This is a genomic window from Variovorax sp. IB41 (assembly GCF_016405905.1).
Taxonomy (GTDB): domain Bacteria; phylum Pseudomonadota; class Gammaproteobacteria; order Burkholderiales; family Burkholderiaceae_C; genus Variovorax.
Map to the genome: position 1 here is coordinate 1 of NZ_JAEFCB010000014.1, position 57671 is coordinate 57671.

At 66.4% G+C, this 57671-nt stretch carries 46 protein-coding genes and 2 pseudogenes (1 of these 48 running past the window's edge); 19 read left to right on the top strand and 29 right to left on the bottom strand.

What is annotated here, in order from left to right; genetic code table 11:
• From JC881_RS22405 to JC881_RS22425, 5 genes and pseudogenes are all read left to right on the top strand, one after another.
• Positions 1-281 (top strand): annotated as a pseudogene (locus JC881_RS22405) (cyanophycin synthetase); the annotation flags it as partial.
• Between the two features lie 34 nt (positions 282-315).
• The gene (gene cphA / locus JC881_RS22410; RefSeq protein ID WP_198787888.1) at positions 316-2883 is read left to right on the top strand and encodes a cyanophycin synthetase; all 2568 of its coding nucleotides are present in this window, start codon (positions 316-318) and stop codon (positions 2881-2883) included.
• Positions 2884-3040: 157 nt separating this feature from the next.
• On the top strand, positions 3041-3451 hold the full coding sequence (locus JC881_RS22415) for a hypothetical protein (RefSeq protein WP_093439454.1): 411 nt from the start codon (positions 3041-3043) through the stop codon (positions 3449-3451).
• Positions 3452-3482: 31 nt separating this feature from the next.
• Positions 3483-3992 carry a hypothetical protein gene (locus JC881_RS22420; protein ID WP_198787889.1) on the top strand — a complete coding sequence of 170 codons (510 nt, stop codon included), beginning with the start codon at positions 3483-3485 and terminating at the stop codon, positions 3990-3992.
• Between the two features lie 129 nt (positions 3993-4121).
• The gene (locus JC881_RS22425; RefSeq protein WP_042580210.1) at positions 4122-4376 is read left to right on the top strand and encodes a hypothetical protein; all 255 of its coding nucleotides are present in this window, start codon (positions 4122-4124) and stop codon (positions 4374-4376) included.
• Positions 4377-4391: 15 nt separating this feature from the next.
• Here JC881_RS22425 and JC881_RS22430 read toward each other — a convergent pair whose 3' ends face one another.
• A complete protein-coding gene (locus JC881_RS22430) occupies positions 4392-5171 on the bottom strand; it encodes an SDR family NAD(P)-dependent oxidoreductase (protein ID WP_198787890.1) in 780 nt (259 codons plus the stop codon).
• A gap of 118 nt (positions 5172-5289) precedes the next feature.
• Here JC881_RS22430 and JC881_RS22435 point away from each other — a divergent pair.
• Positions 5290-6162: pseudogene (locus tag JC881_RS22435) on the top strand (LysR family transcriptional regulator); the annotation flags it as partial.
• Positions 6163-6205: 43 nt separating this feature from the next.
• On the opposite strand, the gene JC881_RS22440 reads toward JC881_RS22435, so the two are convergent.
• The 10 genes from JC881_RS22440 to JC881_RS22485 all read right to left on the bottom strand — a co-directional run bounded on the left by JC881_RS22440 (position 6206) and on the right by JC881_RS22485 (position 18951).
• Positions 6206-7123 (bottom strand): dihydrodipicolinate synthase family protein, encoded by a 918-nt coding sequence (locus tag JC881_RS22440; RefSeq protein ID WP_198787891.1) that lies wholly within the window; start codon positions 7121-7123, stop codon positions 6206-6208.
• Between the two features lie 10 nt (positions 7124-7133).
• A complete protein-coding gene (locus tag JC881_RS22445) occupies positions 7134-8882 on the bottom strand; it encodes an IlvD/Edd family dehydratase (protein ID WP_198787892.1) in 1749 nt (582 codons plus the stop codon).
• Positions 8883-8918: 36 nt separating this feature from the next.
• The gene (yjfF, locus tag JC881_RS22450) at positions 8919-9953 is read right to left on the bottom strand and encodes a galactofuranose ABC transporter, permease protein YjfF (protein ID WP_198787893.1); all 1035 of its coding nucleotides are present in this window, start codon (positions 9951-9953) and stop codon (positions 8919-8921) included.
• Entirely contained in the window at positions 9950-10984 is a 1035-nt protein-coding gene (locus tag JC881_RS22455; protein ID WP_198787894.1) for an ABC transporter permease, read from the bottom strand. Before JC881_RS22455 ends, yjfF begins: the two co-directional genes overlap by 4 nt.
• A gap of 115 nt (positions 10985-11099) precedes the next feature.
• Positions 11100-12620 carry a sugar ABC transporter ATP-binding protein gene (locus JC881_RS22460; protein WP_198787895.1) on the bottom strand — a complete coding sequence of 507 codons (1521 nt, stop codon included), beginning with the start codon at positions 12618-12620 and terminating at the stop codon, positions 11100-11102.
• Between the two features lie 4 nt (positions 12621-12624).
• The gene (gene mmsB, locus JC881_RS22465) at positions 12625-13833 is read right to left on the bottom strand and encodes a multiple monosaccharide ABC transporter permease (protein WP_233101976.1); all 1209 of its coding nucleotides are present in this window, start codon (positions 13831-13833) and stop codon (positions 12625-12627) included.
• On the bottom strand, positions 13820-15382 hold the full coding sequence (mmsA, locus tag JC881_RS22470) for a multiple monosaccharide ABC transporter ATP-binding protein (protein ID WP_198787896.1): 1563 nt from the start codon (positions 15380-15382) through the stop codon (positions 13820-13822). The genes mmsB and mmsA overlap by 14 nt, the downstream gene beginning before the upstream one ends.
• Before the next feature lie 2 nt (positions 15383-15384).
• Entirely contained in the window at positions 15385-16455 is a 1071-nt protein-coding gene (gene chvE / locus JC881_RS22475; protein WP_198787897.1) for a multiple monosaccharide ABC transporter substrate-binding protein, read from the bottom strand.
• Between the two features lie 14 nt (positions 16456-16469).
• Positions 16470-17435: an ABC transporter substrate-binding protein gene (locus tag JC881_RS22480; RefSeq protein WP_198787898.1), complete on the bottom strand. Its 966-nt coding sequence runs from the start codon at positions 17433-17435 to the stop codon at positions 16470-16472.
• Positions 17436-17496: 61 nt separating this feature from the next.
• Positions 17497-18951 carry an aldehyde dehydrogenase family protein gene (locus tag JC881_RS22485; RefSeq protein WP_198787899.1) on the bottom strand — a complete coding sequence of 485 codons (1455 nt, stop codon included), beginning with the start codon at positions 18949-18951 and terminating at the stop codon, positions 17497-17499.
• A 141-nt stretch (positions 18952-19092) separates the two neighbouring features.
• Here JC881_RS22485 and JC881_RS22490 point away from each other — a divergent pair, with 141 nt between their 5' ends.
• Positions 19093-20052, top strand: a complete 960-nt coding sequence (locus JC881_RS22490) for a LysR family transcriptional regulator (protein ID WP_198787900.1) — start codon at positions 19093-19095, stop codon at positions 20050-20052.
• A gap of 118 nt (positions 20053-20170) precedes the next feature.
• On the opposite strand, the gene JC881_RS22495 is transcribed toward JC881_RS22490, so the two are convergent.
• Complete coding sequence (locus JC881_RS22495) at positions 20171-20944, bottom strand: SDR family NAD(P)-dependent oxidoreductase (protein WP_198787901.1); 774 nt, start codon at positions 20942-20944, stop codon at positions 20171-20173.
• A gap of 130 nt (positions 20945-21074) precedes the next feature.
• Between JC881_RS22495 and JC881_RS22500 the strand changes: the two genes are divergently transcribed.
• A complete protein-coding gene (locus JC881_RS22500) occupies positions 21075-21995 on the top strand; it encodes an SMP-30/gluconolactonase/LRE family protein (protein WP_198787902.1) in 921 nt (306 codons plus the stop codon).
• 137 nt (positions 21996-22132) lie between these two features.
• On the opposite strand, the gene JC881_RS22505 is transcribed toward JC881_RS22500, so the two are convergent.
• From JC881_RS22505 to JC881_RS22520, 4 genes are all read right to left on the bottom strand, one after another.
• Positions 22133-23203 (bottom strand): aldose epimerase family protein, encoded by a 1071-nt coding sequence (locus JC881_RS22505; RefSeq protein ID WP_198787903.1) that lies wholly within the window; start codon positions 23201-23203, stop codon positions 22133-22135.
• The gene (locus JC881_RS22510) at positions 23200-24171 is read right to left on the bottom strand and encodes an alpha/beta hydrolase family protein (RefSeq protein ID WP_198787904.1); all 972 of its coding nucleotides are present in this window, start codon (positions 24169-24171) and stop codon (positions 23200-23202) included. The genes JC881_RS22505 and JC881_RS22510 overlap by 4 nt, the downstream gene beginning before the upstream one ends.
• Positions 24172-24185: 14 nt before the next feature.
• The gene (locus tag JC881_RS22515) at positions 24186-28958 is read right to left on the bottom strand and encodes a CapA family protein (RefSeq protein ID WP_198787905.1); all 4773 of its coding nucleotides are present in this window, start codon (positions 28956-28958) and stop codon (positions 24186-24188) included.
• A 469-nt stretch (positions 28959-29427) separates the two neighbouring features.
• Positions 29428-30306 carry a LysR family transcriptional regulator gene (locus JC881_RS22520; RefSeq protein WP_198787906.1) on the bottom strand — a complete coding sequence of 293 codons (879 nt, stop codon included), beginning with the start codon at positions 30304-30306 and terminating at the stop codon, positions 29428-29430.
• Positions 30307-30438: 132 nt separating this feature from the next.
• On the opposite strand from JC881_RS22520, the gene JC881_RS22525 reads away from it, so the two are divergent.
• The 8 genes from JC881_RS22525 (at position 30439) to JC881_RS22560 (ending at position 39965) form a co-directional block, all read left to right on the top strand.
• Positions 30439-31422, top strand: coding sequence for a DMT family transporter (locus JC881_RS22525; RefSeq protein ID WP_332875273.1), 984 nt, complete (start codon positions 30439-30441; stop codon positions 31420-31422).
• Position 31423: 1 nt separating this feature from the next.
• Complete coding sequence (locus JC881_RS22530; protein WP_198787907.1) at positions 31424-32545, top strand: NADH:flavin oxidoreductase/NADH oxidase; 1122 nt, start codon at positions 31424-31426, stop codon at positions 32543-32545.
• Positions 32546-32791: 246 nt separating this feature from the next.
• The gene (locus JC881_RS22535; protein WP_198787908.1) at positions 32792-35347 is read left to right on the top strand and encodes a type VI secretion system Vgr family protein; all 2556 of its coding nucleotides are present in this window, start codon (positions 32792-32794) and stop codon (positions 35345-35347) included.
• Positions 35348-35350: 3 nt separating this feature from the next.
• On the top strand, positions 35351-36226 hold the full coding sequence (locus JC881_RS22540) for a DUF4123 domain-containing protein (RefSeq protein WP_198787909.1): 876 nt from the start codon (positions 35351-35353) through the stop codon (positions 36224-36226).
• A gap of 14 nt (positions 36227-36240) precedes the next feature.
• On the top strand, positions 36241-36630 hold the full coding sequence (locus JC881_RS22545) for a hypothetical protein (protein WP_198787910.1): 390 nt from the start codon (positions 36241-36243) through the stop codon (positions 36628-36630).
• Positions 36627-37163 (top strand): DUF3304 domain-containing protein, encoded by a 537-nt coding sequence (locus tag JC881_RS22550; protein ID WP_198787911.1) that lies wholly within the window; start codon positions 36627-36629, stop codon positions 37161-37163. The genes JC881_RS22545 and JC881_RS22550 overlap by 4 nt, the downstream gene beginning before the upstream one ends.
• Positions 37164-37254: 91 nt before the next feature.
• Positions 37255-37770: a DUF3304 domain-containing protein gene (locus JC881_RS22555; RefSeq protein WP_198787912.1), complete on the top strand. Its 516-nt coding sequence runs from the start codon at positions 37255-37257 to the stop codon at positions 37768-37770.
• A gap of 29 nt (positions 37771-37799) precedes the next feature.
• A complete protein-coding gene (locus tag JC881_RS22560) occupies positions 37800-39965 on the top strand; it encodes a T6SS phospholipase effector Tle1-like catalytic domain-containing protein (RefSeq protein ID WP_198787913.1) in 2166 nt (721 codons plus the stop codon).
• A gap of 60 nt (positions 39966-40025) precedes the next feature.
• On the opposite strand, the gene JC881_RS22565 is transcribed toward JC881_RS22560, so the two are convergent.
• The 4 genes from JC881_RS22565 to JC881_RS22580 all read right to left on the bottom strand — a co-directional run bounded on the left by JC881_RS22565 (position 40026) and on the right by JC881_RS22580 (position 42589).
• Positions 40026-40511, bottom strand: a complete 486-nt coding sequence (locus JC881_RS22565) for a DUF2147 domain-containing protein (RefSeq protein WP_198787914.1) — start codon at positions 40509-40511, stop codon at positions 40026-40028.
• A gap of 148 nt (positions 40512-40659) precedes the next feature.
• The gene (locus tag JC881_RS22570; protein ID WP_198787915.1) at positions 40660-41448 is read right to left on the bottom strand and encodes a class I SAM-dependent methyltransferase; all 789 of its coding nucleotides are present in this window, start codon (positions 41446-41448) and stop codon (positions 40660-40662) included.
• Complete coding sequence (locus tag JC881_RS22575; RefSeq protein ID WP_198787916.1) at positions 41445-41990, bottom strand: GNAT family N-acetyltransferase; 546 nt, start codon at positions 41988-41990, stop codon at positions 41445-41447. The genes JC881_RS22570 and JC881_RS22575 overlap by 4 nt, the downstream gene beginning before the upstream one ends.
• The gene (locus tag JC881_RS22580) at positions 41987-42589 is read right to left on the bottom strand and encodes a helix-turn-helix domain-containing protein (RefSeq protein ID WP_198787917.1); all 603 of its coding nucleotides are present in this window, start codon (positions 42587-42589) and stop codon (positions 41987-41989) included. The genes JC881_RS22575 and JC881_RS22580 overlap by 4 nt, the downstream gene beginning before the upstream one ends.
• 58 nt (positions 42590-42647) lie before the next feature.
• Between JC881_RS22580 and putA the strand changes: the two genes are divergently transcribed.
• Positions 42648-46481 (top strand): trifunctional transcriptional regulator/proline dehydrogenase/L-glutamate gamma-semialdehyde dehydrogenase, encoded by a 3834-nt coding sequence (putA, locus tag JC881_RS22585; RefSeq protein ID WP_443083369.1) that lies wholly within the window; start codon positions 42648-42650, stop codon positions 46479-46481.
• Between the two features lie 274 nt (positions 46482-46755).
• Here putA and JC881_RS22590 read toward each other — a convergent pair whose 3' ends face one another.
• Positions 46756-47148, bottom strand: coding sequence for a carboxymuconolactone decarboxylase family protein (locus JC881_RS22590; protein WP_198787919.1), 393 nt, complete (start codon positions 47146-47148; stop codon positions 46756-46758).
• A 196-nt stretch (positions 47149-47344) separates the two neighbouring features.
• Here JC881_RS22590 and JC881_RS22595 point away from each other — a divergent pair, with 196 nt between their 5' ends.
• Together JC881_RS22595 and JC881_RS22600 are read left to right on the top strand one after the other, a co-directional pair.
• Complete coding sequence (locus JC881_RS22595; protein WP_198787920.1) at positions 47345-48730, top strand: YadA family autotransporter adhesin; 1386 nt, start codon at positions 47345-47347, stop codon at positions 48728-48730.
• A 50-nt stretch (positions 48731-48780) separates the two neighbouring features.
• A complete protein-coding gene (locus tag JC881_RS22600) occupies positions 48781-49179 on the top strand; it encodes an outer membrane protein assembly factor BamE (RefSeq protein ID WP_198787921.1) in 399 nt (132 codons plus the stop codon).
• 6 nt (positions 49180-49185) lie between these two features.
• Here the strand turns inward: JC881_RS22600 and JC881_RS22605 are convergent, their stop codons facing one another.
• The 8 genes from JC881_RS22605 to JC881_RS22640 form a co-directional block, all read right to left on the bottom strand.
• On the bottom strand, positions 49186-49800 hold the full coding sequence (locus JC881_RS22605; RefSeq protein ID WP_198787922.1) for a phytanoyl-CoA dioxygenase family protein: 615 nt from the start codon (positions 49798-49800) through the stop codon (positions 49186-49188).
• 182 nt (positions 49801-49982) lie between these two features.
• A complete protein-coding gene (locus tag JC881_RS22610) occupies positions 49983-51212 on the bottom strand; it encodes a hypothetical protein (protein WP_198787923.1) in 1230 nt (409 codons plus the stop codon).
• Positions 51213-51217: 5 nt separating this feature from the next.
• Positions 51218-52489 carry a hypothetical protein gene (locus JC881_RS22615; protein WP_198787924.1) on the bottom strand — a complete coding sequence of 424 codons (1272 nt, stop codon included), beginning with the start codon at positions 52487-52489 and terminating at the stop codon, positions 51218-51220.
• Complete coding sequence (locus JC881_RS22620; protein ID WP_198787925.1) at positions 52486-53553, bottom strand: glycosyltransferase; 1068 nt, start codon at positions 53551-53553, stop codon at positions 52486-52488. Before JC881_RS22620 ends, JC881_RS22615 begins: the two co-directional genes overlap by 4 nt.
• 16 nt (positions 53554-53569) lie before the next feature.
• Entirely contained in the window at positions 53570-54730 is a 1161-nt protein-coding gene (locus JC881_RS22625; RefSeq protein WP_198787926.1) for a polysaccharide pyruvyl transferase family protein, read from the bottom strand.
• Positions 54727-55824 carry a hypothetical protein gene (locus JC881_RS22630; RefSeq protein WP_233101977.1) on the bottom strand — a complete coding sequence of 366 codons (1098 nt, stop codon included), beginning with the start codon at positions 55822-55824 and terminating at the stop codon, positions 54727-54729. The genes JC881_RS22625 and JC881_RS22630 overlap by 4 nt, the downstream gene beginning before the upstream one ends.
• Positions 55825-55972: 148 nt before the next feature.
• Positions 55973-56698: a sugar transferase gene (locus tag JC881_RS22635; RefSeq protein WP_198787927.1), complete on the bottom strand. Its 726-nt coding sequence runs from the start codon at positions 56696-56698 to the stop codon at positions 55973-55975.
• Positions 56699-57033: 335 nt separating this feature from the next.
• Positions 57034-57671, bottom strand: partial view of a polysaccharide biosynthesis tyrosine autokinase gene (locus tag JC881_RS22640; RefSeq protein WP_198787928.1) — the end only. Its footprint extends 1624 nt past the window's final position; 638 of the gene's 2262 nt are visible here — the last part of the coding sequence; its start codon lies off the right edge, out of view; its stop codon occupies positions 57034-57036.

The following is a 57671-nucleotide window of genomic DNA, read 5'->3' on the forward strand; positions in this document are numbered from 1 at the left end:
CCGGCGGCAAGGCCGTGCTCGTGCGGCAGGACCGCGTGGTGCTGGCCAACGGCAGCAGCGAATCGTTCCTGCCGGGCCTGGGGCGCCTCGCGATCTGGCGCGCCACGCATGCCGGCGTGACCCTCGAAAGCCTGCTGGCCGCCGTGGCCGCCGCCTGGGCCATGGGCATTCCGCTGAACCTGATCGGCGCCGGCGTGGAGGCTTTCGAAGCCGACCTGCAGGCCGCGCTGGCATCGCTCCAGCTGTCGCAAACGCAGCCCCTTCAACCTCAACTCGCCTGAGGCCTCGCCTCTGGCCAGATCGCTTCGTAGCCCCATGAAAGTCACCCGCATCCGAGCCCTTCGCGGGCCCAATCTCTGGAGCCGCCACACCGCCATCGAGGCGGTCGTGGCCTGCGAAGGCGATGAAAACGCCATCAGCAAGCTCGCCGGTTTCGAGGCGCGCCTGCGCGCCCGCTTCCCGACCATCGGCGAGCTGCACCCGATGGTGCTGGGCCAGCCGCTGGCGCTCGCCCACGTGCTGGAGAACGCCGCCGTGGCGCTGCAGGCGCAGGCCGGCTGCGCCGTCAATTTCGGCCACACCTCGCCGACGGTGGAAGAAGGCGTCTACCAGGTCGTCTTCCAGTACAGCGAAGAGGCCGTGGGCCGCCGCGCGATCGAGCTGGCCGATGAACTGATCGCCGCGGCGCTCGCCGACACGCCCTTCGACGCCACCGCCGCCATCACCGACCTGCGCGACCTGGACGAGTCCGAGCGCCTGGGCCCGAGCACCGGCTCCATCGTCGATGCGGCCGTTGCGCGCGGCATTCCATACCGGCGCCTCACGAGCGGGAGCCTCGTGCAGTTCGGCTGGGGCTCCAAGCAGCGCCGCATCCAGGCGGCCGAAGTCGACAGCACCAGCGGCGTGGCCGAAGCCATCGCCCAGGACAAGGAGCTGACCAAGCAACTGCTCAACGCCGCCGGCGTGCCGGTGCCGCTGGGCCGCCCCGTCGCGAGCGCTGAAGACGGCTGGGTGGCGGCCGGGGAAATCGGCCTGCCGGTCGTGGTGAAGCCGCAGGACGGCAACCAGGGCAAGGGCGTCACCGTCAACATCACCACGAAGGAGCAGCTGACCTCGGCCTACGACTCGGCCGCCGTCTACGGCGAAGTGATGGTCGAGAAATTCCTGCCGGGCTTCGACTTCCGCCTGCTGGTGGTGGGCGACCGGCTCGTGGCCGCCGCGCGGCGCGATCCGCCGCAGGTGATCGGCGACGGCCAGCTCACCGTGCGCCAGCTGGTGGACACCGTGAACCTCGACCCGCGCCGCGGCGAGGGCCACGCCACTTCGCTCACCAAGATCCGCCTGGACGACATCGCCATCGGCCGGCTCGAATCGCAGGGCCTCACGCCCGATAGCGTCCCCGAGCGCGGCCAGCGCGTGGTGCTGCGCAACAACGCGAACCTCTCCACCGGCGGCACCGCCACCGACGTGACCGACACCGTGCACCCCGAAGTGGCCGCGCGCGCGGTCGATGCGGCGCAGATGGTGGGCCTGCACATCTGCGGCGTCGACATGGTCTGCGAGAACGTGCTGCGCCCGCTCGAGGAGCAGCACGGCGGCGTGGTCGAAGTGAACGCCGCGCCGGGCCTTCGCATGCACATCTCGCCCTCGTTCGGCCGCGGCCGCGCGGTCGGCGAGGCGGTCATGGACACGATGTTTTCGCACGGCGACGACGGCCGCATTCCCGTGGTCGCGGTCACCGGCACCAACGGCAAGACGACGACTGCGCGCCTCATCAATCACCTGCTCGCCTCCAGCGGCCTGCGCACCGGCATGACCAACACCGACGGCGTGTACGTCGATGGCCGGCAGACCGACAGCGGCGACTGCAGCGGCCCCAAGAGCGCGCGCAACGTGCTGATGCACCCCGACGTCGATGCGGCCGTGTTCGAAGTGGCCCGCGGCGGCGTGCTGCGCGAGGGCCTCGGTTTCGACCGCTGCCAGGTGGCCGTGGTCACCAACATCGGCAGCGGCGACCACCTGGGCTTGAACTACATCACCACCGTCGAAGACCTCGCGGTGTTGAAGCGCGTGATCGTGCGCAACGTGGCCGCCGACGGCTACGCGGTGCTCAACGCGGCCGACGTGAACGTGGCCGCGATGGCCGCCGGCTGCCCCGGCCACGTGATCTTCTTCACCGCCGACCGCATGCACCCGGTGATGGCCACGCACCGCGCGCAGGGCAAGCGCACCGTGTACGTCGACCAGGACACGCTGGTGGCCGCCGAAGGCTCGTGGCGCGAGCGCATCGCGCTGCGCGACGTGCCGATCACGCGCAACGGCACCATCGGCTTCCAGGTCGACAACGTGATGGCCTCGGTGGCCGCGGCCTGGGCCGTGGGCCTGGACTGGGACACCATCCGCAGCGGCCTGGCGAGCTTCATGAACGACGCGGCCGGCGTGCCCGGGCGCTTCAACGTCATGGACTACCGCGGCGCCACCGTGATCGCCGACTACGGCCACAACACCGACGCCATGCGCGCGCTGGTCTCGGCCGTGGACACGATGCCGGCCAACAAGCGCTCGGTGGTGATCAGCGGCGCGGGCGACCGGCGCGATTCGGACATCCGCGACCAGACGGCCATCCTCGGCGAAGCCTTCGACGACGTGATCCTGTACCAGGACGCGGCGCAAAGGGGCCGTGCCGACGGCGAAGTCATGGCGCTGCTGCGCCAGGGCCTGCAGGGCGCGGCGCGCACGCGCCAGATCGACGAGATCCGCGGCGAATTCGTGGCGATCGATGCAGCGCTGGCCCGCCTGCAGCCGGGCGACCTCTCGCTGATCCTGGTGGACCAGGTCGAGGAAGCGCTCGCTCACTTGGCGCAACGCATCGCCGCAGGCTGACACCCGGGTTGACGGACGTGTCCCACAAACAGGGGCGCGTCCGGCCCGCCCGGTCAACGGGGCTGTCCCACACGCCGCGCCTCCCGGTGGGCACCACACTGTGGCTCCGGTCGCGCACCTTCTTGTCCTGGAGGACGCGCCCCAACCAGGAGCCCGCATGACAACAACAGTTCGTTCCCTTCTTTCCGCCACGGCCCTCTTCGCCGCCAGCGGCTTCATCGTTTTCGGCGCACAGACGGCCAGCGCGCAAGCGCCCGGGTCCAGCGTCCGCATGCAGCAAGAACGCGCGACCTGCGACGGCGTGCAGCAAGACCGCGCGGCGTGCCTGCGCGAAGCTGGCGCCGCGAAACAGGAAGCCGGCCGCGCCGGTCTCACCACGCCGAGCCCGGCACGAGGCCAGGTCAATTCGCTGGCGCGCTGCGCCGAGCAGCCCGCGGCCGACCAGGCCGAATGCGAAGCCCGCATCAAGGGCGGCGCCCGCACCACCACCGAAGGCAGCGTGATGGGCGGCGGCGTCATTCGCGAAACCGTGACGCCTTTGCCCGCGCAGCCTGCGCCGGCACGTTGATTTGCTGACTGACTACGCCAAGGAGCACATCATGAAAAGCAATACCCGTTCGATCGTCCTCGCCCTGCTCGCCGTCGGCGGCATGGCCAGCGCCACCCTGGCCACCGCGCAAAGCGGCCGCGGCGGCATCTACCAGCAAGAGCTTTCGGTCTGCGGCCACAACCAGCAAGACCGCGCGGCCTGCATCCGCGAAGCCGGTGCTGCCCGCCAGGAAGCCGCACGCGGCGGCCTGACCGGCGCGCCCGACTACCGCGCCAACGCGCTCGCACGCTGCGGCCTTCAGCAGTCGCCCGGTGACCGCAGGGATTGCGAAGCCCGCGTGCTCGGCGGCGCGGGCAACACCAGCGCCAGCGTCGAAGGCAGCGTGATGGGCGGCGGCGTAATCCGCGAATCGGTCACCACCGTCGTGATGCCTGCGCCTATGCCGATGCCTGCGGAGCGCGCACCTGCGCCGATCCTGGTGCCGATGCCCGCGGAGCGGGTGCCCGCCCCGATGATGCCGCCACCGCGTCCTGCACCGATGCCGGCCCCTCTGCGCTGATTGCGAAGGCTCCGCCGCCCGTCCCGCACGGCGGGACGGCGATGCCCTTGCTTGTCACACGACTGTCATAAAACACACAGTCGTGCTAGCTATAGTTCTCGGTCCCTGCCCACCGAGGAACTCTTTCCCATGAATGCCATCAAGGTCGCTCGCCGATTCATAGAAACGGACCCGGCCAACGAATCGGCCAAGATCCTGGCCCAGCTCGTGTTGGCCCTGGAGTCCGAACGCAGCTTCGAGCTGGTCACCCTCTACAGCCTGGACTACAAGAGCTTCGAGCTCGCCATGGACATCCTGAAGGAATGGCGCCTGGACCGCTACTACGCCAGCAAGTCCAAGCTGTTCGACCTGTCCCTGCAAGTCACCGAACTCGAAAAAAGCTGAGCGCGGACGCGTCGCTCAGACCAGCATCCCGCCCGACACCTCGATGCGCTGGGCATTCACCCAGCGACTCCCCTCCCCGAGCAAGCCCGCGATCGCACCGCCGATGTCGTCGGGCTTGCCCGCGCGTCCGAGCGCGGTGAAGCCCGCGACCATCGCGTTCACCTGCGCGTTGTCGCGCACCATGCCGCCGCTGAAGTCGGTCTCGATCGCGCCCGGTGCGATCGTGTTCGCCGCGATGCCGCGCTTGCCCAGTTCCTTGGCCAGATAGCGCGTCAGCACTTCCACGGCGCCCTTCATCGCGGCATAGGCCGACGCGCCCTCCATGGCGAAGCGCGTGAGCCCCGTCGACACGTTGACGATGCGCCCACCGTCGTTGATCAGCGGCAGCAGCTTCTGCGTGAGGAAGTACGTGCCCTTGAAGTGGATGTTGTAGAGCGTATCGAACTGCGCTTCGGTCATGTCCTCGAAGTTCACGTGCAGGCCGACGCCCGCGTTGTTCACCAGGAAGTCGAAGCGCTCGCGCTGCCAGGTGGCCGCGAGCGCCGCCTTCACCGATTCGGCGAACGCGGCGAAGGCCTTGCTGTCGCCGACGTCCAGTTGCAGCGCGACGGCGCGGCGCCCTTTCGCCTCGATCTCCGACACCACCGCCCGCGCGCTGGCTTCGTTCGACACATAGGTCAGGATCACATCGACGCCATCGGCGGCGAGCGCCAGCGCGGCGCTGCGGCCCAGGCCCCGGCCGCCGCCGGTGATGAGTGCGATGCGGGACGGGTGGGAGGTGGTGGAAGCGGTCATTTCAAAGTCCTTGGTGGTGGATCGGTGGATCGATGGGAGGACTTTAAAAATGCCGGCAGAAAGATAAATTCCGCCAAACTACGCACACTGTTATCCAGAAACGAAACAATCTGCCGCCATGACCACCGACGAACTGCGCATCTTCTCGAAGGTGGCCGAGCTCGCGAGCTTCAGCCGCGCCGCCGACCAGCTCGGCCTGACCCGCGCGCGCGTCTCCGTGGCCGTGCAGCAACTCGAAGAGCGCCTGGGCACGCGGCTCCTGCAGCGCACCACGCGCAGCGTGCGCCTCACGGAAGACGGCGCGCGCTTTCTCGACCGCTGCAAGGACTACCTGGCCGAAGGCGAGCAGCTGGCCACCATGTTCCGTTCGAACACCGGCGGCCTCACCGGGCGCCTGCGCATCGACCTGCCGGCCACCGTGGCGCGCGACCTCGTCATTCCGCGCCTGCCCGAATTCCTCGCGCGGCATCCGGCGCTGGAGATCGGCATCAGCACCACCGACCGCCGCGTCGATCTCGTGAACGAAGGCTTCGACTGCGTGCTGCGCGTGGGCGTGCTGGGCGATTCCGAACTGGTCGCGCGGCCGCTCGGTTTCATGCGCATGGCCAACGCCGCCAGCCCCGCCTACCTGCAGGCGCACGGCACGCCGCAGACGCTGGCCGACCTCGCGCAGCACCGCATCGTGCACTTCGCGCAGACCCTCTCGCCGAACGACGCGGGCTGGGAATACTTCGACGCGGCCCAGGGCCGCTACCGCATGCAGGCGATGCGCGCCATCGTCGCGGTGAACGGCACCGATGCCTACAACGCCGCGGCGATCGCGGGTCTCGGCCTGATCCAGGCGCCGGTCGGCGGCCTCGCGCCCTGCTTTGCGGAAGGCTCGCTCGTGCAGGTGATGCCGGCGTTCACCGCGCGCCCGATGCCGGTGTCGCTGGTGTACGTCAACCGCCGCCAGCTCGCGCCGCGCGTGCTCGCGGTGATGAACTGGCTCGCCGAACTCCTCGCGCCCTACTTCGTCGCGGACAGCAACTTGACTATTTCCCCCAGCGCAGCACCAGCGGATCGAGTCGCTTCGCCGTCTCGATCAGCCCGGCGCGCGTCGCGGGGTGCATCGCCGGCAGCGGATGCCGCGGCGCCTCGCAAGCGATCACGCCGCCCTCCTTCATGAGCGACTTGCAGGCCAGGAGGCCCGCCTGCCGGTTCTCGTAGTTGATGAGCGGTAGCCACTGCTGGTACAGCGCGAAGGCCTTGTCGCGGTCGCCCGCGCGGTGCGCCTCGATGATCGGGCGGATGCCATCGGGATAGCCGCCGCCGGTCATCGAACCGGTCGCGCCGGCGTCGAGGTCGGGCATCAGCGTGATGGCCTCTTCGCCGTCCCACGGGCCTTCGATGGCGTCACCGCCGAGGCGAATCAATTCACGCAGTTTCGCCGCCGCGTTCGCGGTCTCGATCTTGAAATACGCGACGTGCTCGATCTCCTTGGCCATGCGCGCGAGGAACGGCGCCGACAGCACCGTGCCGCTCGCGGGCGCGTCCTGGACCATGATCGGAATGCCCACCGCATCCGAGAGCCGCGCATAGAACTCATGGATCTGCGGCTCCGGCACGCGGAAGGTCGCACCGTGGTACGGCGGCATCACCATCAGCATCGCAGCGCCCATGTCCTGTGCGCGGCGGCTGCGCTCGGCGCAGACCTTGGTGCTGTAGTGCGTGGTGGTCACGATCACCGGCACGCGGCCGTTCACATGCTCGAGCATCGTGCGCGTGAGCACTTCGCGCTCCTCGTCCGACAGCACGAACTGCTCCGAGAAATTCGCGAGGATGCAGAGGCCATCGGAGCCCGCGTCGATCATGAAATCGACGCAGCGCTTCTGGCTCTCCAGGTCGAGCGCGCCCTGTTCGGTGAAGGTGGTCGGCACCACCGGGAAGATGCCGCGGTATCTGGGGGTCATGGTCTGTGATTCAGTGTGAATGGCGGGGAACGGCGGCGCCTCTGCAGCCCACCAGGAAGTCGAAGTCGCAGCCCTCGTCGGCCTGCAGCACGTGGTTCACATAGAGCTTCTGGTAGCCGCCGCCGCGCGTGCTCATCGGCTGCGCATCGGATGCGGACAACGACGCGAGGCGCGATGCGAGCTCCTCATCGCTGATGTCCAGGTGCAGGCGCCCCGCATCGCAGTCGAGTTCGATCCAGTCGCCGTCGCGCACCGCCGCGAGCGGCCCGCCGTCGGCAGCCTCGGGCGCGACGTGCAGCACCACCGTGCCATACGCCGTGCCGCTCATGCGCGCATCGGAGATGCGCACCATGTCCTTCACGCCCTGGCGCAGCAGCTTCGGCGGCAGCCCCATGTTGCCCACCTCGGCCATGCCGGGATAGCCCTTGGGACCGCAGTTCTTGAGCACCATCACCGAGCTCGCATCGATGTCCAGCGACTCGTCGACGATGCGCTCCTTGTAGTGCTCCAGGTTCTCGAACACCACGGCGCGGCCGCGGTGCTTGAGCAGTTCGGGCGATGCGGCCGAAGGCTTGAGCACCGCGCCGCGCGGCGAGAGATTGCCGCGCAGGATGCGGATGCCGCCGTCGGCGATCAGCGGCTTGTCGAGCGGACGGATCACCTCGTCGTTCAAGCTTGGCGCCTCACGCACGTTGTCCCAGATCGAGTGGCCGTTGACCGTGAGCGCACCCGGATGCGGCAGCAGGCCGTTCTCGCCGAGGCGGCGCAGCACCGCGGGCAGCCCACCCGCGTAATAGAACTCTTCCATCAGGAAGCGCCCCGAGGGCATCAGGTCCACGATGGTCGGCGTGTGGCTGCCGATGCGCGTCCAGTCTTCCAGTTCGAGATCGACGCCGATGCGGCCGGCGATCGCCTTCAGGTGGATCACCGCGTTGGTCGATCCGCCGATGGCCGCGTTCACGCGGATCGCGTTCTCGAACGCCTCGCGCGTGAGGATCTTCGAGAGCGTGAGCCCTTCCTTGGCCATCTGCACCGCGCGCATGCCCGACATCTGCGCGAGCACGTAGCGCCGCGCATCGACCGCCGGAATCGCCGCGTTGTGCGGCAGCGAAGTGCCCAGCGCCTCGGCCATGCAGGCCATCGTCGAGGCGGTGCCCATCGTGTTGCAGGTGCCCGCCGAACGCGACATGCCGCCTTCGGCCGAGAGGAACTGGTGCAGGTTGATCTCGCCCGCCTTCAGCGATTCGTGCAGCTGCCACACGGCCGTGCCCGAGCCGATGTCCTTGCCGTCGAGCTTGCCGTTGAGCATCGGCCCGCCCGTCACAACGATGGCGGGGATGTCGCAGCTCGCCGCGCCCATCAGCAGCGCCGGCGTGGTCTTGTCACAGCCCGTGAGCAGCACGACCGCATCGACAGGGTTGCCGCGGATGGCCTCCTCCACGTCCATGCTCGCGAGGTTGCGCGTGAGCATCGCGGTCGGCCGCAGGTTCGATTCGCCGTTGGAGAACACCGGGAACTCCACCGGAAAACCACCCGCCTCCGAGATGCCGCGCTTCACATGCTCCGCGATCTTGCGGAAGTGCGCGTTGCACGGCGTGAGCTCCGACCAGGTGTTGCAGATGCCCACGATCGGCCGGCCGTCGAACTCGTGGTCCGGAATGCCCTGGTTCTTCATCCAGCTGCGGTACATGAAACCGTTCTTGTCGGCCGAGCCGAACCATTCGGTCGAGCGCAGTTTCTTCGGAGGGGTGTCCGGCATGCGAGAAATATCCTGAGAGAGAAAAAGAAAAGAGCGTCAGCGCCGCGGTGCGCGCGAAGTGAAGAAGCGCTGCAGCAGGCAGAACACGAAGAGCAGCGCGCCGACCACGATGCGCGTCCACCACGAGCTCAGCGTGCCGTCGAAGGAAATCAGCGTCTGGATGATTCCGAGCATCAGCACGCCGAAGAGCGTGCCCGCCACGTAGCCCACGCCGCCGGTGAGCAGCGTGCCGCCGATCACCACCGCCGCGATCGCATCGAGCTCCAGTCCGAGCGCATGCAGGCCGTAGCCCGAGAGCATGTAGAAGGTGAAGATCACGCCCGCGAGCGCCGAGCAGAAACCCGAGAGCGTGTACACGCCCACGAGCGTGCGGCGCACCGGCAGGCCCATCAGCATGGCCGAGTGCTCGCTGCCGCCGATGGCGTACACCGCGCGGCCGAAGGGCGTGCAGTGCGCGATAAACACCGCGGCCAGCAGCACCACGATGGCGATCACCGCGCTGATCGAGACTGAGGCCTCGCCCCAGATCGGAATGCGGATCTGCGAGACCTCCGAATAGAACTCGTTGGTGATGCTGATCGAGTCGATGCTGATGAGATAGCAGAGGCCGCGTGCGAGGAACATGCCCGCGAGCGTGACGATGAAGGGCTGCAGCCGGAACCGCTCGATGAGCAGTCCCATGAACGCGCCGAACGCGGTGCCCATCAACAGCACCAGCGGAATCACGATCGCCGGGCTCCACCCGTGCTTCTCGACCAGCGACGCCGACACCATCGTCGTGAGCGCGATCACCGAGCCCACCGACAGGTCGATGCCGCCCGAGAGAATCACGAAGGTCATGCCGACCGCGACGACGATCAGGAAGGCGTTGTCGATCAGCAGGTTGAGGAACACCTGCGCCGAGAAGAACCCGTCATAGAACACCGAGCCCAGCGTCGCCATCAGCACGAACAGCGAGATGGTCGCCGTGAGTGGCAGGTACTTCGGATTGAGCCCCCTCTTACCCCCTCTCCCGTGCGCGGGAGAGGGTTGGGGTGAGGGTGCAGCGTTGGTCTCGATCACCGCGCTCATGCCCGTCCCCCTTCATGCGCCGGCCGCTGCACCAGCGACCGCACCTGCGCCCTGAACTCCGGCGACTGCAGCAGCATCACCACGAACACCACCACCGCCTTCACCACGAGGTTGATCTCGGGCGGCACGCCCAGCGAATAGATCGCATAGGTCAGCGTCTGGATGATGAGCGCGCCGATCACGCTGCCCATGAGGCTGAAGCGTCCGCCGGTCAGCGCCGTGCCGCCCAGCGTGACCGCGAGGATCGCATCGAGCTCCAGCAACTGGCCCGCGTTGTTGCCGTCCGCACTCTTCACGTTCGAGCTGATCAGCAGCCCGGCCACGCCGGCGCAAGCTCCGCAGAACGCATACGCGCCCACGACCAACCGCCGCGCCTGGATGCCCGCGACACGCGCGGCCGTCGGGTTGATGCCGACCGCCTGGATGAAGAGTCCGAGCGCCGTGCGCGTGATCGCCAGATACAGCAACACGAACACCGTCGCCACGATGAACAGCGAGAACGGCAGCCCCAGCAGGTAGCCGCTGCCGAGGAAGAAGAAGGGCTTGTAGTAGATCGTGATGATCTGCCCGTCCGCGACGAGCTGCGCGATGCCACGCCCCGCCACCATGAGGATCAGCGTCGCGATGATCGGCTGCATGCCGACCTTGGCGACCAGCAACCCGTTCCAGAGGCCGCACAGCAGCGCAACGCCGATGGCCGCGAGGATCGCCAGCGACATCGGGAAGCGGCTCACGTCGCTGGAGACCGAGCCGCCGATCATCCAGGCCGCGACCGACGCCGCAATCGCCACCACCGCGCCCACCGAGATGTCGATGCCGCGCGTGGCGATCACCAGCGTCATGCCGAGCGAGACCAGCACCAGCGGCGCCGCGCGGTTCAGGATGTCGATGAGGCTGCCGTAGAGGTGGCCGTCCCGCCATTCGAGGTGCAGGAAGCTCCCATTGAACGCGGTGTTGATCGCGAGCAGGAGCAGCAGCGTGACGATGGGCCAGGCGAGGCGGTGGCTCATGAGGGACGAGAGGCGGTTCATGTCGGCGTGCTCTCGATGCGGGAGACACCGCGGAACCGGCTTTGCCGGGCCGCAGGTGTCGCCCCCGGAAGGGGGTTGGCGAAGCGACACGAAGTGCGCGAAGACTGGGGGAGAGTCATGTTGCAGCGATCATTTCGTAGACCTCGTCCTCGGTCGAACCGCCCGGCAGTTCGCCCACCTTCTGCCGGTCGCGCAGCACCACGATGCGGTGCGCCACGCGCACCACCTCGCTCATCTCCGACGAGATGAAGATCACCGCCATGCCCGCGCGCGCGAGCCGGAGGATCTCTTCCATGATTTCCTGCTTGGCCGCGACGTCGATGCCGCGCGTGGGCTCGTCCAGGATCAGGAGGCGCGGCTCGGTCGCGAGCCAGCGCGCGATCATGGCCTTCTGCTGGTTGCCGCCCGAGAGCAGGCCAATGGGCGTCTCGACGCTCGCCGTCTTGATGCCCAGCGACGCGACGAAGCGCTCGGCCATCGCGGTCTGCTCCGCGTGCGAAAGAAATTTCCGCGTGCCGAGCCGCGCCTGCAATGCGAGCGCGATGTTCTCGCGCACCGACAGCTCGGCCACGATGCCATCGGTCTTGCGTTCTTCGGGGCACAGCGCGAGACCTTCGCGAATCGCATCGGCCGGGTTCGAGAAGCTGACGGCGCGGCCATCGACCTTCAACACGCCACGGTCCGGCGATTCGAGCCCGAACAGCAGGCGCGCAAGCTCGGTGCGCCCCGCGCCCAAGAGCCCCGCGATGCCGACGACTTCGCCGGCACGCACGCGCAGATCGGTCGCCTGCAACTGCCCCGCCTGGCCCAGTCCTTCGGTCTGCAGCAAGGCGGGCGCGGCTTCATCGAACGCAGGCAGTGCCGCAGGCCGCGCCGATTGGGCAGCCAATTCGCGGCCCAGCATCGCGGCGATCAACGCCTGCGGGCCGAGGTCCGCAGCCTTCCATTCGCCCACCCAGTTGCCATTGCGCAGCACCGTGATGCGGTCCGACACCGCGTACATCTGATTGAGAAAGTGCGTCACGAAAACGATCGCGAGCCCCTCGCCGCGCAACCGCCGAAGCACCTCGAACAGCTTCTCGACTTCGTCGTCATCGAGGCTCGATGTGGGCTCATCGAGGATCAGCACCTTCGACGACACACCGAGCGCCCGCGCGATCGCCACCATCTGCTGCACCGCGACCGAATAGCTCGACAGCAAGCGCGTCACGTCGATGTCGAGCCCGATGCGCGCGAGCAATTCCTCCGCCCGGCGGTTCACCGCCGCCCAGTCGATGCGAAAGCCCTGCAGCGCGCCGCAGCGCGGATAGCGCCCCGCGAACACGTTCTCCGCCACCGAGAGGTTCGGGCACAGGTTCACTTCCTGGTAGACCGTGCTGATGCCCAGCTTCTGCGCCTCCAGCGGCGAGCCGGGCCGGATGGCCTGGCCACCCAGGAACATCTCGCCGCCGCTCGAAGGCAGCACGCCCGTCAGCACCTTGATGAGCGTGGACTTGCCCGCGCCGTTCTGCCCCATCAGCGCGTGGACCTCGCCCGGGTAGAGATTCAGCTGCACGTCGTCGAGCACGGAGATGCCGCCGAACTGCTTGTGGATGCCCCGCAGTTCCAGCACGGGGGTGACGCTGCTGCCGGTCATGCGTTCACTTGTTCTTGTTGTAGACGTCGATGAACACCGCCGCCAGCAACACCAGCCCCTTGATGACCTGCTGGTAGTCGATGCCGATCCCCAGGATCGACATGCCGTTGTTCATCACGCCCATGATGAAGGCGCCGATCACCGCGCCCATCACACGGCCCACGCCGCCCGAGGCCGAGGCGCCGCCGATGAAGCAGGCCGCGATCACGTCGAGCTCGAAACCCAGGCCCGCCTTGGGCGTGGCCGTGTTCAGCCGCGCCGCGAACACGAGGCCCGCGAGCGCCGCCAGAGCACCCATGTTCACGAAGGTGAGGAACGCGAGCCGCTGCGTCTTCACGCCCGACAGCCGCGCCGCTTTCTCGTTGCCGCCGAGCGCATAGATGCGCCGGCCGATGGTCGTGCGGTTGGTGACGAAGTCGTACACCACGATCAGCACCGCCATCACCACCAGCACGTTGGGCAGGCCCTTGTAGGTGGAGAGCAGGTAGCTGAAGAACAGGATGATCGCCGCGAAGAACAGGTTCTTCACGAGGAAGAACGCATAGGGCTCCTGCTCCATGCCATGCGCCTTGAGCTTGGCGCGCCCCCGCAGCTTGAAGAACACCAGCGCCGCGGCGGCGAGCACGCCCACGATCAGCGAGGTGGTGCGCAGCGTGTCGCCACCCAGGGGATCGGGAATGAAGCCCGAGCTCAGCCGCTGGAACTCCACCGGAAACGGCCCCACCGACTGCCCCGCCAGCAGCGCCAGCGTGAGCCCCTTGAACACCAGCATGCCCGCGAGCGTGACGATGAACGAGGGGATCTTGCGGAACGCGACGAACCAGCCCTGCGCGGCGCCGATCACCGCGCCGGCGGCGATGCTCACGATGGCCGTGGGCACGAAGTGCCATTCGTACTCCACCATCAGCACCGCCGCGAGCGCGCCGATGAAGCCGCACACCGAGCCCACCGACAGGTCGATGTGCCCCGCCACGATCACCAGCAGCATGCCCAGCGCCATGATGACCACGTAGCTATTCTGCAGCAGCAGGTTGGTGAGGTTGAGCGGCCTGAGGAGCGTGCCGTCGGTCAGCACCTGGAACAGCACCATGATCGCGACCAGCGAGATCAGCATGCCGTATTCGCGCAGGTTGTTCTTCAGGAAGCCCACGTGGAGCTTCGGAGCAACAACGGGAGCGGCGCCTTGCACCGCGTTGACTTCAGGCTGCGACATGAACGGAACTCCCCGCGCTCACGATGGCATGCATGATGCGCTCCTGCGAAGCCTCGGCCGCCGTGAACTCGGCCACGAAGCGCCCCTCGTTCATCACATAGATGCGGTCGCACATGCCGAGCAGCTCCGGCAGTTCGGAAGAAATCATGAGAATGCCTTTGCCCTCGCTCGCGAGCTGGTCGATGATGGTGTAGATCTCGTACTTGGCGCCCACGTCGATGCCGCGCGTGGGTTCGTCCAGGATCAGCAGCTCGGGCCTGGTGAAGAGCCACTTGCTCAGCACCACCTTCTGCTGGTTGCCGCCCGACAGGTTGACCACCAGTTGCTCGACCCCCGAGCAGCGGATGTTCAGCGCCTTCCTGTAGTCGTTGGCCACCTTGAACTCGCGGCCGTCGTCGATCACCGTTCGTTCGGAAATCGCATCGAGGTTCGCGAGGCTGATGTTCTTGCGGATGCCTTCCTCCAGCACCAGCCCGAGGCCTTTGCGGTCTTCGGTGACGTAGGCGATGCCGTGGTCGATGGCCTTGCGCACGGTGCTCACGTCCACGGGCTTGCCGTGCATGTGCACCGAGCCGCTGATGCGCTGGCCGTACGACTTGCCGAACACGCTCATCGCCAGTTCGGTGCGGCCCGCGCCCATGAGGCCCGCGATGCCGACGATCTCGCCCTGGCGCACATGCAGATTCACGCCCTTGATCTGCTCGCGGTCGGCGTGCAGCGCATGGTGCACGCGCCAGTCGCGCACCTCCAGCACCGTCTCGCCGATCTTCGGCGAGCGCTGCGGGTAGCGGTGCTCCATGTCGCGGCCGACCATGCCGCGGATGATGCGGTCTTCGCTGATCGGGTCGCTCCGGCAATCGATGGTTTCCACCGTCGCGCCATCGCGCAGCACGGTGATCGAATCGGCCACCTTGGCGATCTCGTTGAGCTTGTGCGAGATGAGGATCGAGGCGATGCCCTGGCGCTTCAATTCGAGCAGCAGCATCAGCAGCGCGTCGCTGTCGTTCTCGTTCAGGCTCGCGGTGGGCTCGTCGAGGATCAGCAGCTTCACCTCTTTCGCGAGCGCCTTGGCGATTTCCACCAGCTGCTGCTTGCCCACGCCCAGGTCGGTCACGAGCGTCGTGGGCAGCTCCTTCAGGCCCACCTTCGCCAGCAGTTCCCGCGTCTTCGCATAGGCGGCGAACCAGTCGATCACACCGCCGGTGGCGATCTCGTTGCCGAGAAACAGGTTTTCTGCAATCGAGAGCAGCGGCACCAGCGCGAGCTCCTGGTGGATGATGATGATGCCCAGCTTCTCGCTGTCGGCGATGCCCTTGAAGCGGCGCAGCTCGCCCTCGAAATGGATTTCCCCGGTGTACGAATCGCACGGGTAGACGCCGCTCAAGACCTTCATGAGCGTCGACTTTCCCGCGCCGTTCTCGCCCACCACCGCGTGGATCTCCCCCGCGCGCACGGCGAGGTTGACGTTGCTCAGGGCCTTCACGCCCGGAAACGTCTTGGTGATCCCGCGCATCGCGAGGATCGTGCGCGCGTCTGCTGCACTCGCCATGCTCACTTGACCTGGCTTTCCTTGTAGTAGCCGCTGTCCACCAGCACCTGCTTCCAGTTCGAGGCGTCCACGCTCACGGGCTTGAGCAGGTACGAGGGCACGACCTTGATGCCGTTGTTGTAGGTCTTGGTGTCATTCACCTCGGGCGTCTTGCCCGAGAGCATGGCGTCGACCATCGCGACCGTCACCTTGGCCAGCTCGCGCGTGTCCTTGAACACGGTGGAGGTCTGCTCCTTGCGCAGGATCGACTTGACCGAAGGCACCTCGGCGTCTTGCCCCGAGACGATGGGCATCGCCTGCGAACCCGAGCCGTAGCCCACGCCCTTGAGCGACGAAAGAATGCCGATCGAGAGGCCGTCGTAGGGCGACAGCACCGCATCCACGCGGTCCTTGGTGTAGTAGGCCGACAGCAGGTTGTCCATGCGCGCCTGCGCCACCGCGCCGTCCCAGCGCAGCGTGCCGACCTTGTCCATGCCCATCTGCTTGCTGCGCACCACCAGCTTGCCGCTGTCGATGTAGGGCTTGAGCACCGAGAGCGCGCCGTTGTAGAAGAAGAAGGCGTTGTTGTCGTCGGGCGAGCCGCCGAAGAGCTCGATGTTGAACGGGCCCTTGCCGCTCTTGAGGCCCAGCGCGGTTTCGATCGACTGCGCCTGCAGCACGCCGACCTGGAAGTTGTCGAAGGTGGCGTAGTAGTCCACGTTCTTCGAACCCTTGATGAGCCGGTCGTACGCGATGACCTTCACGCCCTTGTCGGCCGCCTTCTGCAGCACGTCCGAGAGCGTGGTGCCGTCGATGGCCGCGATCACCAGCACCTTGGAGCCCTTGGTCACCATGTTCTCGATCTGCGCGAGCTGGTTGGGGATGTCGTCGTCCGCGTACTGCAGGTCGGTCTTGTAGCCCTTGTCCTTGAAGTACTTGACCATGTTCGCGCCATCGGCGATCCAGCGCGCCGAAGACTTGGTGGGCATCGAGATGGCGATCAGGCCCTTGTCCTGCGCATTGGCGAGCGGCGTGAAGCCGACGACGGCGAAGGCCAGGCCCGCTAGCGAGGCCTTGAGGAATTTGCGTTTCATTGGAGGTGCTCTTCTCAATATTTGCGGTTCGGGAATTCCTTGGCGGCCACTTCCATCGGGAAGATGCCTTCTTCGGTGACGATGCGCTTGGGCAGCGTCTTGCCGGCCTTGATGTCCTTCACGGCCTGCATGAGCTGCGGCCCGAGCAGCGGGCTGCACTCCACCGACACGTTCAGCTTGCCGGCGATCATGGCTTCGAAGGCGCCCTTCACCCCGTCGATGGAGATGATGGTGATGTCCTTCGCGGGCTTGAGACCCGCCTCTTCGATCGCCTGGATCGCGCCGATGGCCATGTCGTCGTTGTGCGCGTAGAGCACATTGATCTTCTTGCCCTCGGCCTTCAGAAACGCTTCCATCACTTCCTTGCCCTTGGCGCGCGTGAAGTCGCCGGTCTGCGAGCGGATGATCTTGAACTTCGGGTCGGCCTTGATGATTTCCTCGAAGCCCTTCTTGCGGTCGATGGCCGGTGCCGAGCCCACGGTGCCTTGCAGCTCGACGATGTTCACCTCGCCCTTCTGGTCCTTCATCTTCTCGGTGAGCCAGCGGCCGGCCTTGCGGCCTTCCTCGGTGAAGTCCGAGCCCATGAAAGTCACGTAGAGCGTGTCGTCCTTGGTGTTGACCGAGCGGTCGGTCAGCACCACCGGAATCTTGGCGGCCTTGGCTTCGCGCAACACGGTTTCCCAGCCCGACTCGACCACGGGCGAGAACGCGATCACGTCCACCTTCTGCGCGATGTACGAGCGGATCGCCTTGATCTGGTTCTCCTGCTTTTGCTGCGCGTCGGAGAACTTGAGCTCGATGCCCGCCTCCTTGGCCGAGGACTTGATCGACTCGGTGTTGGCGGTGCGCCATTCGCTCTCGGCGCCCACCTGCGCGAAACCGAGCACGAGTTTCTTCTGCGCGAACGCGGAAGCGGGCAGCAGGCTGCCCAGGGACGCTGCGGCGAGCGCGATGTTGAGGGTGCGGCGATTCATGGTCATGGCTGTCTCCTTCTTGATGAGTCTGTGGTGTGTTTGTCGTACTCGATGAAACCCCGTCCGGTCAGGCCAGCATGTAGCCGGTCTTGACCGTCGTGTAGAACTCCGCGGCATGGCGCCCTTGTTCGCGCGGCCCGTAGCCCGACCCCTTGCGGCCGCCGAAGGGCACGTGGAAGTCCACCCCCGCGGTCGGCAGATTGACCATCGTCATGCCGACCACGGCATGGCGTCTGAAGTGCATCGCGTGCTTGAGCGAGTTGGTGCAGATGCCCGCGCAGAGGCCGAAGGGCGTGTCGTTGCACAGCGCGAGCGCCTCGTCGTAGTCGTCGGCGCGCAGCACGCAGGCCAGCGGCCCGAAGATCTCTTCGCGCGCGATGCGGTGCGACGGCTTTGCCAGGAACAGCGCGGGGCTCATGTAGTGGCCGGGCGTCGAACGCGCGAGCGCCTCGCCGCCCCACACATGCTCCGCTCCCTCTTCGCGCGCGATGTCGACCCAGGCGAGGTTCATCGCCAGGCGTTCTTCGTTGGCCACCGGGCCGATGTCGATGCCGCGCTCCAGCGCGTGGCCGATCTTCAGGGTCTTCAGCCGCTGGCGCAGCTTGGCCACGAAGGCGTCGTGCACCGCGGCCTCGACGATGAGCCGGCTCGATGCGGTGCAACGCTGGCCCGTGGAGAAATACGCGCCCTGCACCGCGCAGTCGACCGCGCGGTCCAGGTCCGCATCGGCCAGCACCACGAGCGCGTTCTTGCCGCCGGTCTCCAGCTGCACCTTGGCGCGGCGCGTGGCCGCGGCCTGCAGCACGCGCTCGCCGTTGGCGGCCGAGCCGGTGAAGCTGAGCGCATCGACCAGCGCGCTGTCGACCAGCGCCTGGCCCACTTCGCGGCCGCTGCCCATCACGAGGTTGAAGGCGCCCGCCGGCAAACCGGCGCGGCTGATGATTTCGGCCAGTGCCCCGCCGCAGGCCGGCACCAGCTCGGCCGGCTTGAACACCACGCTGTTGCCATGGGCGAGCGCCGGCGCGATCTTCCAGGCGGGAACGAGGAAGGGCGCGTTCCACGGCGTGATGAGGCCCACCACGCCGACCGGCTCGCGCGTCACATCGACCTGCACGCCCGCGCGCACCGAGGCGACGTTCTCGCCGCCCCCGCCGCGCAGGGCTTCACCGGCGAAGAACTTGAAGACCTGCCCCGCGCGCGCCGTCTCGGCCACGGCCTCGGGCAGTGTCTTGCCCTCTTCGCGCGCCAGCAGGAGGCCCAGCTCGTCCTTGCGCGCGATGAGCTCGGCGCCGATGCGGTCGAGCACGTCGGCGCGGCGCTGCGGGGTGCTGTGGCTCCAGTGCGGAAAGGCCTCGGTGGCCGCGCGGATGGCGGTCTCGGCCTGGCGGCGGTCGGCGCGTGCGTACTCGGCCACCACCTCGCCGGTGTCCGACGGATTGGCGCTCACACCGGTGGTCGCGCTGGTTTCCCAGCGGCCGTTGATGTACTGCCGCACGTTCTGATGGATCTCGCCGTGGATCACGAAGGCGCCGACCTTGTCTCTTTGTTTGAATTGGCCAGAGTCTAGGAACAGAATTGATATCGATCCAATCGTTTTTTCGACAAAATGCATATCGATCACCGGATTCTGGAAAACCCGAGCAGCCCTTAGTTCCTACAGGCCATGACCAATTACAACCACTGGTTTATTCGCGCGCGGCTCAAGACGCGGCAGCTGCTTTTGCTGGTCGCGCTGGCCGAGGAAGGCAACATCCACCGCGCGGCGCAGGTGCTCAACATGACGCAGCCCGCCGCCTCCAAATTGCTCAAGGACCTGGAAGACGTGCTGGAGGTGCCGCTCTTCGACCGCCTGCCGCGCGGCATGCGGCCCACCTGGTACGGCGAGACGATGATCCGCCACGCCCGCGTCGCGCTCGCGAGCTTGAACCAGGCGCATGACGAACTCACCGCGCTCAAGGCCGGCCGCTTCGGGCAGGTGAGCGTGGGCGCCATCACCGCGCCAGGGCTGGCGCTGCTGCCGCCGGCCGTCGCGATGGTCAAGCGCGAGCAGCCGGACCTTCGCGTGTCGCTGGAAATCGAAACCAGCCCGGTGCTGATCGAGCGGCTCGAGCAGGGCAAGCTCGACATCCTCGTGGCGCGGCTCTTCGCCGAGCACGACAAGTCGCAGCTGCGCTACGAGGCGCTGAGCGAGGAGCCGGTGTGCGCGCTGGTGCGTCCGGGCCATCCGATGCTCGGCGAGAGCGGCCTCACGCTGCGCGACGTGGTCGGCGCGGGCTGGATCGTGCCGCCCGCGGGCAGTGTGCTGCGCCATCGCTTCGAGCTGATGTTCCAGGAGGAGGGGCTCGCGCCGCCGACCAACACCATCGAGAGCTCGGCGCTGCTCTTCATCACGCGGATGCTGCAGCAGAGCGACATGGTGGCCGTGCTCGCGACCGACGTGGCGCGCTACTACGCGGCGCACGGCATCGTGTCGCTGCTGCCGCTGGACATGCCCTGCCACATGGACCAGTTCGGCATCATCACGCGCACCGACCGGCTGCTGTCGCCCGCGGCGCGCGTGATGATGAAGGCCCTCAAGACCGCCAGCATGAGCGTCTACGGACGCAAGCTCGAGATCGACTGACCGAACGGGCTTGTTCGCGGAATGCCGCGGAACCGGCTTTGCCGGGCCGCTGGCATTGCCCCCGGCGAGGGGGTTGGAGAAGCGACACGAAGTGCGCGAAGCCTGGGGGAGCGCCTGTTCAGGTCCAGCCCGCGTCCACCGTGAACTCCTGCGCCGTGCACATCTTCGCGTCGTCGGACGCGAGAAACAGCACCATGCGCGCGATGTCTTCCGGCATCAATTTGTCGGGCAGGCACTGGTTGCGCTTGAGGGCCTGCTCGCCCTCCTCGTCGAGCCACAGCTTCACCTGCCGCTCGGTCATCACCCAACCCGGCGACACCGTGTTGATGCGGATGCGGTCCTTGCCCAGATCGACTGCGAGGCCGCGCGTGAGTCCGTTCACCGACGACTTCGCGATCGCATAGCAGGGGTAGCCCGAGCCCTTGGTCTGCCAGCCGGTCGAGCCGAGGTTCACCACCGAGCCGAAGCCCAGGCGCTTCATGCCCGGCACCACGGATTGAATCGCGAAGAGTGCCGGACGCTCGTTGATCGCCATGCGGTTGTCGTAGTAATCCGGTGTGACCGATTCGAGCGTGTGGCGGTCGTCGCTCGCCACGTTGTTGACCAGCACCGCGAAGTCGCCGAACTCGGCGGCCGCATCGGCGATGGCGCCTTGCAGCGCGCCGATGTCGCGCACGTCGCAGGCGCGCCACCATGGCGCGTCGTGGCCGTCTGCGACGATCTGCTTTGCGAGCGCGGCGCTGGCGCTCTCGGCGATGTCGACGAAGGCCACCCGCGCGCCCTGCGCGGCAAAGGCGGCGACGATGGCCGCGCCGATGCCGCTGCCGCCGCCGGTGACGAACACGGTGCGGCCTTTCAGGCTCGGATGGATCGAGAGTTGGGGGGAATTCAAGAAGGGTCTCCAATGGGATGGAAAAATGACATTGCAAAATGCATATCGATCTATTCCATATTGTTTGATTTCAAATATCAATATGCCTTGATACGATCCGCCGCGTCAAGGAGACATGACAAGGAAAACAATGACGAGCTACACCGCACCCTCGATCGAGGGCACCCCCGAATGCATCTGGCCCGCGGCCGCGAATCTCGGCGAGGGCACGCTCTGGTCGCAGCGCGAGCAGGCGCTCTACTGGATCGACATCCTCACGCCGCGCCTGTTCTGGTATCGGCCCGCCGACGGCGCGCGGCGGGCCTGGCAGTTCGACGAGGAGATCACCGCCATCTCGGAGCGCGCCAACGCGCCGGGCCTGGTCCTCACGCTGCGCCGCGGCTTCGCGCTCTTCGACACGAACCAGCTGCCGGGCGCTGGCGCCAAGCCGCGCTACCTGCACCAGCCCGAACCCGAGCGCACGAACAACCGCTTCAACGACGGCAAGTGCGACAGCCGCGGCCGCTTCTGGGGCGGCAGCATGGACTTCGACTGCAAGGCGCCCACCGGTGCGCTCTATCGCTACGACGCCGATGGCACGTGCACGAAGCACGACGACGGCTTCGAGGTGACCAACGGGCCCACCTGGTCGGCCGACGGCCGCACCATGTACTTCAACAACACGGTGCTCAACAACCTCTACGCCTACGACTTCGACATGGAAGCCGGCACGGTGTCGAACCGCCGGGTGTGGCACCGCTTTCCCAAGCCGGACGGCCTGCCCGACGGCATGACCACCGACGCGGCCGGGCGCCTGTGGATCGCGCACTGGGACGGCGCCTGCGTCACCTGCCACGACCCGGTGACCGCGGCGGAGCTCGGCCGCATCACGCTGCCCGCGAGCAACGTGACCGACTGCGCCTTCGGCGGCGCCGACATGCAGACGCTCTACATCACGACCGCGCGCAACGGCCGCACCGAAGAGCAGCTCAAGAGCGAGCCGCTGGCCGGCGGCCTCTTCGCCGTGCGCATCGGCAGCCCGGGCGTTCCGGCGGCGTTGTTCGCCGGCTGAGTCCCCTCACCGTTCGGCCTGAGTCCCCTCACCGTTCGGGCTGAGCGCCTCACCGTTCGGGCTGAGCTTGTCGAAGCCTTGCGCAGCGCTTCGACAAGCTCAGCCTGAACGGTTGTTATTGAACGTCTCGCGCGTACTCAGCCGACGCTGAAGCGGTGTTCCGTGGTGCTCGCGAACACCTCGCCCGGCCGCAGCACGGTCGACGGAAATGCCGGCTGGTTCGGCGAATCCGGGTAGTGCTGCGTCTCCAGGCAGAGGCCGTCGCCCTGCCGCAGGCTCGCGCCCTGCGACCCCATGAGGCTGCCGTCGAGGAAGTTGCCCGAATAGAACTGCACGCCCGGTTCGGTCGTGTGCACTTCCATCACGCGGCCCGAGGCTTCGTGCTCGACGCGCGCGGCCAATGCGAGGCCGCCGCCGTTGCGGTCGCCGTCAAGAATCCAGTTGTGGTCGTAGCCATGCGCGCGCAGCAGTTGCTCGTGCCCTTCGCGGATGCGTTCGCCAATGCGCGTTGGCGAGCGGAAATCGAACGGCGTCGCGCCCACCTCGGCCACACCGAGCGGAATCAGCTGCGCATCGACCGGGCAGAAGCGGCTCGCGGGCAGCGTCAACCGGTGGTCCATCACATCGCCGCCGCCCGCGAGGTTGAAGTAGTCGTGGTGGCTCAGGTTCAGCACCGTCGGCTTGTCGGTCTCCGCGCGGTAGTCGATGCGCCATGTGTTCCCGGTCGCCGAGAGCGTGTAGCGCACCGTGAGCCCCACTTCGCCGGGATAGCCCTCTTCGCCATCCACGCTCGTGTAGCGCAGCTCGATCGCGACGTCGCCGCGCGCGTCTTCCGCGGACACCGGCGCGATTTCCCAGAAGCGCGTGCCGAAACCCTTCGGCCCGCCATGCAGCGAATTCGCGCCATCGTTGATGCCCACCTGGTGCACAGCGCCATCGAGCGTGAAGCGCCCCGCCGCGATGCGGTTCGCATAGCGCCCGACGATGGTGCCGAAGTGCGGATGCGGCTTCAGGTAGTCGTCCAGCGACGGCAGGCCCAGCACGATGTTCGCGCCCTGCCCGTGCCGGTCGGGCACATGCAAGGCAGTGACGATGCCGCCGTGGTTGATGGCACACAGGCGCAGGCCGCAGCCGTTGTCCAGGGTGTATTCGGTCACCGCGCGCCCATCGGGCATGCGGCCGTATTCACGTGAGGTGATGCTGCTCATTCGGCTCCAGGGGTTGGCGGAAACAACGCCTCCAGCGCGCACTGCGATGCGGCGTGCAGGCCGATGCGGTCCGTGAGGTCGTGATAGGTGGGCGGCTCGGCCGCATGGGTCTTCACCTCGATGCGGTGCCCCGCCTTCGCCACCGCATCGCCGAAGCGCTGCTGCAGGGCGAAGGGCGTGTTCCTGTCGTCGCGGTTGCCGATCAGCACGATGCGCCGCGCCGGGTCGCGCACGATGCCGTTCACATGATCGAGCGGATCGTAGAACTGCGTGCTGCCGGTGGTGTCGGTGCGGCCGTCTTTCGACATGCCGAGCATGCGCGCGCGTTCGAGCAGCCCGTAGGCGCCCGAGGTCAGCACCGCGCAGGCCACGCGCGTGCGGCCCATGGTGAGCAGCGCGGCGCCCGCGGTCGCGCCGCCGCTGTGGCCCAGGATCACGATGCGCTGCAGCTGGTGGCGCTGCATGAGCGCATCGAGCGCGGCGTCGAGCGCGTGGAACTCCACGGGCTCACGGCGCCGCCTGTGGTCGCCCGACGAGCCATAGGTGCCGGGCCGCGCCATGAAGATCCACGGCACGCCCGCGCGGTCGCGGCTGCGCTGTGCATCGAGCGTGCGCAGCGCCTCGGTGTTGCCGGGAATGCGCGTGGGCGGCTGGTCCATCACGCCGTCGCGGTCGCCGGAGAACTGCACGATCGCCACGCGCGCGCCGTCGATCTCGTCGCTCGCGAAATAGCGGATGCAGGCCGGGCCTTCGACAGCCTGCACCCAGAGGTAGCCGCGGCGGTCGGGGCAGTTCGCGCGCACGGCCGGCTGGTTCCAGTGCAGCACCGCGTCCTCGGCGGCCACGCCTGATGCCGCCCGTGCCGCCGGGTCGCGCAGGTCGGCGCCGGCGCGCTGCGCGCAGGCCGCCTGCATCAGCGCGAACAGAAGCACGAACGCGAGATGGCAGTGCCGCCGCAGGACGGGCATGAAAGACAGCGTTGTCACAGCTTCTTGAGCAGCGCGGGAATGGTGCCGAAGTCCGAGCGGTCGCGGTCGCCCTTCACCAGCAGCAGGTCGCCGTCGCGCAGGTACTCGCCCAGGTACAGGGTCAGGTCGGCCGCGTTGTCGAAATGCGGACCGAGCAGGCTCACGGGCACTTCCTCCCGCAGCCAGCGCATCTCGTCGCCGTGCGTCACCACATGCGCGATGCCCGAGGCCAGCAGCGGCTCGGCCAGCCCGCGGTGCATCGCCTCGGCCTGCTCGCCCAGGTTGACGATGCGCCCGAGCACGCCGACCTTGCGGGCGACCGGCTGGTTGCCGGCAGGCGCGCGGTAGCTGCGCATGAAGCTCATCGCGTTGCGCATCGACATGACCTCGGCGTTCCAGCTGTCGTCCACCAGCGTGACCAGCGCACCGGTGCCGGTGCGCAGCGGCTCCACCTGCATCACCGAGGCGGGCAGCCGCACGTGGGGCATGCGCGCGCTGGCCTCCTCGGCGTCGAAGCCCATCGCCACGATCGCGGCGAACGCCAGCGCCGAGTTGCGCACCAGCCCGATGCTGGCCACCGGGAACAGGTACTCGTGGATGCGCCCCTTGAACGAGAGCCGCACGCGGCAGCCCGAGGCCTCGGGGCGCGCATCGAGCAGGCGGACGTTGTCGTTCGGCCCGGTGCCCACGGTCCACACCTTGGCGGCCGTGCGCATCGCGGCCTTCACCACCTTCGCCAGGTGGGGAATGTGCGCGCTCACAACGGCGATGCCGCCGGGCTCCAGCCCGAGGAAGGCGCGCGACTTGTACTCGGCCGTCTTCTCCAGCGTGTCGGTCTTGGCGGTCTGCGAAAGCCCCACCTCGGTGAGGATCGCCACGTGCGGGCGCGCCTCCAGCGAGATCGGGCCGCGGTCCATCCACAGCGCGCTCTGCGCCATCTCCAGGATGCACACGTCCACGTCGGGCCCCAGGCTGGCCATGGCGCCGGGCACGCCGACGCGCGAGTTGTTGTTCTCCACCGTGGTGAGCACGCGCGCGCCCGGCGGCAAGAGGTCGCGCACCATCGCGATGGTGGACGACTTGCCCACCGTGCCGGTCACGCCCACCACCAGCCCCTTGTAGCGCGCCCGCGCGGCCGCGCCGAGCGAGAGCAGCGCGCGGATCGGGTCGGGCACCTGCAGCAGCGGAAAGTCCGGTGGCAGCCCTTCGACCGCGTGCTGCACGATCGCGCCCGCGCACTGGGTGTGCAGGCGCTGCAGGTCGTCGTGCTGGTCCCACTCCTCGGGCGCGCGGCTGAAGTTCTCGTGCGCGGCCAGCGTGCGGTAGTCCGACGCGACGAACAGCGCCGGCCCCGGCCGCACCTTCAGGTGCATCGGAAGGCGCACCACCGACTGCACCGACCAGCCCGCGGGCGGCGGCACCAGCCACTGGCCGCCGGTGATCTGCGCGAGCTGCTCGGCGGTCCACACCGGCCCGGGCTCGCGGCTCGCGCCGGGGAGGTTGACCGACAGCACCGGCGCGCGGGTCTCGGGCAACGGCGCCGGCACGCCGGGCATGCGCAGGCCGCACCACACGGGAAGCCGCCGCGCGCCCGGCAGGTCCGGCGCGCCGCGCAGGCGAACTTCGAGCTGCAGCACGTCGCTTTCCATCTGCCGCGCGAGTGGCGGGCGCAGGCCATAGCGGTCGCGGTAGATGCGCCCGGGCGTCCAGCGGCTGGTCGGCCACATCCAGTCGCAGGGGTCGTGGTCCATGCCCTCGCCCCAGGCCGGCATGGTCTTGCTGCGCGCGGGCAGCGCGCGGAACTGCAGGCGCAGGTCGGCCTCGACCGGCGCATCGACCGTCCAGAACGACTCGACCCACAAGAGCTGGCGGCCGAACACCTGGTTGGGCGTGCAGCGCATGCCCACCAGGCGCAGCGGCCCGATCTTCACCGGCGCCATGGCCGCGTCCGCGGGCACGGCATCGACGACCCAGCCGGGCCTTGCGGTGCGCAGGGGCGGCGAGGCGCGGCGAGCCACCGTTGCATCAGCGTTCACCAACGGTTGCTGCAGCTGCTGCGGCAGCACCTCCCGCGCGGGCGGCGCCAGGTGCAGCACGCAGCCGCCGTCCGGCGTCGGAAAGACCTGTGTGCCCAGCGCGTGGCATTGGGCGGCGAAGTGCTCGCTCGCGGCGCGCGCGCGATCGGCTTCGTACGGTTCGGAGAACCCGAAGTCCACGCGAATGGGCGTGAACTTCACTTGCTCGACGCCGTGCGCATGGAGCGCGAGCGAGAAGATGCCCGCGTTCCACGCATCGCCGCGCATCGCGTCGAACAGCAGGTCGCCGGCGTCATGGATGATCGGCCGCCCGCGGTAGACCTCGATGCCCTGCAGCACATGCGCCGAGGTGCCCAGGATGGCGTCGGCGCCCGCGTCGATGATCGCGTGGCCCACGGCGATCTCGGCGCGCGAGGGCACCGTCTCCAGGTTGTCGCCCCAGTGCACCGCCACCAGCACCACGTCGGCCTCTGCGCGTGCCCTCGCGATGCGCGGCGCGAGCGTCGCGGTCCATTCGGCGGGATCGGCCAGCGGCAGGTAGGCGCCGCCCGGGTGCCAGGCCGTGGCCGCGAATTTCGGCTGCGTGGCATCGAGCGAGAACAGCGCCACGCGCACCTCGCCGGCGCGGCCCATCACCGGCCGCAGCGCGGCTTCGAGGTCGGGCCCGGTGCCCGCCGAGCCGATGCCCGCGGCGTCCAGCAGCGTCTTCTGTTCCAGGAGGGCCTGCGGGCCGTAGTCGCCGCTGTGGTTGTTGGCGGTGCTCACGAGGTCGATGCGCGCGGCCGTCAGCACGTCGATCATCTCGGGGCGCGCGCGGTAGTAGTAGGCGCCGGTCTCGTCCTTGTCGGCGCCCTGCTCGCCGGTGGTCGCGACCACGCATTCGAGGTTGACGATGCGCAGGTCCGCATCGCGCAGCGCCGCAATGCCGCCGAGCATCGCCTGCGGGCCGCCCAGCTCGGCCATCCGGTAGTGCTGGCGCCGGCCCAGGTTCACGTCGCCGCCCCAGGCCGCGACACCGCGCGGGCCCGGTGCGGCCGCCGTTTCCGCGGCGCCGGCTTCCGCCTGCTGCGCCTCGCGTTTCTGCAGCAGCCGGTGGTACGCCACGTAGCCCGAGAGGTAGTGCTCCACGTCGTCGATGCGCACGCGAAAGCTGTGGTGCTTGATGAAGAACGAGCCGGCCACGCGGTCCGGGTTGCGGAAGAACATCGCCAGCTCGGGCCAGAAGTGGCCGTTGGCCAGGTACCGCGCGCGGTGCTCCAGCGCGCGGTCGAACTTCTCGCGATCGAACCCCTCGAGCAGCGGACGCAGCGCCGGATCGGCCTCGATGCGCAGCACCATCTCGCGCGCCGCCATCATGAGTTCGAGCAGCGTCGGGAAGGTGGTGATGCGCTCCAGCACGAAGTCCAGGTACCCCGCCACGTTCTGCAGGCCGAACTGGTAGTAGCGCGTCTCGGGCCGGTAGCGCGTGAGCTCGTTGACGCAGTAGCTCAGCCAGTGGTCGTGCGCCTGCCAGTGCTTGGCGGCGATGAAATGGTCGAAGGCTTTCTCGACCACCGCGAGCCAGCGCTCGTCGCGCGTGAGCCCATAGAGGCGCATCAATCCGAAGGCGGCCTCGCCGTCGTAGTAGATGACGCGGAACGCATCCTTGATGTCGAGCTTGGGGAAGTTGAGCACGTGCACGAAGCGCCCGGACTTCTGGTCCTGCATCGCGCGGATGCCGAGCGCGAGCTGCTCCATCAGCGTCATGTACTGCGGGTCGCCGGTGAGCTCGGTGTACTTCACCAGCGCGAGCAGGCAGACCGCGTTGCCGCCGAGCTTGACCTCGTTGCCCACGTCCACCAGCAGCGCCGCGCGCGTGCCGTCGGGCAGCGGCACCTGGCGGATCAGGCGCTGCGTGAGGATGCCCAGCGAGCGGTCGATGGCGGCCTTCTGCACGGCGCTGCGCGTGAGCTCCCAGGCCTCCAGCATCGCGTAGGTGGTGCTGGCGTGGCGCAGGGTGTTGTAGGTGGGGATGGCGCGGTCGAAGCAGGGAAACCAGCCGTAGTGGAATTCGCCCGTGGGCTTGACCTGCTCGGCGAGGTAGTCGCTTGCCGAATCGATCATCGCGCGGACCTGCCGCATGTTCCAGTGGTCCAGCCGGCGGTAGCCCGCGGCCTGGCCTTCGGCGGTAAGGGGCCAGGCGCCCTCGGCGTCCACGTACACGGCGCGGGTGGTGAAGCACCAGACGGGCGCCGCATCGTCCGCGGGAAAGTCGATCTCGGCGCCGAAGCGGCGCTTGGCATGCAGGCGCAGGTTGGTGGCGTTGGGCAGCGCATGCTCCACCTCGCCGCTGTAGAGCACCGCCGCGCCCTGCATCTCCTGCGCGAGCATCGCGTGCTTGAAGTGCGCATCGAAGGCGATGCCCTGATTGAAATAGTTGCGCTTGGTTTGCGCCAACTTCGCCTTCAGCGCGCCCCAGCTCATGGCCGTGACCGTGTCGACGATTTCCGCGCGCAGGCGCTCCGGAGGCCGGTCGCCGCGCTTGGCCTGCACGGCGGCCGCATCGGCGGCGCGCTGCCATGCGGCTTCGAGGTCGGGGCCGCGTCCGGCCACCACGCGGGCGCGGCTCTCGCCTTCGCCCAGGGCGAAGAACACCACGCACCCCGCCTCCGCGGTGGCGGGCGACGCAAGGGGCAAGGCGCCCTCGGCATCCGCCAGGGCGAGCCTGGCACGGTTCAACAGATCGGCGAGGGGGTGGGGGTCGTGCGTCATTCCACCGCGAATGATGACAGGCCGCAGCGCACCCTGCCATCCCGGCGATCCATGAGGGCGCGGGTGCCGTTCAGGTGCTGCTCAGGTACCGGGTCTACAGCCTCGGCAGTTCCACGCGACGGTTCTTCGCGCGGACATCGGCGGTGGAAGATGGGCCATGTCGTTTTCAGTTGCGGGGCAGATGTGAAGGTCGCGGAAAGGGCATTCATGGCGGGTGCACAGGCCATCGGGTACTCCCCTCCGCGAATGTCCCCCGGGGCTTCGCCCCTCCTCCTTGATTTCGCTGCGGGGAGCACCCGACGCCCTGCGCACTTGGAAGCGCTGCTGGTGTGCGGCCGATGAACAAGTGCTCTGAAAACGAGCGCGCCGATGGGGTGCCTTGCGCAGCGAAATCAAGGAGGAGGGCGAAGCCCGGGGGACATTCGCGGAGCAAGGCACCCCGTCGGCGGGATCGCCGCCCCGAATGACTTCAGGCCCAAGCCTCCATCACCGCCCCCCGCACCGCATCGACCGACACGGCCCGCTTGCCATCCACCGATGCGATCCAGCACAGCCACGTGTGCGACCGCCACCCATTCCAGATCGCAAGCTCCCCATTGCGCGCGCCCTGCTCGGCCTGGTCGAGCCGCATCACCCCCGCGCCCATGCCGCTGGCGACCATGCTGCGGATCGCGCTCTCGCCGTCCGCGGTGCGGCCCTGGTGGTATTCACGGCCCGCGCTCGCGAACAGCTTTTCGAGGTGCACGCGCAGGATGCAGGACGTCGGCGTGCCCACCCACGGCAGGTTCACAAGTTCGTCGAGCGAAAGATCGGGATGCGCCTGGGCCACCGGCAACGGCAGCACCACGGCCAGGTCGACCACGCTCAGGCGGCGCAGCTCCAGCCCCTCGGACTGCTCGCTGTCGCTGAGCACATAGGCGCAGTCCAGATCGCCGCGCTGCACGCCGGCCAGCGTCTCGAACGACAGCCCTTGTTTCAGCTGCAGCGTGACCTGCGGATGCCGCTGCGCGAGCTTCACAAGCACCTCGCCCAATTTCAGTGACACCGGATCGACCACCGTGCCGAAACGCACCACGCCCTGCGCCGCACCGCGCAGCTGGTCGGCCGCCGAGCGCATGCGCGTCGCCGAGGCCAGCGTGCGCTCGGCTTCGTCCAGGAGGCTGTGGCCGGCTTCGGTGGGCACCATGCCGCGCGGGGTGCGGTCGAACAGCTTCACGCCCAGTTCGTCTTCCAGCGCCTTGAGCTGCGCGCTGACCGCCGGGGCGCTGGTAAACACGCGCTCGGCGGCGCGGGTCAGGCTGCCCTCCTTGGCGATGGCGACAAAGGTCTTGAGTTGGTAGAGCTCCATGGGACAAATTGTGGGCGCTTCGGCGCGATTCGGCCATTCGCTTTTTTGGAGGGCCCCGTCCAAAGAAGCGAATGGAAATCGGAGCACCGAAGCACGATCCTTGGAGCCATCGATTCATTGCAAAGGCTCCCCGTGTCACTCTCTCTGTCCCCTCGCCAACGCCTGCTCGGCATCGCCGCGCTGCTGCTCGCCACCTCCAGCTGGGGCGGCATGTTCCTCGTCAGCAAGGGCGTGCTGCACCACGTCGAACCCGTGTGGTTCACGCTGATCCGCTACAGCATGTCCGCGCTGCTGTTCGTGCTGCTCATCCTTCCGCGCGGCATGGCGCCCTGGCGCAAGCTGCGGCTGCACGCGGGGCCGCTGGCGCTGCGCGGGTTCGCGGGCTTCGGCGTCTTCAGCGTGATGCTGCTGGTCGGCCTGGCGCACTCGGTGCCCTCGCACGGCGCGGTCATCGTGGCCACCACGCCCATGACCACGCAGCTGCTGCGCTGGGCGCTCGACGGCGTGCGCCCCTCACGCACGACGCTGCTGGCTTCGGCGCTCGCGCTGCTGGGCGTGGCGATCGTCTCGGGGCTGCTGTTCGGCGATGCGTCGGCGGGCGAATCGACGCTCTTCGGCGATGCCGTCGCCTTCGTCGGCACGCTGGGCTGGGTCTGGTACACGCGGGGCGCGGCGCGCTTTCCGGGGCTGGACGTGATCGAATACAGCGCGCTCACCGTGCTGGCCGCCTGGCCGCTGCTGCTGGCCGGCGCCGTCGGGGCCAGCGTGCTGGGGCTCTCGCAGATGCCCAGCGTGGAGGGCCTCAGCCTGTCGTGGGAGGCGCTGCTCTACGTGGGCCTGGTGTCTTCGGCCATCGCGGTGCTGGCTTTCAACTTCGGCGTGAGCAAGCTGGGCGCCGTGACGGGCACGGCCTTCTTCAACTTCGTGCCGGTGTCGGCGCTCTTGATGAGCATGGCGATGGGCAAGATGCCGACGGCGAACGAGGCGGTCGGCATGGCAATGGTGATCGGCGCGCTGCTGATCCATACCGCGGCAGGCCGCAAGGCTTCTGCGGCGCCGGCAGCGCAGGCCGTGCCGCCGCTCCAGAATCGCGGCACCTGCACCGCCACTTCATGACATGAGCCAAGCCCACCTCTTCACGCCCCTGCAACTCGGCGCGCTCCGCCTGGACAACCGCATCGTCATCGCGCCGATGTGCCAGTACTCCGCCGTGGAGGGCACGCCGGGCGACTGGCACCTGATCCACCTGGGCCACCTCGCGCTCTCGGGCGCGGGACTCATGATCCTGGAGGCGACGGCGGTGGAGGCCGAAGGGCGCATCTCGCCCGGCGATCTCGGGCTTTATTCCGATGCCAATGAAGAGGGCCTGGCCCGCGTGCTCGCGGCGACGCGGGCCCATTCGCCCATCAGGATCGCGATGCAGCTCGGGCACGCGGGGCGCAAGGCATCGAGCCGCGCGCCGTGGGAAGGCGGCAAGCAGATTGCGCCCGGCGAGCCCGGCGGATGGAAGGCGTACGCGCCCTCGGCCGTGCCGCACTCGCCGACGGAAGACGTGCCGATCGCACTCGACGCCGCGGGCCTCGCCCGCATCCGCAATGCATTCGTCGACACCGCACGGCGCGCCGCGCGGCTGGGCCTCGATGGCTTGGAGATCCACGCGGCGCACGGCTACCTGCTGCACCAGTTCCTCTCGCCGCTGGCCAATCACCGCGACGACGAATACGGCGGGAGCCTAGCGAACCGCATGCGCTTTCCGCTCGAGGTGTTCGATGCAGTGCGCGAGGCATTTCCCGCCGACAAGCCGGTGTGGGTGCGCGTCTCGGCCGTCGACTGGGTGCCGGATGGATGGGACCTCGAGGGCACCGTCGCGTTCGCCAAGGCGCTCGAGGCGCGCGGCTGCGCGGCCATCCATGTGTCCAGCGGCGGCGTATCGCCCAGGCAGGCCATCGCGCTCGGCGTGGGCTACCAAGTGCCGTTCGCCGAACGCGTGAAGTCCGAGGTCGACATGCCGGTCATCGCCGTGGGCCTCATCACCGAGCCGCGGCAGGCGGAGGAAATCATCGCCAAGGGCCAGGCCGATGCGGTGTCGCTCGCCCGCGCGATCCTCTACGACCCGCGCTGGCCGTGGCATGCAGCGGCCGAGCTGGGCGCGCAGGTGAAGGCGCCGCACCAGTACTGGCGCTCGCAGCCGCGGGAGTTCAAGGATCTGTTCGAGAACGCGGCGTTCGGGGCGCGCTGACCCTCCTCGTTCGCGCGTGGTGGCGCGACCGGCACCCGCATCCATCCGCTGATCGAAACAGCCCGGGGTGTCGGCGAGCCCGGTCACCGCATCGCGCTTTTCACCTGCTCGATCTTTCGCGCGTGTGAAGTTTTAACGCCCTTGCTAATCTGATTGACGCAGATCGGGGCCAGTTCACTATTGTTCGCAGTACGCGCAGTTGGCATACGCCAGACTTTTGAGTCTTCCGAACAAGACGCTCTGCGCATGCCCCGAACCCTCTCCATTTTCAGCACGGCCATTTCGCCGCTTCAAGGCCATCCAGGCCTCGAGCCCGTGCGGCTCACCGGTCGCGAAGGCATGAACAGCCTCTTCGAATACGAGCTGCTTCTCAAGACACCGGACGACCTGAACCCCGGCGCCGGCGGTGCCGCCGACCTCGACCTCGATGCCCTCATCGGCCGCGAAATCAACTGCATGATCGAACTGGATGGCTCGGGCGCTTTCGTGCCCGGTGCCACCGGCTCGAACGTCGGCGCTACGGGATCCGGCGTGCGCCAGATCAACGCCCTGATCACGGATGCGGCCATCTGGGGCGAAGAGGGCAGGCACGTTCAATACAAGCTGACACTGCGGCCTTGGCTGCACCTGGCCACCCTCACCACCGACTGCAAGATCTTTCAGGACAAGACCGTTGTCCAGATCCTCGATGAGTTGCTGGCCGATTACGCCTTCCCCGTCGACAAGCGTCTGTTCGAGGCCTACCCGATACGCGATTTCCAGACTCAGTTCAACGAGACGGACTTCGACTTCTTCTGCCGGCTCTGCGAAGAGTGGGGACTGAGCTATCACTTCGAGCACGGCGAAGGAAAGCATCGCCTGGTCTTGAGCGATGCCATGGCGGCCTACAAGGCGGCAGAGAGTGCCGCGTATCGGGAAGTCGAGTATCACGCGCCCGGCTGGAAGGTCGATGCCGAATACATCAGCAGTTTCGTTCCTCATGCACACCTCACGAGCGGCCAGTATTCGACCCGCGACTACGACTACACGCGCCCACGGGCCGACTTGAGCATCGGTCGCAAGGACCCGCGGCCAACCGGGCTGGCGGGCGCCGAGGTCTACCAATGGCATGCCGCTCATGCAGGCAGCCACTACACCCAGCCTCTCGCTGGTCGGGGCGAGCGCAACGATCCTCAGGACGAAGGCCGGTTGCTGGCGTTGCTGCGCATGCAGGCCCTGCGCACCCACGGCGAACGGGCCCAGGCCAGCGGCAATCTGCGCGGCATGTGCGCCGGTCGCACTTTCGAGTTGCAAAAGCATCCGCGCGAAAAAGCCAACGCCGAGTACCTTGTCCTGGATACGCACTTCGTCATCGAAAACGTCGCACAGGACAGCCAGAACAAGGATGCAACGCAAGACCGCCGACAGCAATGGCGCATCCTCGTGGACTTCACCGCTCATCCGGTTGCCCAGCCCCTGCGCCCGGCCCCTGCGCGCGCGAAGCCCCAAACGGGAGGGCCACAGTCCGCGCTGGTGGTCGGCCCCGAAGGACAGAACCTCTGGACCGATGAACTCGGACGCATCAAGGTTCAATTTCCCTGGGACCGCATCGGCCTGAAGAATCAGCACAGCACCTGCTGGCTGCGCGTGAGTTCACCGTGGGCCGGCAACCAGTTGGGCGGTATTCACATTCCACGCATCGGCCAGGAAGTTTTGGTCGACTTCTTTGGTGGCGATCCCGACCTTCCCATCTGCACCGGCCGCGTTCACAACCAGTCGAATCTCCCGCCCTGGGCCTTGCCCAATCAATCGGCACTTTCCGGTTTTCGCAGCCGCGAGTTGACCAAGGAGGGCGGCAACAGCGCCGCGGGGCGCTCCAACCACCTGGCCTTCGACGACACCGACGGCAAGATCCAGGCCCAGATCAAGTCCGACCACCAGCACAGCCAGCTTTCGCTCGGTCACATCGCGCGCATCGAAGACAACGCGGGACGCAAGGACCTGCGCGGCCAGGGCTTCGAGCTGCGCACCGACGGGCATGGCGCGTTGCGCGCGAAGAACGGCTTGCTGCTCACCACCGAGCCACGCCCCAATGCGCAATCGCATGTGCTCGACAGCGCCGAGACTGCCATCCGTTTGTCGCAAGGCCAGGACCAGCATGACAGCCTTGCCACGGCAGCGCTGACAGCCCAGGCGCATGAGACAGGCGACCAGGACGAAGTGGCGCGGGCGCTCAAGAAACAAAGCGATGAAATCGAAGGCCATGGCGGCAGCCGCGCCGACGGCGAATTTCCGGAGTTCCTGGCGCCCCACCTGGTGCTCGCCAGCCCGGCCGGCATCGCTGCCACCACCCCCAACTCGACGCATCTTGCAAGCGGTGAACACATCGCGCTGACCAGCGGCAGCCATACCAGCATCTCTTCCAACAAGAGTTTTCTGGTCAGCGCTGCCCACGCTGTTCGCCTGTTTGCCTTCAAGGGGCTGGTCAAGATCGTTGCAGCCCAGGACGACATCGACATCACGGCATTGAAAAAAAGCATCCACATGCTGGCCAGGAAGGACATCACCTTGAGGGCCAACAAGATCACGCTGGACGCCGACGAGATCGTGACCATCAACGGCGGACGCAGCTACAGCCTTTGGAAAAAAGCCAGCATCGAGCATGGCACCAGCGGCCTGTGGCGCGAGTACGCCGGCAGCCACAGCCTTCAGCCGCAGAAGGAGTTGCCGCTGCCCGAGATTAAGTTCCCGACAACGCTCTGCGAGGACTGCGTGCTCAAGGCGCTCAAGTCCGGCAGCCCCGTTGCAGCAGTAGGCGGATGAGCCGTGTACTTCGCACAAGCCCCCACCCTTCTGGAAGCCGCAGAAAAACACCTGATCGATGCATTCGCTGCCGAACCCCGCCTGCATTGGATCGCGCTGATCGACGCCGCCTTCGACCACGGCAGCAACGCCGCAGGGACCGTCTACAAGGGACTCAATTGCTACGCCGCGGAATTTCCGCTCGATGACCTGGCAGGCGCAGCGCCATGGCTGATCGAACTGGACCCCTTCGAAAAGAAGCACCGGCATACGGCGCAACTTCTTGCCCACTGCAGTGGGCGCCCGATGCTCAGCGTGATGGCGAGCCGCATACCCGCGCGGACCCTTTGCAAGCTCTGGCTGCCCTTGCATCGCGTGCACACGAAAGACAAGCAGCGTCTCCTTCTGCGCTTTGCCGACACCCGTACCTTGCCCTTGCTGCCGGACCTCCTGACGCCTGCGCAATGGGCCGCCATCGCAGCACCGCTCGCGCACTGGCTCTATGTGGACCGGGAGGGTGCCATGGTCGCAGCCCGTCTGCCCGACCCGGCAGCGCCCGGCCCTTGCGATGCCTTGCATCTGAGCCAGGCGCAACTGGACGCCATGGTGAAAGCCTGCGAACCCGACGCCGCACTCGACTTGCTGGCGGACCAGATGCCCGAAGTGTTCCATCCCCGCACGGCGCACGGAAAACTTCATGGCTACATCAAGGACAAGACATTCGGCCTGATCGAAAGGCACGGCATCGAGAACTGGACCGACAAGGTGTCGCTGGTCGCAGCCGAATTGCTGACCAACGGAAAGATCCAGGACAACCCGATGCTGCACGAGTTGCTGCTGACCAGGTCCTGGCAACCGGGAAATTTGCGCGAAGCACTGCTGAATCACAACCTCGTCTGAACAACTTTCAAAACATGGACTACCACCTGATCTTTCTCTCGTTGCTCGAGTACTTCCTGCAAAGCTACGGTTTCATCATCTTCGCCGCACTCGTCTATTCGGGCGCCTACGTCTTGCTCGGATGGGTCAGGGTCAGATCCAGACTCCTGCGCCTGGGGTTGACCTTGCTGTGCGTGCCCCTTCTCTCCTGGATTTTCGCGTTCCGGCATTTCTTCTTCTCGGCCGAGAACGCCTCCGAGTTCTGGGGGATGGCCGTGGACGCTTGGCGTGAGGTGTTCACTGCGCCATCCATGGTGCCCTGGACCGTCTGCACCATGTTCAGCATGGTGACGGGCTTGATCCTTTGCAGCGTAGTCATCACGAAGAAAAGGCATTCGAAAAAACGCCTGAGCGCGCCGTCATGAAAGCCACGATCGCCGTTGGAAACGCCTCGCGTCGTTCGCGCGCCTTGCACCCTATGTGGCGCGTGCTGAGCATCTTGGTCGTTGCCGTCATGCAGGCCGCTTGCAGCGACAACGACATGCTGGCCGGAGATGTCACCGGCTACAACCACATGCCTGAGTCGGGGTGGAGCATCGCGGGCTTCACGATCAACGGTGCTGGCGGTCCGAACATCCAACCCGAGACCGGAGGTGGCGCGTTTTCCTGCTGCATGTCCTTCCCCAAGCATTGGCATCCAGGCATGAAGGCCAAGGTCAGATGGTTCTACAACCACAAAGCCAGTGATCCCAGTGCTACGCCTCCGCCTCCGCAAGAAGCGGAGGTCGAGATTCCCGAATACACGCCGAAGACGGCAGGCGCGATCAATGTGCACTTCTATCCGGGTCACCGCATCAAGGTAGTGATCAGCAGATATGCGATCGAACATCCACGCTATCCCATGAGCGAAGAGGACAAGAAACCCTGGGTCACGCGCACTGACATCGTTGATGACTAACGTTGTGCATGCGCCGGATCAACCCAACGGAGCACATGGCGAGGTCGGTCCGTCGACACGACAAAGCATTCAAACATCCGGAAGAAATCAATTGAAATCAATCGCCGCATTTCATCGTCTCTCGCACCGCCTCAAGCGATTTTTTTGCGTGGGAGGGTTCGCGCTCATGCTGGTCGCTTGCAGCGACAACGACATGCTGGCCGGAGATGTCACCGGCTACAACCACATGCCTGAGTCGGGGTGGAGCATCGCGGGCTTCACGATCAACGGTGCGGGGGGTCCGAACATCCAACCCGAGACCGGAGGCGGGAAATTCTCGTGCTGCATGTCGTTCCCCAAGCATTGGCATCCGGGTATGAAGGCCAGGGTCAGATGGTTCTACGACGTGATGGTCGGAGACCCTCGCACTCCGCCTCCGCCGCAGGAAGCGGAAGTGGACATCCCCGAATACACGCCCAAAACGGCGGGTGCGATCAATGTGCATTTCTATCCAGATCACCGCATCAAGGTAGTGATCAGCAGATATGCGATCGAACATCCACGCTATCCCATGAGCGCAGACGACAAGAAACCCTGGGTCACGCGCACTGACATCGTTGACAAATGACCGTTGCGCAACCACTTGAGCAAAATTGAATGAGCACGACAACCTTTATTGATTCGGCGCTGAATCCGGCGCTGGGCCACACCCGCATCGGCGAGCGCCCTTTGAGCAATCGAGAGCAATTGCAGCGAGCGGCTGCGCACTGCGCAGCCAATCCATCCGGTCCAGTTCCTACATGCACCGGCTGTGTGTTCGTCGGCATGTTCTTCGATGGCACCGGCAACAATGAGCAAGCGGATTACCTCGATCAGGCCGGTGCACCGCGCGAGATGAGGCACAGCAATGTAGTGCGGCTATACCACGCGCACCCTGACAGACTCAAAATCGCTACCAACGGCTACTACAGCTATTACATCCCTGGTCTCGGTACGCCGTTCCCGAAAATCGGAGACGTCGACGGCGAATGCGACGAGGAAGGCGGTTTGACTCAATCGTGGCACACGCTCATGCAGCAACTGGGCTCCATCGGCGCAATGAATGGGGCGCCTCGCATCGTGTGGGGCTTGACTCGCATATTCAATGCCGTCAGTCGACACATTACCGGAGATGACCTGATCGACGACGCGACAGCCAAGGACCTGGCTGTTTCGCTCTTCGACCTGATGGTGCCGCAACTATTCATCAACTTTGACCGCCGGAGATCGCTCAAGGGCGAATGGCAAGGAAAGCTCAAGGACAAGCTGGCCCATCAGGCAGTCAAGCTGAACCTGATTACCGTCAACGTGTTCGGGTTTTCTCGCGGAGCGGCCGAAGCGCGGACTTTCGTCAATTGGCTGTATGAACTCTGCGAGCAAAAAGACGGTGGCTATCTCTTTGCAGGCATTCCGATCCGTGTGCAGTTTCTCGGCCTCTTCGACACCGTGGCGTCGGTGGGCGCAGCCGGGCTCTACACCTTCATCGAAGGCCGCGCGGGCTGGGCCAACAACAGCATGCAGATCAATCCTGGCGTGGAGCAATGCGTGCACATGGTCGCGAGCACCGAGGTGCGAGCCTGCTTCCCCCTGGACTCAGCGCGCGTCGGCAGCAGCTACCCCGCCAATGTGGTTGAGTACGTCTATCCCGGCTCCCACTCGGACGTCGGCGGCGGCTACAAGCCAGAAGCACTGGGCTGCAAGGACTGGGGTGAAAAGAACGAAGACCTGCAGTTGGCCCGAATACCGGGCTACGAGATGTACTGCGCGGCGCTGGGCGCCGGAGTGCCTTTCCAAACCGCTTTCGGCGCGCTGAAGGTCGCTGGGACCAGTCTCGGTCTTGGTGCATTTGCACCACTGAACCAGATGGTTGCCAAAGCTCTCAAGCCCTCACCCGTCACCGTCAAGGCATTCGACGCCTACTACTTGAAGGCTGGCATTCAGGCCGGCCCCGTGGAGGACATGGCGCAACAACACCTGAGCCTCTATTTCACCTACCGTGTGCACCACAAGGACTGGCGGACTTCACCAGCCGTGAAGCGATCCCTTGGCACACCCAATGGCTCGATCGGTTCCTACAAGGATGAACCGCGCACCCTGTGGAAAACGCAGCTCGCCTTGATTCTCGTGATCTCCGCCCTTTGCGACGAGATCCAGCGGCGCGTGCAGGCGGGCGGCACCGAGGATGAAGTTCTGCGGCACCGCTACGACGCCTTCACCCAGGTGAAGGACGGCGGCGCCACGGGCCTGTCGCAGTGGTGGCCCGGCAGCTCCATTCACGCCATGGTCGGCTCGGCCATGGACGGATTTGCCGCTCGCAAAGGGTTGATGGAGCGCAACCTGCGCGAAGAGGACTTGCAACGCGCGATCGGCAAAGCACAAAAGGCGCCGCTCTACCTGGCTGAATGGCGCAAATTCCTGGCCGGCGAGACCCAGGCCGAGGTGCGCGACATCGCCGTCGAGCGCGATGGCGTTCGCTTGCTCGCAGCCATACAGTCCAGGCCGGTGTCTGGCGAAGTCGCTGCATTCTTCGATGAACTGGTGCATGACAGCATGGCCGGATTCATCGGATTCGGAATGCCCGAGTTCGAGACGAACGGCTACGGCATTGCCAAATTTCGCCGAACCTTCTTCGGCAATGACGGAGACGCGATGCTGCGCGACGAAGCCGAGCGTGGCAACAAGAGGCGCGTCTCGGCGCTCGATGCGAAGCGCGCCAGCGATCGCGCTCAAAGTCTGCAGTGGCAGCGCGAAGCCGCCGGGTTCCGGGGAACGATCTCGCGCTGAAGACCACAACCGCGAAGCTGAGTGCGCCCAGCCGGGCCACGAATCAGCTGCCGCCGCCGTTCAGTTCGCAGCAACACGCACCCAGCGCTGCGTCTTGCCGAACAGCGGCAGCCCGACATACGCACGCAGCACCAGCTCGCCCGCCGCGTTGCCCTCGGTGCTGACCGACATGTTGCATCGATAGGTCTTGCCGTTCTCGCGGTTGTAGATCTGCCCGGCCCATTCGGTGGACGGACGCGCGGCGTCGCTTGCATCGACGGGCGCGAAGTCCTTCAGCAGCGTCATGCCCAGCGCCGGCCGGCCATCGGCGGCTTGCATGTCGCCGCCGCCCGGTGCCATCGAGCGGTTGCCCAACACCTTGGTGACGGTGCCGCACAGCGCGGCGCCGCAGGGCGCGACCTCCACTTCGAGGTTGCCGTTCGCGGTGACCCAGCGGCCGCGCGGATCGGAGGCTGCAGCGGATTGCGCCTGCGCCGCGAAGGCCGCGGCGAACAACAGGGCGGCGCCGAATGCGCGGCCTGGACGATGAAACGAGGGCTGGGTCATGACGGGCTTCGTGTCGAGTGGATGAGGCGCCCATTCCATCGCGCCACGCGCCGCGGTGTGTGTCGAGACACACACTGAATCGTCGTGTTCCGTATCTGTCGGGGTGCCAGACACGGTACGGTACAAAAATCCGAAAAATCCGCGCGGCTCAGCCTGCCGCTGGTTTGACGGCCTCCAGCCAGAACAGCTTCTGCCGCATCGGCAGCGGCCCGCTGTCCTGGATGCTCGCGTGCAGCCGCTCCAGTGCGGCGCGGCATCCGTCGATGGCGAATCCGGGGCACACATAGGGCACGTGCTTCAGGTACCACGCGAACGCGCCGATGTTGTCGAACGACAGCTGCTCGGCGCCCTCTTCACTCCGTTCGATGACCAGGCCCGCGCGCGTGAGCTGATCGACCGCGGTGTCCAGTTGCCATCGCGGCAGAGCGGGCATGCGCAGGCCCAGCAGCGCATGGCAGTCGGCATTGAAGTCCGACGCGACCTGCTGCGTGACGAAGCGCCCGCCCGCCCCAAGGATGCGATGCACATCGCGCGCGACGAAAGACTCGTGGCGATTGACGACCAGATGGAACGACGCATCCGCGAACGGCAGTCGCGCGTCTTCATCGCCGGGCGCCTGCGCCGCGTTGTCGTCGGCGCCTTCGACCTCGACCACCTCCACGCCCAACGGCGCCAGGCGTTCGCGCGCGACCGCCACGTTCGGTGCCCAGCCCTCGGTCGCGACGGTGCGCGCCGGGCGGTACGCGAGCGCGCTCAGCCACTCGCCGCCGCCCGTGCCCATGTCGAGCATGTCTGGCGACTCGCGCGCATGCCGCACGACCGCGGCTTCGAAGTTCCATGGCGTGGCGGTGGTGGTGATGCGGCCGTCGCACGACAGATCCCATCCGACGAGCGGCCGCGCATCCGCATCGCGCAGCAGTTGCTCGAAGCTGCTCATCCGCGCGCCTCCAGCGCGAGATAAAAGAAAGTGGTGCCGCACGGCTCGCCCTCGGGCAGCAGCGCGAAGCCGGGGATCACGCCCACGCGCTGCCAGCCCATGCGCGCATACAGGCGCTCGGCCTCGGCGCTCGAGGTGTCGAGCACCAGCAGCGTCTTGCGATGCTCGCGCGCCGCATCCTCGGCCGCCTGCATCAGCAGCGCGCCGATGCCCCGCCGGCGCGCCCGGCGGAACACGAGCATCTTGGAGACCTCGGCGCGGTGCGGCTGGTTCTCGGGCTGGTCGAGCACGACCTGCACGGTGCCCAGCAGGCCCTCGTCGTCTTCGGCCACCAGCAGCACGCGTTCGCCGCGCGCCACGCCGTCGGCCACCTTGCGCCAGAACGCGAGGGCGCGCTCGCGCGTGATCGGCAGCATGAAGCTCACCGACGCGCCGCCTTCGACGCAATCGATCAGCAGGTCGGCCAGTGCCTGCACCTGCGCATCGCTCACCGTCGCAAGCGCACGGACGCGGGGTGTTTCGGTCGTCGTCATTTCATTCATCTCCAGGAGGTGGGGGCCGTGGTGATCACGACGGCATAGCGCGCGGTCTTGCGCGTGGGGTTGTGATAGCTCGTCGGATGGTCGAGCGAGAGCGCGAGGCAGTCGCCCGCGTCGAGGCGATGGAGCTCGTCGCCCACGGTGACTTCGATGCGGCCTTCGAGCACCCACACCTGCTGGTGGATGCGCGGTTCGCGCGCGCCGGTTTCGTAGGCCACGCGCGCCTTGGGCGGGAAGTTGACCTCGACGATCTGGATGGGAGAGATGGCGCCACCGGGCGAGACGTTGCGGCGCACATAGCCGGAGTGCGGGTCGCGCCACTGCAACTGGTCCGCGAGGCGCGAGACGGGGCTGGCGGTGGGCTCGGCATCGTCGAACAGCGAGGCGAGCGGAACGCCCAGGCCCGTGGCGAGTTTTTCGAGCAGCACGGCCGTCGGACTGCTCTCTCCGCGTTCGATCAGAGAGATCATGGAGCGGCTGACGCCGCAGTGCGTGGCCAGCGCATCGAGCGACAGCGCGCGGGAGGCGCGCAGGTCGCGCACGCGCTGGGCGATGCGGTCGTTGAGGGTGGCCGCCGGAGGGGTTGGCGTTGATTCCGTCATATTGGATGAAATATCCAATAAAAGGGAACTCGCGTCAACCCGTCATTTGTTCGGTTCGATGCCAATTCTTCGAACGAATATTCGTGAGACAGATTGCGATCATTCAACATATCACCAGCATGGATCTGACATGAGCGCCAACGACCCCGACCCCCTGCCTTCTTCGTTCATCGACTTCGCCGATGGACTGGCCCGACCTTCGGCCTTGCGCGCCCCGATCACCGCCGCCTACCGGCGCCCCGAGCCCGAGGCATTGCCCCCGCTGCTCGAACAGGCGCGCCTTCCGGCCGCACAGGCCGAAGCGGCCCATGCCCTCGCCCACCGAATCGCACTGCAGTTGCGAAACCGCAAGAACGCCAGCGGCCGCGCCGGCCTCGTTCAAGGCCTGCTGCAGGAATACGCGCTCTCGTCACAAGAGGGCGTCGCGCTGATGTGCCTGGCCGAAGCGCTGCTGCGCATCCCCGATGCCGAAACGCGCCACGCGCTGATCCGCGACAAGATCGCGCACGGACAGTGGCAGTCGCACGCAGGCCGCAGCCCCTCGGTGTTCGTCAACGCCGCGACCTGGGGCCTGCTGCTCACCGGCAAGCTGGTGGCCACGCACAGCGAGACGGGCCTCTCCACAGTGCTCACGCGCCTCATCGGCAAGGGCGGCGAGCCGCTGATCCGCAAAGGCGTGGACATGGCGATGCGCATGATGGGCGAGCAGTTCGTCACCGGCGAGACCATCGCGCAGGCGCTGGACAACGCGCGCGAGCTGGAGGCCGAGGGCTTTCGCTATTCGTACGACATGCTCGGCGAAGCGGCGCTCACCACCGACGATGCGAAGCGCTACCGCATCGCCTACGAAGACGCGATCCACGCGATCGGCAAGGCCTCGAACCACCGCGGTGTGTATGCGGGCCCGGGCATCTCCATCAAGCTCTCTGCGCTGCATCCGCGCTACAGCCGCGCGCAGCACGCCCGTGTCGTCGACGAGCTCTACCCGGTGCTGCGCGCGCTCACGTTGCTCGCGCAGCAGTACGACATCGGCATCAACATCGACGCCGAAGAAGCCGACCGCCTCGAACTCTCGTTAGACCTCTTGGAGCGCCTGTGCTTCGAGCCCGCGCTCGCGGGGTGGAATGGCATCGGCTTCGTGATCCAGGGCTACCAGAAGCGCTGCCCGTATGTGATCGATTTCGTGATCGACCTCGCGCGCCGCAGCCGCCACCGCCTCATGGTGCGCCTCGTGAAAGGCGCGTACTGGGACAGCGAGATCAAGCGCGCGCAGATCGAAGGGCTCGAGGGCTATCCGGTCTACACGCGCAAGGCCTACACCGATGTGTCGTACCTGGCCTGCGCGCGCAAGCTGCTCGATGCGCCGGGCGCGATCTACCCGCAGTTCGCCACGCACAACGCGCACACGCTCGCCGCGATCTACACGATGGCGGACCCGGCGCGCTACACGCCGGGGCAGTACGAGTTCCAGTGCCTGCATGGCATGGGCGAGCCGCTTTATGAACAGGTGGTCGGCCCGCTCGGGCGGCCGTGCCGCATCTATGCGCCCGTGGGCACGCACGAGACATTGCTCGCGTACCTCGTGCGGCGATTGCTGGAGAACGGCGCGAACACTTCGTTCGTCAATCGCATCGCGGACCCGACGATTCCGCTCGAAGCGCTGGTGGAAGATCCTGTCGCGACGGTGGAGCGCATGGCCGCGAGCGAAGGCGCTGTCGGCTTGCCGCATCCAGCCATTCCATTGCCCGCCGCGCTCTACGGCAAGCAGCGCGTCAACTCGCAAGGCATCGACCTCGCAAACGACGACAGCCTGCGCATGCTCGGCGAAACACTCCGCGCCACGGCCGCTGAACCATGGCGCGCAGAGCCGCTGCTCGCTGAAGGCGAATCGAGTGACGACGCCTCCTTTCCATGGGCCGCCGTACTGAACCCCGCAGACCATCGCGATGTCGTCGGGCAGGTGCGCGAAGCCACGCTGGCCGACGTCGAATCCGCCGTGTCGCAGGCCCAGGGCATTGCAACGACGTGGGCCGCGACGCCGCCCGCAGAACGCGCCGCACTCCTCGGCCGCGCGGCCGATCTGCTCGAAGCCCAGCAACCGCGCCTGCTCGGACTGCTCGCACGCGAGGCCGGAAAGACGTACGCCAACGCCATCGCCGAAGTGCGCGAGGCGGTGGACTTCCTGCGTTACTACGCGGCGCAGGCACGCACCGATTTCGCGAACGACACGCACCGCGCACTCGGGCCGATGGTGTGCATCAGCCCGTGGAATTTCCCGCTCGCGATCTTCACCGGCCAGGTGGCTGCCGCGCTCGCGGCCGGCAACCCCGTGCTGGCCAAGCCCGCGGAGCAGACGCCGCTGGTCGCGGCCGAAGCGATCCGCGTGCTGTGGCAGGCGGGCATTCCGCACGCGGCCGTTCAACTGCTGCCCGGCCGCGGCGAGACAGTCGGCGCTGCGCTGGTCGCCGACGCACGCGTGCAGGGCGTGATGTTCACGGGCTCGACCGAGGTCGCGCGCATCCTGCAGAAGACGCTCTCGACGCGACTCGGTGCCCACGGCGCACCCGTGCCGCTCATCGCCGAGACCGGCGGCCAGAACGCGATGATCGTGGACTCTTCCGCACTGGTCGAACAGGTCGTCACCGACGTGATGGCCTCGGCCTTCGACAGCGCCGGCCAGCGCTGCTCCGCGCTGCGCGTGCTGTGCGTGCAGGAGGAAGCGGCCGACCGGCTCATCGAGATGCTCAAGGGCGCGATGGCCGAGAGCTGCATCGGCAACCCCGCGCGGCTGGCCGTCGACGTGGGTCCGGTGATCGACGCCGAAGCGCGCGACAACATCGAGCGACACATCGCCACCCTGCGCAGCCGCGGCCGCCGCGTCTACCGGCAGGGGCGCGAGTACGCGCACGACACGCGCCGGGGCACCTTCGTGATGCCGACGCTCATCGAACTCGACAACATCGCCGAGCTGCAGCGCGAGGTGTTCGGGCCGGTGCTGCATGTGGTGCGCTTTCGCCGCCGCGACCTCGGGGCGCTCGTGGGCCAGATCAACGGCACGGGCTACGGCCTCACGCTGGGCGTGCACACGCGCATCGACGAGACCATTGCGCAGATCGTGTCGCACGCGAAGGCGGGCAATGTTTATGTGAACCGCAATATCGTGGGCGCCGTCGTGGGCGTGCAGCCGTTCGGCGGCGAAGGCCTCTCGGGCACGGGGCCCAAGGCGGGCGGTCCGCTCTACATGTACCGCATGCTGTCGAAGCGGCCGGACGACGTGCTCGTGCGCGCCATTGCAGACGCGGACCCGGGCAACGCATCGCCGACGCAAGCCGGTGCACCACATGCCGCCCTGTCGGCCTTGGCGCGATGGGCGAACGAAACGAACCGCCATGCATTGGCAATGCAATGCCAACTCTTCAGCGAGCTCTCACGCTCAGGCAGTTCGCGCACGCTGGCCGGCCCGACCGGCGAGCGCAACGTCTACACGCTGCAGCCGCGCGAAGCCGTGCTGTGCCTGGCCGATGCGGAAGCCGACCGCCTCGTGCAGCTGGCGGCCGTGCTCTCGGTGGGCAGCACCGCGATATGGCCCGCGGATGCAGGCGCGCAGAGCCTGCTCGCAGCGTTGCCCGTCGAGGTGCAGCAGTCGATCGCCATCGCGCGCGACTGGACTTCGGAGACCGTGGTCTTCGATGCCGTGCTTCATCACGGCGATGCGGCGAGCCTCTCGGGCGTTGCGCATCAGGTCGCGTCGCGGCCGGGGCCGATCGTCGGCGTGCGCGCGTTCGCGCCGGGGGATGCGGGCATTCCGCTTGAAAGCCTTGTGGTCGAGCGTGCCTTGAGCGTGAACACCGCTGCTGCCGGGGGCAATGCGAGTTTGATGACGATCGGGTGAGCGCCGCTGTGTTCAGGGCGGGTGCACAGGCCACCGGGTACTCCCCTCCGCGAATGTCCCCCGGGCTTCGCCCTCCTCCTTGATTTCGCTGCGGGGAGCACCCGATGCCCTGCGCACTGGGGCACGCTGCTGGTGATCGCAGATCAACGACCGCTCTGAAGCGCTCCCGCCGATGGTGGGCTCTGTTTCGCGAAATCAAGGAGGAGGCGAAGCCGGGGGACATTCGCGAAACAGAGCCCACCGTCGGCGGGAGTGCCGCCCCGAACAACGATCGTTACTTGTCGAACGCCGGATCGATTGGCACCCGATACCCGTTGACCAGCCGATTGGTCTCGTTCGCCATCCCGATAACGCCCATCAACTCGCCGAACATCTCGGTAGTCATGCCCGCCTTCTCCGCGCTCGCGTGGTGGCTCGCGATGCAGTAGCCGCAGCCGTTGGTCACGCTCACCGCGAGGTAGATCATTTCCTTGACCACCGGGTCGAGCGCGCCGGGCGCCATCACTTCCTTCAGGCTCGACCAGGTGCGCTGGAGCGCGACCGGATCGTTGGCCAGGTACTTCCAGAAGTTGTTGACATCGGGCACGTTGCGCGAGGTCTTGATGTCGTCGAACACGGCCTTGACCTCGGCGGAAGCGTTCGCGTAGTCGATCGGTTGGGGCTTCATCGAATCTCCTGAATCAGTGATGGTTCGTAAACATTTGGTAGCTGTTCGTTCACAGTCATTGTGAATTAGGTCCTTTGTTGGCGCGGCCTCGGTTCATACATTGGTGACCTTCATAAATTAACGCATCCAAAGGGTGCGTCAGGGGGAAACAATCATGGATCGAGGATTCAGGCGTGCTGTCGTCTTGGCGGCAGGCATGCTCACCGCAAGCGCATGGGCCGACGTCACCATCGGCGGCAACACCTACGTCGCGGGCTCGGGCGCCGTGTGCAGTTCGACCGGTGCCGGGCCCACGTGGTCGTGCCAGGTGCCCAACGGCAACGGCGGCATCGCGCTCGTGAGCGGCGTGCCCGGCGACCCCGTCAATGGGGGGCCCGATGCAACAGCGCTGCAGACCATCGTGAGCGGCAACCTGGGCAACAGCGCCGTGCTGCTCGGCGACACCACCACCAAGGCCACCGGCTACGGCAGCGTGGCGACGGGCATCGATGCCAAGGCGACCGAGACCTATGCGACAGCGCTGGGCTCCACGAGCACGGCCGCAGGCGTGAGCAGCACCGCCGTCGGCAACGTGGCGCAGGCCTTCGGCACCAACGCGACCGCCCTCGGCGCCAACACCACCGCGGTGGCCACCAGCAGCCTGGCCGCGGGCGATCGCGCCACCGCGAGCGACATCAACGCCACCGCGCTCGGCGCGAACACGCAGGCGCAGAAAAAGAGCAGCCTGGCAGCCGGCGACCGCGCGAACGCGAACGGCATCAACGCCGCGGCGCTCGGTGCCAACAGCCAGGCGCTGGCCGACAGCGCGCTCGCCGTGGGCGACTTCGCAACGGCCACCGCCGTCTCCAGCGTGGCGGTGGGCTTGCAAAGCACGGCCTCGGGCACGTCGGCGATTGCGCTGGGCACCGGCACCATCGCCAGCAGCACGGGCGGCGTGGCGCTCGGCGCGGGCGCCATTGCCGATCGCGCGGGCATGGGCGGCAAGGCCGAGCTGTTCTCCAACACCGCGGTGAGCTCGACGCAGGGCGCCATCTCCATCGGCAGCGCGGGCGGCGAGCGGCAGATCACGAATGTGGCGGGCGGCACGCAGGCGACCGACGCGGTCAACGTGCGGCAGCTGCAGGCGGTGCAGTCGCGCGCGGTGAACTACGGCACCAACGTGGATGGCAGCGTCAACTACAACCAGGTCACGCTGGGCAACGGGCAGGCGCCGGGCGGCACCACCATCTCGAACGTGGCGCCCGGCGTGGCCGGCACCGATGCGGTCAACGTGAACCAGCTGAACGCGCAGGGCAGCCAGGTCAACCTGCAGAACAACCAGCTGCGCAACGAGATTCGCGCGACGCAGCGCGACGCCAATGCCGGCACCGCCGGCGCGATGGCGATGAGCGGCATGCCGCAGGCGTACATACCCGGCAAGAACATGGTCGCGGCCAGCGTGGCGGGCTACGAAGGCCAGAACGCGATCGCCATCGGCTACTCGAGCATCACCGACAACGGCCGCTGGGTGATGAAGCTCACCGGCTCGGCCAACTCGCGCGGCAGCGTCGGCCTGACCGCCGGTGCCGGGTTCCAGTGGTGAGCAACGAGAAATTCAAGAGACCTTTCATGACACACGCAAAACAACCACGCATGCTTCGCACTTCCATCGCCATGATCGGCACCACCGCAGCGCTCTTCGCGCTGCAAGGCTGCACTTCTTACGTGAGCCGTGGCATCACCGACGAAGGCAAGGCCAGCGAGGTCGTCTGGCCGAAAGCCGACGACGCATGGCAGAACGAAGGCAGCTTTCCGAACCGCGAGAACCTGCGCGCCATCGGCCCCGGCGCGACCAAGAACCAGCTCTACGAGCTCATCGGCCGCCCGCATTTCTCCGAGGGCATGGCGGCCGTGCGCGAGTGGGACTACATCTTCCATTTCCGCTCGGGCAACGGCGTGACGACCTGCCAGTACAAGGTGATCTTCGATCGCAACTACCAGGCGCGCAGCTTCCACTGGCTGCCCGAGTTCTGCGGCAAGCTGGGCGCCTAGCCTGAACTACGCGGCGCGGAAAACGGGCGATGACGACATCGGCAGCCTGAGGTTGATCGCGTCGTCCGCATAGAGGATCGCGAAGGCCTTGCGCTTCTCGTTGAAGTTCACGCTGGCGCCCGCGTGGTGCAGCGAGCGGTAGTTGAAGGCCACCACGTCGCCCGCATCGACCTCGTAGCCCACGATGTCGAAGGCGCGGCGGTTGGCCTCGATGTCGCGCACCTCGAAGCGGCCGGCCCAGCCGTACTCGGCCTTCCACAGGTGCGAGCCGCGCACCACCTCGATGCCCGTCTCGCGCGGCACGTGGTCCACCGGCATCCACACGCGCACGATGCGGTGGCTGTCCGCGAGGCCGTACGAAGTGTCCTGGTGCCAGGGCGTCGCGCCGATGGCATCGCCATCGAAGAGCTGGTCGTAGATCCAGCGCAGCCGCCGCGTCACGGTCAGCTGCCGCGCGACCTCGCCCGCGCCGGTCTCGAACATCACCTGTTCGTGCTCGACGCCGTCCTGCGCGCGCCGCACCCACTCGGGCGAGATGATCTGGCGCAGGCACACCACGCCGTCCCGCAGAAAGCGCAGGCGCTCGTCCATGCGGACGTCGCGAAGCAAGGGGTTGGTCATGAGATCTCCAAGGGTCGCCTCGCCTGTTTCAGAGGCTGAGAGGTCGTCCGGCGTGACCGAGCAGCCCCCGCAAGCGGCCCCAATCAAGGCGCAAAGCGCAGCCATAGCTCGGGCTATGGCGAGCATTTGCAACGCAGAGTGGGGCCGTTTGCGGGGGATGAGCGGTCATGTCGGATGGCCTCTCAGCCTCTCAGGCCTTGTCTCGGCGCTCGCATGAAAACGAAGAGCCAGCCGATCATCAACGCGGCCATGCATGCAAAGCCCAGCGTCATCGCGTGGATGGTCTGGATGTACGAGATCGGCGCGTTCGCCATGCGCATCGCGATGCCGAACACCACCGCGCCCACGACCGAGCAGAACAGCAGCGCGCCCGGCCGCGCCGCGGCACGGAAGCCCGTGCGCAGGCACATGGTGAGACCGAAGATGGCAGGCGCGTAATAGAACGGCGAGAAGTCCATATGCCGGTAGTTCTCGCCGAAGGCCAGCACCACGAGGTGCGGCCCGACGAGGCCCAGCACCACGCCGCCCACTTCGGCGATCGCGAAGCCCAGCAGCACGAACATCACGAAGAGCCGGTGCACGCTCTTGCGGTCTTCGGCATGCCAGCGCGCCGCCAGTTGCGGCAGCAGGTAATAGCCCAGCGCCGCGAGCACGTACTGCATCGGCAACAAGAAGGTGATGTAGATCTTCAGCAGCCCGCCCTGCTCCGAATCGGCCGACGAGCCCAGCAGCAGGATGGCACCGCCCGTCATGATCCAGCTCATGAACTGCGAGAGGCTGGCCTTCCAGCCGTAGGCCATCGACTCCTTCACGGTGAGCCCCTGCGCAGCCTTGGCAGCAGGCAGCGTCGGCATGACGTTGCGCAGGTTCAGCAGCACGAGAACGAGGAACGGCAGCTGAAGCAGTGAGACCAGCAGCAGCGCCTCGCCCCACGTCGCGGGCTTCTCCACGCCGAGCACCGCGACATACCCCACGCAGATCAGCACGCCGGTCGCGCACAGCATCGCGTAGCGCCGCCCCGTGAGCAGCAGGCTGCGCGAGAGCCAGAAGATTTCGTAGCCCACGATGAGCGCGATGCCCACCCAGCGCACCTGCCCCGGAAACACGATGAGCTGCCAGCACAGGTACCCCGCGAGCGAGAGGAGCGCGACCAGCGCCCAGCTCGTCCACGCGGCGGACCGGCTCACGTAGAAGCGCCGGATGAGCAGCGGCTCATGCACCATCGCCGTGTGCAGGATGTACTGGAAGCTCACGACCGCGAGAAAGGCGGAGGCCACGCCGAAATCCGAAGGCGACAGCACACGCGCGAGCGCGAAGCTCAGGAGCAGCTGGCTCGCGCTGTAGATGCACTGGTCCGCAATCGCGAAGACGGGCCCGCCCAGACGTTTGCGGATGCCGGAAAGACGCGCCATCGCGTCTAGTCCGAGATCGACAGCAGCACGGGATAGGCCGAGGCCTTCGCGGAGAACCCGCCGTCCGTGCGGGGGCCGCAACTGCCGCGGCGCACCTGCGGGAAGAAATCGACGCGCGTGCACTTCTTGCCTTCGGCGACGGGCACGGTCACGGACTTCTCGTTGTCCTGCGTCCACAGCACGTGCAGCAGCGCGTCGTCACGCTTCAAGACCAGCTGGTTCACGCCCTTCGCGTCGTCGTACGACACCTTCTTCGAATGCCGGGCGATCTTGAGGAATTCGGTCAGCGCGGAGAACGCCTCCTTCTTCTCGCCCGCGTTCGACATGATCCCGAAGTTGTCTTCCTTGGAGAACGACGAGCGGCCGCGATCGCGCCACGCATACAGGTTCAAGAGCTTGATGCCGGCCGCGGCGTTGATGAGGTACTCGCGGAACACCAGCGACGCCTGCGTGCTCTGGCTGCGCACCGGAAGGTACGAGGCATAACCCCATTCGGAGACGGCGATGCCGGTCTTTTTGAGGTCGCGCTTGTCGAGCTGTGCGCGCAGCTTCTCGTAGTCGCCGAAGGCGGTCTCGGGCACCGGGCGGTAAGGGTGGATGGAAATGTCGGTCAGGCAATCGGACTTGGCGGCCGAGACGAACGCGTTCTCCAGCTGCGTCGGCACCTTGCCGCCCACGAAGGGCAGGTTCGCGAAACCGAAGCCCACCACGATGTTGGGTTGCACCTTCTGTTTGGCCATGTTGGCGCACAGCTCCGACGACGCGGTCTCGAAGTCCGCGAGCAGCGCGGGGTTCAGGAAGGTCTTGTGGTCCGGTTCGTTCCACACCTCCCACACGGCCACGTCGCCCGTGTGCGCCTTCATGAAGTTGACCGCGAAATCGGAGAAGAGACTCTCCTTGCGCGCGCCCTCGCGCCAGTCCTTCGGGCCCAACCCCCAGATCGCGCTGCCGCCGAAGAGCGTGACGATCGCGTCGAGCTTCGCGTTGCGCACGCGCTGGATGAGGCGCGGGTAGTCGATGAGGTTCGGGTTCACGCTCTTGAGCGGCGGCCGCACGCCGAAGCGCACGAACTCGAAACCCGCCGCGCGGATGTCGTTGAGGTCCGCATCGGTGATGGTGGCCGGGTCGATCTGCACGCTCAGCGCGACCGGGTAATCGGTGTCGATGCCGCTCACGCCGCGCGCTTGCGCAGGGCTCATGAAGGCAGCGGACAGACACGCGCACGACAGCAGCGCCGCTTGCAGCACGCGGCGGGTTCGGTTTCTGAAAATCTTCATCGGAGAACCGACTCCTTGTAGAGGTTGACGATGGCCGTGTTCATGCGCTGCGAGGTGAACTTCTCTTCGAAGATTCGCCGGCCGGCCTGCCCCATCTGGCGCAGGGCCGCGTCGGAGAGGCCGTCGATGTCGCGCAGCGTCTGGTCCATCTGTTCGAGGGAAAAGAGCCGGCCGCTGGTGCCGTGCGCCACGATGTCGACGAGCCCGCCGACGGCCGATGCGAACACCGGCTTGCCGCGCGCCATGGCCTCGACCGCGACGAGGCCGAAGCCCTCCCAGCGCGAGGGCACGATGGTGGCGTCGCACGCGCGGTAAACGGCATCGAGTTCGTCCTTCTCCAGCCAGCCCTTGAATTCGACCTGGTCGGATTGCGCGAGGGTCAAGTCCTTGCGCACGGAATCGCCCACCACGATGAGCTTGAAGTTCGGCTTCACGCGCACGTAGGCATCGAGCAGCGCGTCGATGCCTTTCTGCTTGTCCAGGCGGCCGACGAACAGCACCTTGCGCGGTTCGGCGAGCGCGAGTTGGGCCGACGCCGGCTCGCTGCCCTCGATCTGGTCGATGCCGTTCGGAATGCAGCGCACATGCTGGATGCCGAACTTCTCGGCCACCCGCGTCTCGTGGTCGCTGATGCAGATGATCGCGTCGCTGCGCCACGAGAGCATTCGCTCGATCCAGCGGTAGGCCAGCGTCTTGTACGCGGGGCCGGTCTGGTCGAAGGCCCAGCCGTGCGAGCAATAAACGATCTTCACGCCGCGCGGCACCTGCCCGAGCAATGCCATGGCGCGCACCACGCCGCCGGCGATCGAGCTGTGCAGGTGCAGCACGGCCGGGCGTTCGGTCGCGATGATCCGGCGCACTTCCCTCGCATACGCCAGCAGCGCCGAGGCCTTGCGCGCCGTGGGCACGACGTGGGTGTTTTCCGCGCCCAGCCAGTCCACCTGCCCCGGCAGCACGAACTTCACCTGGCTGATTTCCGGCGAGGTGTTCTGGTAGCGCGAGACGATGCGCAGGTACGTCTCCAGCCCGCCCTTGAGCGTCTCGGCAACGTGCAGTACTTTCATGGTGGCGCGCCTCGCGTCAGATGAGGGCGTGCGTGCCGGCGATGACTTCGCCCTTCAGCGCATCGAGCCGCTCGCGGTTTGCATTCCTGTCCTGCAGCAGTTGCAGCACCGAGGCCTTGAGCTGGTCGGGGCGCGGCGACAGGTCGAACAGGTATTGCGTGCGCCCCGTGAGGCGGAAGAACGACTCGACCTTCTTGTCCCAGTTCATCCCCACCGACGGAATGTTCAGGCTGTAGGCCACGATGTTCGCGTGCAGCCGGTGCGCCGCGATGCACGAGCACGCGCTGATGAGCGCCACCAGGTCGTCGGGGCGCTTGGGCACGAGGAAGGCAGAGTTCTGCGCAGCGTTCTCGCCGGACTGCCGCGCGGAAATCTCGGCCATCACGCGATTGTCTTCGGCCGCGCCGTTGGTGAAGTAGAGAACGCGCGCGCCTTCCTTCTGCAGCGCCTCGGCCAGGTTGGCGAAGAAATCGGCCGAGCCGATGGCGTTCGCGTCGCCGTACTCCGAGTTCATGACCAGCGCATCGAGGCTGCTCACGCAGATGCCCACGTCCCACTTCTTCTCGGGCGAAAGCTCCTCGGAAAAAGCGCTCTCGCAGACCAGCGCCGGATCGGGCACCACGCGAATGTCGGGCCGGGGGATGCGGAAGATGTCGTGCAGGTTCTTCGCGGACTCCGCATCGCGCGTCGCGAAGAAAACCGGCGCCGCGTTCTTGAAGAACTTGTTGACCAGCACCTTGCCCCAGTACGACCACTTGGCCGTGACGCCCACCGACACCACCGCCACCCGCTTGCCGCGCAGCAGCCGGCTCAAGAGGAACAGCTTGGCCGGGAAGTTCAGCGCCACGTCGCAGAAGAGCTGCCCGCCGCCGACGATGACCAGGTCCGCGTCGCTCACGGCCGCCTTCCAGTGCGGGCGCCAGCGCTGGAAGTAGTTCTTCAGGCAATACGCGAACACGATGGCCGAGCGCACGAGCGCCGGCAGCTTCTGGAACACGCCGAACGCGCCGCCGCCGCGCAGGTTGTCTTCGTCGAATCCGTGGCGCCCGGCAATGTCGAGGAATTCGATCTGGGCGTCCGGGTATTTGAGGCCGGCAATGTGCGCCAGCGACGCGGCAATGACCCCGTCGCCCAGGTTGTCGCTGAATGGCACAGCGCAAATCAGGATTTTTTTCATGGTAGGAATGGTTTTCTCGCTGCGACCTTGATGGCGATGAGATAGAGCAGCACCGAGGTCAAATGCCGGGTAAAACTCCCCAGATCGGGCTCGAAGATCAATTGCACCAGGATGTGCGCAATGAACAGGCTGGCGAAGAATCTGACTTCGAATCGGTCATGCCCGCGCCGGGCTTTTTTCCGGGCGCGGTAAAGAATGACCAGCATCGCGCCGATCATCAATTGCATGAAGAAGTCGCTCGCCGTCTGGAAATACAGAACGGGCGTGATCAATACCGTTCCGGCATAGACGTAATTGACCAGGAATCCGGGGCCGGTGGCCGGCGAGGCGATATTGGTGAATGCCGTGCGGTTGTCGCTGCCGATTTGTTCCGCATAGGCATTGGACGTGTCGCGTGGCGATTGCAGTGTCTGCAAAACGCTGGACGGCGCCGCCATGATGGCGCCCGCCGCAACAATGGCCGCCAGCAAATGGTATTTGAGCGGGCGGCGCCAGAGCCAATAGACGCCGAAGAACACGCCGACGATCAGCAAATAGTATTGGCGTACGAAGATCCCGTACACCACGTAAAGAAAGAGGAACGACGCGAAGGTGAATTTTTTCGATGTCCGGAAATAGATCGCCGACACGGTGATGAACATCGTCATGATGAGCACCACGGTTTCTTTCGACGGCGCAAACATGTTGAGCATGATGCACGGCGCAATCAGCAGCAGCCGCGAAAAGAAATCGCCGGCCCGGCGGATATCGTGCGTCGCGAAGAATAGGAACAGCGCGCTCACCAGGCAGGTGAAGATATCCAGGTTGTCCACGCCGATGAGGCCGAACAATGCCGCGGTGACCGCGAACGAATTGTCCAGATCCCCGCCCGCGCCGCCGTAATTCAGGATCTCGATGATCTTGGCCGAATCGACGCTCCATTTTTCGGGAAGCGATTCCCGGAAAAAAGCATAGATCAGCACGTACACGACCACGAGCGCAATGCCCGCGATCGAATATTGATTGAAACGCCGGCCCCTTCCGGGCCTGGGCATATTTCTCCGGGGCGTGATTTCGCCGGGCGGTCTTCCCGCAATGGCAGGACTCGTCAGCATATGGATTCCATTCCGAACATTCGAAGACAAAAATTCCCCTGCACCGGCCGCTTTCCAGCGCTGGTTTTTTTATTCTTCTTTGGTTGTCGCGGCCGCCATTCGCGGCCGCAGCCGACGAATTTCTATTCGTGCGGCCCGGCGAAATTCATCATCGCGACCCGTGCCCCACGGCCACCACCCAGATCGTCTTGATGAAGATGTCCACGTCCTTCACCACGGACAGCGTCTCCACATACCGCACGTCCAGGGCGACGCGGGCGTTGTAGGTCAGCTGGTTGCGGCCACTCACTTGCCAGAGGCCGGTGATGCCCGGCCGCACGGCGCAGTAGTGGCTCCAGTCGTGCCCGTAGAGCGATTTCTGCTCGAGCATGCAGGGGCGTGGGCCGATGAGGCTCATTTCGCCGATCAGCACATTCCAGAATTGCGGCAATTCGTCCAGGCTGGTCTTGCGGATGAATTTGCCGAAAGGCGTGATCCGCGGGTCTTTTTCCAGCTTCTGGTATTCGTCCCATTGCCGGCGCGCTTCCGGGTTGTTTTTCAGATGCTCCTCGAGCACCTGCGCCGAATTGGCCGTCATCGAGCGGAATTTCCAGAACCGGAATACCTTCCCGTCTTTTCCATAGCGTGGCTGCGAATAGAAAACGGGCGCGCCGGAACTCACCATCACGCACAGGCCGATCAGCACGAACACCCAGCCGAAGGCGATGAAGAAGAAAAGCGCGGCGGCAATGTCCACCGATCTTTTGCCGATGCGGAGCAATACCGGGTGATTGACCCGGTTCTGCCCGATATCGTAGGGCGATTCGCTGTGGTGGTTTTCCGAATTGTCCCAGCCTTGCGGGACCAGTGATTCTTCGGGGCGGAGGTTTCTCATGGCTTTCTCCATCCAGATCTGAAACGCGAAAGAATTTCTTTCGGAAGGTATTTCATTGGCGACGCACCTTTCCTCATGCAGGCAATTTCAATAGCCTGCATCTCTTCGGTTATGGCCCTGATTTTTTGTGGCCGACACGACCCGCACAACTGCCTCATGGCTCCTGCATTGCAGAAGCTATTGCGCGGCCAACGGACTACGGAAAATGTAGGAAAAATGAATGACTATTCATTGGTACTACATTTTTTTGAGTGAATACAATTTGAGTATGGGCTCGATGCGCCCGCCAGAATGTCAAGCGCATCGAATTGAATTTAACTCCAATTTTTCACGGTCTAGGTGGAATCCCTGTTGGATTTATATGTGTATTGTAAATGCTTGTAAGCGCCGTACTTATAGCCCCCACTGCCCGCATGGCGGCGCGATAGGTCGATAGCATTCAGAATTACGCCGTTCACCGAACGGCCCGCATGCGCAAGCCTTCTGACGGTTTCATTCAATTCCCCAAGCTGTGTCTTTTCGGCACGCGCGACCAGCAGCAAGGTGCTCGCGAGCGGCGCCACCGAGGCGGTATCCGCGGCCACCAATACCGGCGCCGTATCGACGATCACGAGGTCGTAGGCGGGCGATAGTTTGTCCAGAACGTGGACAAAAGACTCACTCATCAGCAATTCGGCCGGATTGGGCGGCAGCACGCCGGTGGTGATGACATCCAGGTTCGGCAGCACCGACGGGCGCACGGCCTTCTCGAAATCGAGCGTTCCTGCTATCAATTCCGACAATCCGCCGGCGCGCGGAATCGAGAGGAATTGATTGACGCGGCCTTTTCGCAAATCGGCGTCAATCAAAAGAACTCTTTTACCGGTCGCAGCGCTGATCGCCGCGAAATTCACCGAAATAAACGTTTTGCCTACACCGGGCGTCGCACCCGAAATAAGCAGCCGGTTGTTGGTCGCCTCCAGCATGGCGAACT

Excerpts from the sequence above, each read along its gene's own strand:
- JC881_RS22510 (WP_198787904.1), bottom strand. The coding sequence starts at position 24,171 with ATGCCCGTCCTGCGGCGGCACTGCCATCTCGCGTTCGTGCTTCTGTTC.
- JC881_RS22420 (WP_198787889.1), top strand. The coding sequence starts at position 3,483 with ATGAAAAGCAATACCCGTTCGATCGTCCTCGCCCTGCTCGCCGTCGGC.
- yjfF (WP_198787893.1), bottom strand. The coding sequence starts at position 9,953 with ATGAGCGCGGTGATCGAGACCAACGCTGCACCCTCACCCCAACCCTCT.
- JC881_RS22610 (WP_198787923.1), bottom strand. The coding sequence starts at position 51,212 with ATGGCGCGTCTTTCCGGCATCCGCAAACGTCTGGGCGGGCCCGTCTTC.
- JC881_RS22445 (WP_198787892.1), bottom strand. The coding sequence starts at position 8,882 with ATGCCGGACACCCCTCCGAAGAAACTGCGCTCGACCGAATGGTTCGGC.
- cphA (WP_198787888.1), top strand. The coding sequence starts at position 316 with ATGAAAGTCACCCGCATCCGAGCCCTTCGCGGGCCCAATCTCTGGAGC.
- JC881_RS22630 (WP_233101977.1), bottom strand. The coding sequence starts at position 55,824 with ATGCTGACGAGTCCTGCCATTGCGGGAAGACCGCCCGGCGAAATCACG.
- JC881_RS22425 (WP_042580210.1), top strand. The coding sequence starts at position 4,122 with ATGAATGCCATCAAGGTCGCTCGCCGATTCATAGAAACGGACCCGGCC.
- JC881_RS22460 (WP_198787895.1), bottom strand. The coding sequence starts at position 12,620 with ATGACCGGCAGCAGCGTCACCCCCGTGCTGGAACTGCGGGGCATCCAC.
- JC881_RS22575 (WP_198787916.1), bottom strand. The coding sequence starts at position 41,990 with ATGAATGAAATGACGACGACCGAAACACCCCGCGTCCGTGCGCTTGCG.
- JC881_RS22590 (WP_198787919.1), bottom strand. The coding sequence starts at position 47,148 with ATGAAGCCCCAACCGATCGACTACGCGAACGCTTCCGCCGAGGTCAAG.
- JC881_RS22545 (WP_198787910.1), top strand. The coding sequence starts at position 36,241 with ATGGACTACCACCTGATCTTTCTCTCGTTGCTCGAGTACTTCCTGCAA.
- JC881_RS22565 (WP_198787914.1), bottom strand. The coding sequence starts at position 40,511 with ATGACCCAGCCCTCGTTTCATCGTCCAGGCCGCGCATTCGGCGCCGCC.
- JC881_RS22530 (WP_198787907.1), top strand. The coding sequence starts at position 31,424 with ATGAGCCAAGCCCACCTCTTCACGCCCCTGCAACTCGGCGCGCTCCGC.
- JC881_RS22570 (WP_198787915.1), bottom strand. The coding sequence starts at position 41,448 with ATGAGCAGCTTCGAGCAACTGCTGCGCGATGCGGATGCGCGGCCGCTC.
- chvE (WP_198787897.1), bottom strand. The coding sequence starts at position 16,455 with ATGAAACGCAAATTCCTCAAGGCCTCGCTAGCGGGCCTGGCCTTCGCC.
- JC881_RS22500 (WP_198787902.1), top strand. The coding sequence starts at position 21,075 with ATGACGAGCTACACCGCACCCTCGATCGAGGGCACCCCCGAATGCATC.
- JC881_RS22560 (WP_198787913.1), top strand. The coding sequence starts at position 37,800 with ATGAGCACGACAACCTTTATTGATTCGGCGCTGAATCCGGCGCTGGGC.
- JC881_RS22605 (WP_198787922.1), bottom strand. The coding sequence starts at position 49,800 with ATGACCAACCCCTTGCTTCGCGACGTCCGCATGGACGAGCGCCTGCGC.
- JC881_RS22480 (WP_198787898.1), bottom strand. The coding sequence starts at position 17,435 with ATGACCATGAATCGCCGCACCCTCAACATCGCGCTCGCCGCAGCGTCC.
- JC881_RS22520 (WP_198787906.1), bottom strand. The coding sequence starts at position 30,306 with ATGGAGCTCTACCAACTCAAGACCTTTGTCGCCATCGCCAAGGAGGGC.
- JC881_RS22635 (WP_198787927.1), bottom strand. The coding sequence starts at position 56,698 with ATGAGAAACCTCCGCCCCGAAGAATCACTGGTCCCGCAAGGCTGGGAC.
- JC881_RS22440 (WP_198787891.1), bottom strand. The coding sequence starts at position 7,123 with ATGACCCCCAGATACCGCGGCATCTTCCCGGTGGTGCCGACCACCTTC.
- mmsA (WP_198787896.1), bottom strand. The coding sequence starts at position 15,382 with ATGGCGAGTGCAGCAGACGCGCGCACGATCCTCGCGATGCGCGGGATC.
- JC881_RS22595 (WP_198787920.1), top strand. The coding sequence starts at position 47,345 with ATGCTCACCGCAAGCGCATGGGCCGACGTCACCATCGGCGGCAACACC.
- JC881_RS22625 (WP_198787926.1), bottom strand. The coding sequence starts at position 54,730 with ATGAAAAAAATCCTGATTTGCGCTGTGCCATTCAGCGACAACCTGGGC.
- JC881_RS22490 (WP_198787900.1), top strand. The coding sequence starts at position 19,093 with ATGACCAATTACAACCACTGGTTTATTCGCGCGCGGCTCAAGACGCGG.
- JC881_RS22550 (WP_198787911.1), top strand. The coding sequence starts at position 36,627 with ATGAAAGCCACGATCGCCGTTGGAAACGCCTCGCGTCGTTCGCGCGCC.
- JC881_RS22430 (WP_198787890.1), bottom strand. The coding sequence starts at position 5,171 with ATGACCGCTTCCACCACCTCCCACCCGTCCCGCATCGCACTCATCACC.
- JC881_RS22615 (WP_198787924.1), bottom strand. The coding sequence starts at position 52,489 with ATGAAGATTTTCAGAAACCGAACCCGCCGCGTGCTGCAAGCGGCGCTG.
- JC881_RS22505 (WP_198787903.1), bottom strand. The coding sequence starts at position 23,203 with ATGAGCAGCATCACCTCACGTGAATACGGCCGCATGCCCGATGGGCGC.
- JC881_RS22455 (WP_198787894.1), bottom strand. The coding sequence starts at position 10,984 with ATGAACCGCCTCTCGTCCCTCATGAGCCACCGCCTCGCCTGGCCCATC.
- putA (WP_443083369.1), top strand. The coding sequence starts at position 42,648 with ATGCCAATTCTTCGAACGAATATTCGTGAGACAGATTGCGATCATTCA.
- JC881_RS22515 (WP_198787905.1), bottom strand. The coding sequence starts at position 28,958 with ATGACGCACGACCCCCACCCCCTCGCCGATCTGTTGAACCGTGCCAGG.
- JC881_RS22415 (WP_093439454.1), top strand. The coding sequence starts at position 3,041 with ATGACAACAACAGTTCGTTCCCTTCTTTCCGCCACGGCCCTCTTCGCC.
- mmsB (WP_233101976.1), bottom strand. The coding sequence starts at position 13,833 with ATGTCGCAGCCTGAAGTCAACGCGGTGCAAGGCGCCGCTCCCGTTGTT.
- JC881_RS22620 (WP_198787925.1), bottom strand. The coding sequence starts at position 53,553 with ATGAAAGTACTGCACGTTGCCGAGACGCTCAAGGGCGGGCTGGAGACG.
- JC881_RS22580 (WP_198787917.1), bottom strand. The coding sequence starts at position 42,589 with ATGACGGAATCAACGCCAACCCCTCCGGCGGCCACCCTCAACGACCGC.
- JC881_RS22600 (WP_198787921.1), top strand. The coding sequence starts at position 48,781 with ATGCTTCGCACTTCCATCGCCATGATCGGCACCACCGCAGCGCTCTTC.
- JC881_RS22535 (WP_198787908.1), top strand. The coding sequence starts at position 32,792 with ATGCCCCGAACCCTCTCCATTTTCAGCACGGCCATTTCGCCGCTTCAA.